Source organism: Psychrobacter immobilis (assembly GCF_904846225.1).
In the GTDB taxonomy this organism is placed as follows: Bacteria; Pseudomonadota; Gammaproteobacteria; order Pseudomonadales; family Moraxellaceae; genus Psychrobacter; species Psychrobacter immobilis_F.
In genome coordinates this window covers 1-57671 of the sequence record NZ_CAJGZJ010000001.1, presented here as the reverse complement: position 1 = coordinate 57671, position 57671 = coordinate 1, and the positions used below count along the sequence as shown (strand labels likewise).

Here is a 57671-nt window from a genome sequence, read left to right as displayed (position 1 = left end):
GTTCAGTATCCTCAAAAAGCAGCCAAAGCCGAATATGGCAGTGCACAGTTTTTATGGCACTATCTATGGTAAGTGATGGCTATAGTAAGTGATGGCCTACATGTGATGGTCTGTATGTGGAGGATTCACTATTATTCGTTCGCGTTACCTATTTTCGTATTATTTATTCATTACTCTCATTCATTCTTATAAGGACGTCCTATGAAACGTCGCACTCTCTTAGCCCTTGCCGCCAGTACTATGTTACTTAGCGCTTGTGGTCAGTCTACTACTAATGACGCTGATACCAATGCGACGGACAGTGCCGCGAAAGGCGGTTCTGACTTGCTACAACGTATCGATGATAAAGGTACCATTAATGTGGGTACTGAAGGTACGTATCCGCCATTCACTTATCACGATGAGAGCGGTAAGCTGACAGGTTACGATGTAGAAGTCACTCGTGCGGTCGCTGACAAACTAGGCGTTACAGTAGAATTTAAAGAAACTCAGTGGGATGCGATGCTGGCAGGTCTAGATTCTAAACGTTTTGATATGGTCGCCAATCAAGTGGGTTTAACCACACCAGAGCGTCAGGCTAAGTATGACAAAACCACCGCTTATAGCTGGTCAGGTGCCGTGGTATTAGCGCCAAAAGATGACAGTCGTTATAGCTCATGGGACAACCTAAAAGGTCTGCGTACCGCGCAATCACTCAGCAGTAACTATGGTGAACTCGCAGAGCGTTATAAAGCAGAAATCGTGCCTGTTGATGGTATGGCGCAGGCGGTACAATTGGTCAAGCAAGACCGTGCTGACTTTACGATGAATGACAATCTCGCTGTATTAGATTATCTAAAAAAATTCCCAGATTCAGGACTTGAGATCAAACTGACTGCCCCTAAAAGTGAGCAGACTGGGTCAGGCATAGTGTTGCTAAAAGGCAATGATGCCGTGGTATCAAAACTTGATGAAGCGATGGCAGCATTACAAGCCGACGGCACGTTAACCAAGCTTAGCGAACAATTCTTTGGCGCTGATATAAGTCAACAAAAATAATGTCATGGTTAGCTGATTTACTGGCAGTATTGCCATTCATGAGCCCTGATCGGGCGCAAATTGTCATCAACTCGTTTTGGCCAATGCTCAAAGGCGGTATCTATTATTCGATACCGCTTGCCTTGATCTCCTTTGCGATTGGTATGGCGATTGCGCTGGCAGTGGCTCTGATTCGTATCGTGCCGCGTGCCGGTTGGTTCCATGAGCTGGTTTACAGATTGGCCCGTATTTATGTGTCTGCGATTCGAGGCACACCAATGCTGGTACAGCTGTTTATTATCTTTTATGGACTGCCGAGTGTGGGGGTAAAACTTGATCCATTTCCGTCGGCGATTATTGCGTTTTCACTGAATATCGGTGCTTATGCGTCAGAAACGGTTCGTGCCTCGATTTTGTCTATTCCAAAAGGTCAATGGGAAGCGGGTTCCACCGTCGGTCTCACGTATTTACAAACCTTTCGCCATGTTATTTTGCCGCAAGCGCTTAGAGTTTCGGTGCCACCGTTATCCAATACTTTTATCGGTCTGGTAAAAGAGACGTCATTGGCTTCATTGGTTCTGGTCACTGAGCTGTTTAAACAAGCACAGATTATCACCGCGCGTAACTATGAGTTTATGCTGGTTTATACTGAGGCTGCAGTGATTTACTGGGGTATTTGTTTGTTTTTAACCTTTATCCAAGGCAGGCTTGAAACAAGGCTTGATCGTTACGTTGCCAAATAACGGTAAATGGACAAATAACGCTAAGCTAAATAGCGGAATGATTGCACAATCGCTTTAGTACAATAGGAACCTTTATGATTCAAGTCACCAATATTCACAAAGCCTTTGGTAGCAATCAGGTGCTCAAAGGCATTGATTTGACCATTGAGAAAGGCAAAGTGGTTGTGATATTAGGGCCATCGGGGTCGGGTAAAACGACTTTTTTACGATGCCTCAATGCGTTGGAGATTCCAGATCAAGGCGTTATCGCTTTTGACGATGGCAGCTTGACAGTAGACTTTGCCACCAAGCCAAAGAAAAAAGCCCTGTTGGCTCTACAGCGTAAGTCAGGCATGGTTTTTCAATCGTATAACTTGTTCCCTCATAAGTCTGCGATTGACAATTTAATGCTCGGGCCTACTGTGGTGCAAGGACAAAGTAAAGCGGAAGCACGCGAGCAGGCTTTGGTATTACTGGATAAAGTAGGACTGTCGGATAAAGCAGATCTGTATCCGTTTCAGCTATCTGGTGGTCAGCAGCAGCGTATTGGTATTGCTCGTGCGCTTGCGATTGAGCCGTCGTTGTTGCTCTTTGATGAGCCAACGTCTGCGCTTGACCCAGAGTTGGTACAAGATGTCCTTGAGACGATGAAGAAGCTGGCGTCTGAAGGCTGGACGATGGTTGTGGTGACGCACGAAATCAACTTTGCTCGTGATGTCGCAGATCATGTGGTTTTAATCGAAGATGGTGTGGTCGTCGAAGAGGGTAGTGCCAAGCAGTTATTTGAAGATTCAGAGCACCCAAGGACGCAAGCATTTTTGCAACGTATTCAGTTGTAAGTCACTTATGCAGTGGTAATTTATTCAATGATTAAAAGATCATTGGTCGCTTGGCTGATGATCTTTTAAAGTGATTTGACCGTTCATCTATCCGATGAAGTGATCTTGAATGATCCTATTAAAAACAATACAATAGTCTATAATAGTTGAATGAATTTAGAGATAAGCTGAAAATAATGGATAGATTTATACTGAAATCTTTGGCAGTTTGCTTTTTGATTATTGGCTTAATAGCTATTCTTGTGATTAAATTTAATATGATGCAGTTCATGGCTATATAGCAAGAACATCTATTGAAACCAAAGCCTATTTAGGGCTTTTTTTATGTCCATAATTTGAGTTTGATTTTTATATGAAAAGATAATTTGATGGTAATGATCATTGTTATTTATAGATTTGCATTTTTTTAACCTGCTCTATATCATCAATGATACTAAGGCGTGTCTTCAATTCAAACGATACTATTTAAATGAGCTATCTAAAAGAGCAATGGCATGTGGTGAACGATGTTGAACTGGTAACCCTTGAATGGGTGGCACTTCAAGCACAGCGCTCGTCTTGCAAAGGTAAATCGATAATTAATCGATTTTTAACGCTTCCCAGATTTAATAAAGCCCGACTGCCTAGTGTCATTGGTGATGTCTCACCTTTTGAGTTTGAAAGGCGGTATTATGATAATTTAATCCTGTCAGGCATTGCTACCTGACTCAAGTAAACCAGTATCTGATATAGTCGGGGTGGTTCATTGCAAAAGATCCCAGTTTTGATAGACCTGCGCGACTTAGGTGTCGCCTCGCGCCGATCAGAAAAACTATGCGATCGTCAGCCCGCTAGATAAATACCCTTAGGGAGTTCGAACATGATCCTGAAACTCAACGTCAAACTCCATTATCGGCTCTCCGCGCCGATGGACCTTTTACTTCAGATCGAAGCCGCCGATCTTGCGGATCAGCGGGTGCGATCAGCTGAGATTTGGACATCAGACGTTGCGCATTTTTCACGGGTCACCGCCGATGATGGCATAGGAGAGCGGATTTGGATCAGCGCCGAAGGGGATTTTAGTTGCACTTATATCGCAGAAATTGCCGTTGACCGTCCTGTCTTAGACATATCGGCACTGCTCCAAGTGCCTCCCCATCTTTTGCCTGGAGAGACGATCAAGCATTTGATGCCGTCCCGCTATTGCCCGTCAGACCAGTTCCAAGCCTTCGTGGAAGCCGAGTTTGGTGATCTTGCTGGCGGCGCGCGGATTGCCGCTATGCGCGATTGGATCCAGTCGACGTTTAGCTATGTGCCCGGATCGAGTCACGCACAAACCACCGCGCTCGACAGCTTTGTTCAACGTCAGGGCGTATGCCGCGACTTCGCGCATGTTCTCGTGACACTAGCACGCGCATCGTCGATACCGGCTAGGTTCGCGAGCGTTTATGCGCCCGATGTGACGCCACAGGACTTTCATGCCGTGGCTGAGGTCTATCTTGGAGGGAGCTGGCACCTCATTGATCCGACTGGCATGGCAAATGCCGACACGATGGCCCGCATCGGTGTTGGATCCGACGCGTCCAGCGTCGCGTTCTTAACCGCGTTCGGATCCATGGAATTGGTCAACCAATCGGTATCCGTGACCAGACAAGCTTAGGATCCTGACCCTATAGTCAGTCCAATATAAAAAAGAGACAACGGAGCTGAGATAAATTTTTTGCGGCCTCTGTCTGCACAGGCACAGCAAGCAAGAAAAATTTATCCCAGCCACGCAGGCTATTGTCGTGTATCCATTTTATTCAGTATCGAACCTAGGCATGCGAGTCATTGTCCTGCTCAATCGGTTTCGCGCTCTTCACCTTGCGGATCAAGGACACGGTAAGCATGCCATGTTGCGTGTCCAAGAATACGCAAGACCAAGATCTGCTACAAATGAGCAATGGCGTCGGTGTTATTGTCTCAAGACAGATGCTGTCCCTCATGCACGATAAAAACTTTACGAAAGCGTCTCAGGCTACTGCCTTTTTAGGACTGATCCCTGTTCAGTCTCTAACCCCATTTTCAAAGTGGTATATTCACTCAATGAGTTATCAGTATGTGTTTGGTGCGCTATACAGGCATCGAACTGATAGTCTTAGATAAGACTTTAGTGACTGTTAAACCGATAGGTAGGTCATTATCATTAAGCTTTCTGATTAAAATCTCCTAAGTTGGTTTCTAGGGGATTGTCAGCATAGCTCAGACTCTAATGAGTAGAAGTTTAAGAGGATTAATCGACTAAAAAAGGATGCATCACCGTTTAGTAAGCGTCCAATTAGAGCGTATCTAGAATATTCAGTCACGATTATATCGAAGCTTATTGAGCTCCGTGTCTCGCGGACAATTAGCCAATCAAATATCATGCTTTGCGGCTACATGCCTTCCAAAATTGTCTAGCACACCCTGCCAATCTGCCTGCTCCTCATCGCTGGGGATCGTCGGATCAGCGTTAAACGTCTGTCGGACGATAGTGCCAGTGCCATTTTCGGAAAAATCCACACGGATAAGGCGGTCATCATCCATCTGCCGCCATTCGATCAGACGGTTTGTTTCTACTTGCGTATAGATAGCAGCAAAATCGAAACCTGACTTACCAACTTTAGACTCGATGCGCAGTTCTAACAAGCCACCAACCTTTAAATCGTTCGATGCCGTGATCGTATGCCATTCATCGCAGGAGTCCCATTGTAGGATATCATTCGGATCATTAAAAGCGTGCCAAACGACATCGATCGGCGCAGGAATTTTGGTTTCAGCAATGATTTTCACGAGTTAGAACTCCACGGTGCGAGTAATTTTTTTTATATTTCTAGAGTATTAAATTCTAAAAAGTAAGGTGTGTTGTTGTATTCTCTTAAAATTTTGAGCTTTCAAACCTATTAATAGACCACTTACAACAGACCGCTATAATGTGACTACTTATCTTAGAGTGTGTGCGATAATTCATAAGTAGGTATTGCTAAGCAACCGACTTATGCAACAAGTCTACTCTCAAAATAAGAAGACGGCTCTAATCAATCCACAAAAAGTACTCTTCCATTCGAGCATTATTTTGCTGAATAAAACAAACTTTTTCAGCTTGGGTTCTCGGTAGATGCCGAGAATCTGCCCCGCAGTCCTTTGAACGCTGCCTTATCCATCTAACCTGATCTTTTTTGAACGCATTCAAGCTATCTTGACCGTATATGTTCTCTATATCTTTTCCGACAAGTCTGTAACTACTATTTAAATCTTTGTCAGAAGTTTTATATAAAGAATCAATGAGACCAGACTGCGACGCTAGTGGCAGATAAGTCGAGTTTTCTAGGTAAGAGAAAGTTTGGCTGTCAGTCGTCCATTTACTACTTATAGTTATTTCCTTATTTGATGGATTTATAAATCCATTAATATCTTCTCCCTCGAAGCTATACCCCTGAAAACTACATGGCGTCACGCCATCTTTACATAAGCTATGCTTGGTTTTAGCAGGATAAAGTTTTACGGCATAAGGTGATTTATCAAGATGCTTTGCTGATGGCGCAGTAAGTACCAAGCGCGCCAAATTTGGTGCAACTAACAGCCCGTCGTCACAACCAATTTCATACTCCTTACAGCCATGATAAAGGTTTAAGCGTTGTCCTTGTACGTCCATTCCCAATACAAAATTTGCCTGAATAGGTGCCACTGCGTTGCTAACAGAAGCGCATAGCATCAGACTCGCAAATAAACCTACACGGCGTAGTCGTTGATATATCGGTAAGCGAAATTCATATGGGAATAAGACAGACATAATAGGGTTATACCTGTCGCAAAAAGTTCGTGAGCAAACGTTTAGCGCCTTCGGTAGCAAAAGACTCTGGGTGAAATTGTACCCCTTGAATCGGATATTGTTTGTGCTGTAATCCCATGATTTCATCACCTGCTAGCGCTGATTCGGCTAAGCTTAACTCAGCATGAGCGTCGTTGGCGACCACGGCTGTCACGGTCAAGCAATCTGGTAGCGTATCTGCTTTTACCATCAATGAGTGATAGCGCATGATCTCAAGCTCTTGTGGCAACCCTTGATAAACACCTGCACCGTCGTTGCGAATTGATGATGTTTTACCATGCATCGGGACGTTGGCAAGCACGACGTCACCACCAAAAACATGCGCGATGCCTTGCATACCCAAGCAAACGCCCAATAGTGGGATTGTCTTTCCCAGTACTTCGATCACCTCGCTACAAATACCAAAGTAGGCGGGATCATCAGGCGCACCAGGACCGGGTGAGATGATGATGCGATCAAGATTCATCGCCTGCACGTCTGCTAACGTAATCTCATTATTGCGTTTAACCATGACGTTTGCGGCTTTATCACCGTCCATGGTCTGCAAAATCTCACCGATATATTGGTAAAGATTAAAAGTAAACGAGTCGTAGTTATCGATAATTAAAACATTCATAGGTTATAAACTCTTTGGCAAAAATACAATCAATTTACGCATCCATAAAGCTGCTTAATACCACTTTCATGGCTGACAGCTTGCGCTGGATTTCCAAATATTCATCTGCTGGATTGGAGTCATACACATTGCCGCCACAGGTTTGCGAGTAGGCGGAATCACCGTTGATGAATAACGTACGAATAGGAATGGCAAAGATACAATCACCATTGAAGTTAAATGATCCCAACGCACCGCCATAAGCACCGCGCCCATCAGGCTCCAGCTCATTAATTACTTTGATGGCTTCAATTTTTGGCGCACCTGATAAAGTACCAGCGGGGAAATTGCTGGCAAGAGCACTGAACATATCCTCATCAGGATGCAAAATACCGACGATTTCAGAGGAAATATGCTGTACGTGCGAGAAGCGTTTGATGTCCATCAAGCTACGAACTTTTACCGTACCAAATTGCGCCACGCGGCCAATATCGTTGCGATGCAAATCTACCAACATATTGTGCTCGGCAATTTCTTTAGCATCGTTTAGCAATGCACGGGCAAGCTTACGATCTTCGACGACATCGACACCGCGTTTGGCCGTGCCTGCTAGTGGATACGTTTCCATTTCACCTTGACGCAAGCGAAACAAGAGCTCAGGAGAGGCACCAATGATGCATTGCTGGGCAAATTTCATAAAGTACATGTGCGGTGATGGATTAACCGACCGCAGTTTTTCATAAATCGGCATTTTGTCACCCGAAATATGGTACTTAGATTTAAAGCCGACTTCACACTGAAAGATACGCCCAGAGATGATGTCTTCTTTAACTTTTTTGACAATTTGAGCATGCTCTTCTTCATTCATACCGTCACCCAAAAACTCAACCATGGGCGGCTCGTAGCTTGGTATCGGTGTATCGAGTAAGGCTTTGATTTGTTCGATGCGGTTGTCTTGCTGAGCAGTGGGATAATAGAAATAGAAAATCTCACCAGTCATTTTATCGAGCGTCAAACCATCCAAATATACGCCAAATTTGAACGGTTCAAAGTCTTCGCTGGCTTTGGCATTTAAGTTTGGCTCAAAAAAATTCACACAGTCATAACCCAAGTAACCGACAAGGCCGCCGCTTTGATCGCGGGCGATGACGTGCTGCGGAGTGATTGCACGTAATAGCTGGTAAGGATTGTCAGTTTGATAATGGTTGGTTTCCACCGTTTTATTATCGGTAATGGCAAGGGTAGTGCGATCCAGTGCAGTAATAGTCATGACAGGATCAAAACCAATGGCATGGTGGCGTGAGATATGGCTGTCTTCACCCAATGATTCGAGCAAATAACAGGTATCAAAAGTCCGCTCAATACGCTTGAATAAGGCAAAAAAGTCAATATCTTGGGTAAGTTTTATTCGCTGCGGTTTGCTTGGAATATCAATAAGCGCAGGTTGTATTTGTTTGGGCGTAGGAGAAGTCATAACGAAGTCCGAAATAGTTCAAGTGTATAACAATTAAAAATGAGAGAAGTTTAGACAGTGTTGTTTAGGATACAGGTTAATAAATTAATCGTCTTGCCTATGGGTCGTAAGTAAGGCGCTAACATCATGAATTTGAATGGCTTTGGCACCACGTGAGACGGTGGCAATACCCACACCTAACTGCTCAGATATGTCCCGCTGGGTAGCACCGCGCTCAAGCAAGTCAAAGATACGAATACGATTGGCAATCTCTTGTTGCTCCTTACCCGTTAACAACGCATTCAATAATACTTCGATATCAGCCCTGTCGTGACAACTTGTCAGATGATTCAATAAACTGTGATAGGGATCAGTGCTCATAATGTTTGGTCTTAATAAGAAGGAATGACTGTCTTGTTTCAGCATTCTAGTACAGTAGTACATAAAAGGCAAGTGACAAGAAAGTTTCAGGGTGAAACCTGATCATGTTTTAGAATATGAGTACTACCAAATAGGCATCGCTGCCAAATAGCCAGCGCTTAAACCGTATCCACAATCACTGGACGACCTTGATGATTCAGTACAGTCACATCGACGTTATATAATTCCTTCATTGTCTCTTTGGTAAGGACATCAGCAGGTTCACCAACTGCCATCACTTGTCCTTCTTTCATCGTGACGACCGTATCGGCAAATTGAGCGGCTTGATTGATATCATGTAGGACAATCACGACGGTTTTTTGTTGGCTATGGCTCACCTCACACAGCTCACGCATCAGACGTCCTGCGTGGTACATATCCAAATTATTTAGCGGCTCGTCGAGTAGTAAGTAGGGCGTGTCTTGACAGACAATCATCGCAATCAATACCCGTTGGCGTTGACCACCTGACAATGTTGATAAAAAACGATCGGCTAAAGATTCAAGCTCGAAGCGTTCGATAATTTCCTGTACTTTTTGTTGATCGCTTGCAGTTGGTTGCCCTTGATGATAAGGATAGCGTCCGAACATCAGCAGCTCATGCACCCGCAAGCGCCCTTGTACTTGATTGTCTTGTCCGAGCATGGCGACTGTTTTGGATAGTGTCCTCGCATGACAGTTAGCAATATCATGCTCGCCGAAGCAGACTTGTCCGGACTGTAGCGGCTGCAGGCGTGACATAACTGAGAACAAGGTAGATTTGCCAGCGCCATTGGGGCCGATCAACGCAACGATTTGTGCGCTTGGTAAAGACAGGGTCACGTCACGTAGGATTTGCTGTTTGCCAATATGGTAAGAGATATTATTTATTTTAATCATAGTGATTCTTGTTTTTTGCAAATGTGAGAAGGTCTTGTTTTTATGGTATTTATTAAAGATTAACGGCGCTGTTTCTTAACGACGCTGAGTCATAAAAATCAATAATAAAAATACGATTCCGCCTGCTAACTCAATGATGACCGACAGTACACCTGCCATGCCCAGTACTTGTTCAAATACGGTCTGACCAAGCACCAAGCAAATCATCGCTACCAAGCTGACCAAAATCAGACGCTCGCTATGATACATATGGCGAGCGATACGATTGGTCAAAGCGCAAACTAATAGACCAAAAAAGGTCACTGGCCCGACCAACGCTGTGGCAGTCGCGACCAATACCGCAATGACGGTTAGCAGCCCAAATGCTAGACGTTGATAGTTGATACCAAGGTTGGTTGCTTGCGCTTTACCTAACATCAGTACATCGCACTGATAGCGCCAACGCCAAATAAACAAGCCACTAATGATACAAATAAATAGGCTGATACCAAGCAGTTGCGGATTCACCGTATTAAATTGTGCGTAACTGGCCGATTGTACTACCACAAAATCATCAGGATTAATCAGTCTTGCAATTAAGGCCGATAAGCTACGAAACAATACACCGAAGATCACACCCACCAATATGAGTCGAGTCAAATCTTGGCTACTTTTTGAAAACAACAGTTGGAACAACAGCATGGATGCGCCAAACATGAGGACAATTTCGAGAGCAAATTTGGCAATAGGATTGATACTCGTAAAGCTAATCGCACCCAAAAAGAAAACCAACAAGCTTTGGAGCAACACATATAGTGAGTCAAAACCTAATAAAGAAGGTGTCAAAATGGGGTTGTGCGTCAAGGTTTGAAACAGTAACGTTGAGACGCCAATAGCATACCCGACCACCATCAATGCCAGCAATTTTTTGCCTCGTAGTGGCAGTGCAAAATCCCAATAGCCATTGACGTTGAGTGTTAAAAACAGCGTCATCGACATTGCTAATATGATGGCAGCTACTGTTTTTGGATGGTTTACTATGAATGTCCAAAATTGAACAAGGCGTTTTTGCCAAGCTGCAGAAGCGTCGTGGCCGTTTTCTGTAGTGCTCTTTTCTGTAGAGCTAGGCGTAGACGATGAAAACATGGGCAAATCCTATAGCGTCAAGCTTATCTAATCAGACAAAAGGACAGTTACATTGAGAAAATAAGTAACCATGTCCAAATGTCTGAAGGTATGAAGGTTCAATGTGCTGCAATGAGTGAACGACTAAGAACCCACGTATAATAAAGGATCAGATATCTCATTGATCGGCGGGCGCACGCAGCAATAGCCATAAAAACAGCACAGTACCAACAACACCAAAGACAGTGGCAACAGGCACTTCAAACGGGTAACGAATAGAGCGCCCGATAATATCGCATAACAGCACTGCCGAAGCTCCTAACAGCGCGACTGCTGGCAAACTACGGCGTAACTTATCACCCATCAAGCGACTCACAATATTGGGGACGACCAAACCAATAAAGGGAATCATACCAACTGTCACGACGACGACAGCACTCATCATCGCCACCATGCCAACCCCAATCCACGTTACTTGTCGCTTGCTAATGCCTAAGTTCAGCGCGATATTATCGCCCAGACCAACGATGGTTAATTTATCAGCAATGACATAAGCGAGAATACATAGCCCGCCCGTCAGCCAAAGCAACTCATAACGGCCTGCTAATACACCAGAAAAATCACCAAATTGCCAAACGCTGAGCATCTGTAACGTCTCGGTTTGATAAGCGATAAAAGTCGTCACCGCCTCAATGATCCCGCCAAAGACAATACCAATGAGTGGAACCATCAAAAAATCAGTCGGTGGAATGCGGTGAATGAGCAGCATAAATAGCATCATGCCAAACACTGCAGTGATGGTGGCCACGCTCATTTTTATGATGAGCGCACTGGCTGGGAACAGTAGACTGACGACCAATAACCCGAGCGCCGCGCTCTGGGTAGCACCGACCATCGATGGCTCAACGAAGCGGTTTTTTAGTACCACTTGAATGATCATCCCAGCCACTGCCATGGCAATACCTGTCAAAATAATGGCAATGGTACGCGGCATACGGCTGACAAGCATCAGTGAGCTATCGGAGTTAGCGCTATTATTAATAAGGCTTTGCAGAATACCTGACCACGAAAAATCCGCCACGCCAATAGATAGGCTTAATAATACCAAAAGCCCCATAATAATGAGGCTACCCGTATTAATTAACCACGGTGGTATGGCGGCGCGTCGATGTTTGGGGCTCAGGCCTTCACCAGACTCTTTTTGCCAACTTGCTGCAGTCGTTGGCAAAGAAGAGCTGGCTTTAACGCTGGTACGAGCACGATGTGAAAATAACGACATAGTGACTACTGGCTTAAAAAATGAGAGATTATAACGAACACTCAGTGCAATTGCTTAAACGTTGATAACGTTTATTTAGCACCAGCAAATGCATTCTTAATAGTGGTCAAATCCTGAATCCACTGATAATAGCCACCGAATGCAAGATAAGAGTCTGGGCTTAGGTAAACCACTTGGTTTTTAGTCCACGCATTGGTTTGAGCGACCAGTGGGTTGTCTAACACTGCTTTGGCACCTACACCATCTGCACCAACGGCGGCACTACGATCAACAACAAATAACCAGTCTGGATTGATCTTTTGCAGATACTCAAAAGAGACAGGCTGACCGTGACTGGCATCTTTGATTTGATCATCTGCCATTGGTACACCTAGGACAGTATGAATAAAGCCATAGCGTGATTTATCACCATAGGTAGACATTTTATTACCGCTAACCATAATGACTAAACCCTTACCTTTATCTTTGGTCACGGTTTTAGTGTCGTCAATAAGGGTATCAATATCGCCTTGCAGTTTAGCCGCTTGGTCACTTTTACCAAATAGAGCGCCCAAATCATGTAAGCGCTGCTTACTTGATTCATAAATATTCGCCGTATCAATCGTCATGTCTAGCGTTGGAGCAATACTTGATAGCTCATCATATTTTTTTGCCATACGCGAACCAATCAAGATCGCTTGCGGCTTCATAGCGTTCAATGCTTCAAGATCTGGCTCAAATACAGTACCGACACCTTTTGCTTCAGGCTGAGTTTTGGCATGCAAATTATCTAACAGCAGCTTACTTGGCGCACCATCAACAGCCACATCAAGTGCCGCTAAATCTTGTAACAAACTCATGTCATAGACCACTAGTGGTGAGGGACTTATCGCTAAATCGACATCCCCTTTTACCGTATTAACCGCAATGGTTTGAGCAGAAACATTGTCATTATTAGCAACATTCGAAGAAGCATCAGCGGTTTTGTTTTCAGTTTTAGCATCTGCTGGCTCAGAGTCATTCGACTCAGGCGAGGTACAGCCTGCGACACTGATGGTAGCCACAAATGCTGTCATGACTGCAGTCAATAGCGGACGTTTAAAAAAAGTGCGAGAAGAGCGGTTAGACAATAAAGTAAGAGACATAAATAACTCGGATACCAGAGGTTTGGGCAAAATATGAAAAAATAATTGCCAGTGAATTAAAAAAATTGCTTAGCGTAACGGTGCACGCCATACGATAATCGATAGTATTGCTTTGAACGTTATTAATTCTTATCGCTTGGTTGGCGATTATGTTTTTAGCATCTCAATAATTTTTAATATCATAAGATGAGTAATCAAGCAGTGGTTATGATAGATTAATTGAGAATCATTATCAATACAAATGGTAATGATTTTTATTATTAATAATAGCTTTCTTCTTTGTTGCGACTGTTAAATGAGTGATAGTTGAATAGCTAGGCTAATTTTTCTGCTTAAAACAGCGGTAATTTATTGAATGGTAGTAAAAGGAATAAGAAAATTATCATAATTATTATTGATAATAATTATCGTTTGCATTATTATCTACGCCATTCCACTTCAGTTAATTAATATTAGGGTGTTATGAGTTCAACGAGTTTAGACGCGCCACCACGTAGACTAAAAATTGCCGCTGTTGTTATAGTTGTGGGGTTGCACCTGCTGACGGCATTAGCATTAGCAGCGATCAAAACTCCTGAATTAAAGGTTGAAGCAGAAAAAAATACGGCGCCTATTGAGATCGAGCTTGTAACCTTACCGACCGAAGATCCTGCATCTGAGGTGGAGGTAACAGAAATAGCGCCTAAAGAGGAGCCAAAACCTCAAGCCAAACCAGTCGTACAACCAAAGCCAAAAACACCAGTAAAGCCAGTAGTAGAGAAAAAGACTGCACCTAAAGCAGCTCCTAAAGAACCAGTAAAAAAACAACAGACTAAAGACAAACCGAAAGACAAGAAGATAGAACCTAAAGTTGATACTGCTGCTGCCGATGAGCAACGTAGACTTATAGCAGCAAAAACGAAAGCCGCTGCCGATGCAAAAACCGCTGCTGCCGAAAAAGCGGCTCGTGATGCTCAAGCTAATAGTGATGCTCAAGCACAAGCAGCCCGTGATGCTGCCAATGCTAAAGCAGCAAGAGACGCAGCAGAAAATGCTGCCCGAGCCAAGGCCACTCGCGACGCTCAAGCCAAAGCTGCAGCAGATGCGAAAGCAGCAAAAGAAGCCGCTGACAAAGCGGCTGCCGCGGCCAGTAATACGCCAGTGAATTTTACAGCGAGTGCCGCTAACTGGGCATCAGCACCAAACTTTAGCTTCCCCGATAGTGCTGCACGCAGAGCCACTTCAGGTGAGACATTTACAGTTGTGCTGACCTTGAGGGTAAACAAGCAGGGCGGTATTGATAGTGTTGGTGTTGCTAAATCTTCAGGTAATACAAGGTTAGATAAAGAAGCGCAACGCCAAGTACGTTCTGGTAAATTTAAACCATTTACAAAAAATGGTGCACCAGTTGTGGGCAATGTGACATTACCTGTCGCGTATCAAGTGCCATAAATAGATATACATTTTATTAAGTAACGCCGAAGCGATAAACAATCAAGTAATAGCAATGAAATAACAAATCAAGGAGTCTGACATGGACTTTACAGCGTATTGGCAATATAGCGACATGGTGACTAAAAGCCTATTTTTTGTGCTCTTAGTCCTATCCATCATTTCATGGGTAACTGGCATCATTCGTGTGTTACAAAGTCGCAAATTGGCGGTCACTGTTGCAGATGATTTGAGTCAGCAGCTTCAGTCTAAACAGATCGAACTAGTAGAGTCGGACGCTGCTACTCGGCGTTTGATTACAGAGCAGACTTTGCTCAAGCATATTGGTCGTTATCGTTTCGCCAGCGAGCGTGGACTACCTATCCTCGGTACGACGGCAGCGATTGCGCCATTTATTGGCTTGTTTGGGACAGTGTGGGGTATTTTTCACGCGCTGCACAATATTGGCACGAGTGGACAGGCAGGATTGGGACAGGTTGCAGCGCCAGTAGGCGAGGCACTTATTATGACCGGTCTTGGTATCGCTGTCGCTATTCCAGCGGTAGTGTTTTATAACCTTGCGGTACGTGTGAACCGCCGTGTAATGTACCAAGCCAATGACCGTGCGCATGATCTGTTGGCAAATTCTGCTAAACTGGCAACCAGCTCGCAGTCATCAATAAACAATAAGTCTACTGCCACTCAAGCGCCGTTAGCAAAAGAGCATCAATCAAGCACAGAAGATGATCAGCAAGCCAAGCACTATCGTAGCTCAGCAGCATCACAGCCTTAATAGTGTTCAAGTGATAAGGTTGTCAGTTAAGAGAGAACAAGCCAGTGACCTGTTAAAAAGTGCTGGCTGTATTGCGAATAACTAAACGTATTGAGAATGATTATGGCATTTCAATTGGGTGATGATGACGTGCAAAGCATGAATGAGATGAACCTCATTCCGCTAATCGATATCATGCTGGTATTGATGATTATATTTTTATTGACGGCGACCGTGCTAAATCCGACGGTGCCATTAGACTTACCGAAGACCAGTGCGTCGGTGAATGATACGCCACCAGAAGCCATTCAAATTAGCATTGATAAGGACGCAGGAATATTTTGGGACAGCACTCCGATTAGTATGGCAGAGCTTGAGACACGATTGCAGCAACAGAGTGCTGGTGGTAAAGACCCTTCGGTACAACTGCGCGCTGACAAAGAAAGTAAATACGATACAGTTGCTCAAGTATTGGCGGCTACCAGTCAAGCTGGACTCACCAAAGTAGCGTTTGTTAACGAGTAGCATGTACTCACGAACCGTATTATTTGGATACTTTATAGCGATAAAACGCTGAGATAATAAGAAAAACAACGAAAAGAATAAAAATTTATTGAACCTCGCTTGGGCAACTTTGCGAGGTTTTCTTTATTAGTGTAATGATTTATTGTACTTGAAAAAGCATCGAGGGTTAACGTTATGGAATATTTGATATCTAAAGAAAGGTTTTATTCTCATATTGAGCTTGTGAAAAAATATATGCTTCTGAGTCAAAAATATCAAACAAATATTATAGAGTTTCGAACGATGCATGAAGGTTCAAGTAGTGCTCATTTTTTCACATGTGCAAAACAAGATGTAAGTAATAGCTTTGAAGCTTTTGTATCATTAATCACTTATGAAACTCACTTTTATGAGGAGTGGTTAATAGAGGAAACTACAGAAGATAATGTAGGAGATATTTTGATTAATTTTATAAATCCGCTGATAGATCAGTTCTTATTCAAAAATATTTCTCCCAACGAAGCACAAGAAAAAATAGGATGGATAGTTAACGACATAAAGCGATTGATTGCAGATGATACTTCTCGTATGTTCAATGAACCCTCACACTGGGGGATTTATATTAATAACAAAGAAATTGACGATGAGCAAAGTAACTTTAACTATATATTAAACTCAATTGTCAGAGCAATAGGACTCATTATAGAGTGGAACGAAATTTCAATATTTTACGAAACAAAAGATAACTATGTACTATTTTCATGGGCTACTAGTGCATAGTTTATTTGATATATCAAAACTCATTTACTTAATTTATTAATAAATTACCAACCGTAACCATGACCGTAGCCAAACGGTGCATAACCGAAAGGTCTATAACCAAAGCGTCCATAGCCAAATGGGTAGGGCGAACGTAGATAATCAAGGTCACGCTGGCGGATATAATAGTAGCGTCCTTGAGAGTAGGCTTCTTCTAGCTTCTCAATGCCTTCGAGTGGGCAAACGGGCTGCCAATCATAGCCCTCGCGGCCAACTTTATAAGCAGTGAGTTCGGTACAATAATTTTTGAGGCCTTGCTGACGGCCTTGCTCCCATTTTATACGATTGGGCATTGTACCGCCGACGCTCGCGCAACTATTGGCATATTGACCAAAGTAAGCGCCTGAACGCCCATTTAAACCGTCTGCATAGCCAACTTCTTGCCAGTTACTGGCCTGACACTGCTGCGGTGTGAGGCTTTGTGTGGTTGCACAGCCTGACAAGGTCATCACTGTCGCGGTCATCACCGACAGAATAATAACGGGTTTACTCATGATGGTATGGCTCAGTTTGCTAGTAAAATCAGCAGTCAATGAGTTTAGCTTAATTAGATAATTCATAATAAACCTGCGCGCGTTTAAAATTATGGTTTATCATAGCACTTTTTGAGGCTGACAAATTTTTGTGTATTGTTATTATGCTTATTTTTTAATCGAGCTAAGTATTTGATATGCTAAAGTAAATAACGCCTCTGCCGCCAACCAAATCGTTGGAGTTTTAGTGGTCGTTAATGTATCACGCTTGATTTTTGACGGTTCGTGCTCATTATAAGCATCTATCTATCAGGTATTGGTTAAACAGTCATTTATCTGCTAGTAAGTTTTTTACCACTATTTATATGATATCTGCTCGCACCATCGACAGTGGTATAAATAAAGGCAATTGTATTTTTTAGCACTACTTTAATTCAGTCAAAGGGTCAGACCATCATGGGAACATTGATTGGCGTTATCATTGTACTATTCGTCTTAGGGAGTATGATGGCGCTCAAACCTAACGGTATCGATCAGCGTTTAGATAGACTGCGTATGACGGCGCGTCGTTTGCAGCTAAATCCAAAGCTGGTAGCCTGTCCAGACTGGATAAAGGGTCGGGACAACGAGTATGGTCGCGGCATGATGGGTCAATATTGTTTGGTGCTAGATGATACGAAGCTGCCGCATACACGCTATCAAGTAATTGATGGGCAATGGCGACCCGATAGTAGTTTTGTCGATCCGACTAGAGATGATATCAAGCTCAATATTCCAAGTGCCATTCGTTCTAATCAGATGAATATCAGCACAGCTGTCAATAAGACTGATTTTAGCTTGGACAAAGCGCCTCTGGATTTACCAATCAATATTGAGCCATTTGTAAAAGGTCTACTGACTAAGGCCAATAGCATCGTTATTTATTGGGAAGATATTGCTTACGTCCGTCCATCGACCAACCCTACTTATCATCAGCAAGCGATTGAAAAAGACTTATTATTGCTGAAAGAAAACCTTGAGAAATGGTCGCTACAGATGCAAAAGAAATCTATAAAATAGAAAATTATTTTTTAATCTCCATTAACAGTTAATATGCAAGTGCTTTTAGCGAACTCTTAGTCATTTGTAGTTGACATTATTACGTTCAGCAGTGTAACTTCTTTATAACTACAACTTTGTCTTAACGTTATCGTTTGTTTTACAACCGTTTCATGAGCAGCTATTTTGATAATAACTCGCTGAGCTATTATAAATAATTATTATAAATTGCCATGCTGCTGAATTTATTCTTACTTTTAATTTACCTATATTATGGTGTCGTCACATATGGCAAAAACCACAACCAAAAAAAGCCCAGCACCTGCTGCTGATAGCCCAAAGCGTAAATCTTTGGTGATTGTAGAATCACCAGCCAAGGCAAAAACGATTAATAAATACCTTGGTGATGACTTTATCGTACGTTCAAGTATCGGTCATGTCCGTGATTTACCAGTCGGTGCCAGTAAGAGTGCTAAGAAAGCGACTACGGCCAAAAAAGATGAAAATCTGAGCAAAGAAGAAAAAGCTCAGCAAGCGCTAGTGCGTCGTATGGGTATCGATCCAGAGCATAATTGGGCGGCCGTCTATGAAGTACTGCCAAATAAGACAAAAGTTATCAAAGAGCTCAAAGCCTTAGCCAAAGACGCCGACCAAATCTATCTCGCAACGGATATGGATAGAGAAGGGGAAGCCATTGCTTGGCATCTAAAAGAAGTCATCGGTGGCCCTGATAGTAAATATCAACGCGTGGTCTTTAATGAGATTACTAAATCCGCTATTCAAAATGCCTTTAAGCAACCCTCAAAGCTCGATATCGACCGCGTCAACGCACAGCAAGCGCGTCGTTTTTTAGATCGAGTGGTTGGTTTTATGGTGTCACCATTACTATGGCAAAAAATTGCTCGCGGTCTGTCGGCAGGTCGCGTACAGTCAGTTGCCATGCGTTTGGTGGTTGAGCGTGAGCATGAGATTCGCGCTTTTATTCCAGAAGAGTACTGGCAGATTTATGCGGATACGCATATTACTAATAGCAAAAAAGACGCTGAGCAAATCGGTATTCGCTTAGAGGCGACCAAGCAAGGCGGTAAGACGCTTAAGCTGGTTAATAAAGAGCAAACGGATAAAGTTCTAGGCATTCTAAAAGCCAGTGATTTTATTGTCAAAGAACGTGAAGAAAAACCAACGCAGTCACGTCCGAGTGCGCCGTTTATTACCTCGACCCTGCAACAGGCAGCCAGTACACGATTGGGTTTCTCTGTTAAGAAAACCATGATTTTGGCACAGCGCTTATACGAAGCGGGGCATATCACTTATATGCGTACCGATTCGACCTTTTTGTCTGGTGATGCCCTAGCAGCTGTGCGCGGCTATATCGAAGACAGCTATGGCGCAAAATATGTGCCAGAAAAGCCCAATTTTTATGGCAATAAACAAGGTGCACAAGAGGCGCATGAAGCCATTCGTCCTTCTAATGTCAATATGAAGTCAACCCAACTGAAAGGGGTTGAGCGTGACGCAATACGTTTATACGAATTGATTTGGCGTCAGTTTGTAGCCTGTCAGATGCTACCAGCAAAATATCTGTCAGTGAATTTGTTCGTTGGTGCAGATGATGTCGAGCTAAAAGCACGCGGTCGTACTCTGGTGTTTGATGGCTACACCAGAGTGATGCCACCAGCCAAGACAGATGATACTTTATTGCCCGATGTCAAAAAAGGCGATAAGTTAACGCTTGATAAGCTTGATCCAAGCCAACACTTTACCAAGCCTGCGCCGCGCTATACAGAAGCAAGCTTGGTTAAAGAGCTTGAGAAAAAAGGCATCGGTCGTCCATCGACTTATGCGTCTATCATCTCAACCATTCAAGATCGTGGTTATGTGAAACTTGAGAATAAACGCCTATTTGCCGAAAAAATGGGTGATATTGTCACGGACAGATTGACGGCCAGCTTCCCAGACTTGATGGATTATACCTTTACCGCTGCGTTAGAGAACAAGCTCGATCACGTAGCAGAAGGCGAGCAAGATTGGAAAGACGTGCTTGATAATTTCTACGGAGAGTTCAAAACGACTCTTGAGCGTGCCAAAGAAAAAGATGGCATGCGTCCAAATGATCCGACTGATGTGCCAGATGTTCATTGCGATATTTGTGGTCGCCCAATGCAACTACGTACGGGCTCAACAGGCGTATTCTTAGGTTGTACTGGTTACAACTTACCGCCAAAAGAGCGCTGTAAAGGTACTAAAAATTTAATGCCAGTCGAAGCCTTTGCCAATCTTGATGACGCTGAAGGCGATGATGAAGCGGCAGAAGTCAAAGATTTGATGGAGAAAAAACGCTGCCCGAAATGTGGCACGGCCATGAATGGTTATATCGTCGATGGCGGTCTCAAGCTGCACATCTGTGGTAATAATCCTGATTGCGACGGTTATATTTTAGAAGAAGGTAAATTTGAAGTTCCGGGCTCAGATGCGCCGACCATCGACTGTAATAAATGTGATGGGCAGATGGAACTAAAGACGGGACGTTTCGGGCCTTACTTTGCTTGCCAGAAATGTGACAATACGCGTAAAGTACTAAAAACAGGCGAAGCCGCGCCACCACGTATGGATCCAATTCATCTGCCAGAGCTAAAATCAGTCAAGCATGAGGATTACTTCATTTTGCGTGAAGGGGCGGCGGGAATGTTCTTAGCGGCGTCCAAGTTTCCAAAAGTGCGCGAAACCCGTCCACCAAAGCTGGCTGAGCTACGCGAAATCAAAGATAAAATGGAAGATAAATTCCAGTACTTATTTGCAGGACCAGATGAAGATCCTGATGGCAATCCAACGATACTGCGCTGGTCACGTAAGAAAAAAGAGCAATATATCGGCTCTGAGAAAAACGGCAAAGCCACACGTTGGGGTGTGTACTGGCGCAAAGGTGAGTGGGTAGAGGAGTAAAAATCCTTTACCTTTAAGCAAAAAAAACCTCTTAGATATCTAAGAGGTTTTTTTATATGCGAATAAAGTGTGAGTTTAAACGCTATTAGATTTTTTCGATAATACCACAAGCGATACGATCACCTGCGTTACCAGCTGGTTGGCTAGTATAGTCATCGACACCGCCATGAACGATAAAGGCTAAGCGATTGACGCTGTATTTACCTGCTTCAGCGGCAGAGATTTTTTTATTAACATAGTTGATAGTAGCCACGCCATTTTCATTGGCAGTTAGATTTGGCAAGTCACCAGCATGTCCATTCATGTCATCTGGATTTGAGTGCGGTTTGTTATCTGGATTAAAGTGACCACCTGCCGCTTTACCCATATCTGCACAGCTACCAGTTTCATGAATATGTAAAGAAACCGTTTTACCCGGTTGTAAGTTCATCAGCTTACCATACACTTGAACACCGCCATCAACAGGACGTAAGAAAACTTGTCCTACTTCTTTGTTATTACTATCAACAGTTTTGATAGTCGATTTTAAGGCAGGTTGGTTCAAAGGATTGCCTGTTTGTAATTGGCTTTCTACTGTTTGGCAACCAGTCATTGCTAAAGCTGAACCACATAGTAGAACACTTGCAAGCATAGTCTTATTCATTGTTATCTCCATTTGTATTTGATGATTATGACGAACGATTTATCCATAATTTTATTTTAAGACAGTCAAAAATTGCTTAATGTCACGATTATTATAGCCAACGACATAAGATAGGTATTCATCAAAAGCGCAACAAAGCGTTAATATATGTAAGTCTTACATAGAACACATAGTTAGATAAGCTTAATATTTGATTAAGTTAATATAACGTAATAATAAGATAAAATAAATGACGAAATAAAACGGTCAGTGGCTCAGCTGTATAGTCAGTTCAAAATAAAATCGATACGTTAGTAGATACGTGCTACTGGGGTAAATGTTTCTAGCGTGCTGTTCGCAAGCGTGACAGAGGCTGCAAAAAATCTATCCCAGCAGCACTGTATCGAATTTAAAGTGAATCGGCTATAGTGCAAAATAGCAGCGGTCAGAAGTATTGATTCAAATGATTAGAATTTTAATAAATTGCAATTTTAATCATAATTTATGTGAGGTGTTTATATGAATACATTGTCTAAGTTGGCTGGGTCTACGGTCTTTGTTTTAGGAATAATGAGTGCGGCCACAATGACAACGCAAGCGGCATCGCAAACGGGTGATTTACACTATAATGCAGATTGCGGCGTCAAAGAATTACACATGTCGAAAGGCAGTTATGACGTTAACCGAGCTGGCGCGATTAAAGGAAATAGCTACTGTGAGTATCAGTTTTATGCCAAAAAAGGCCAAAAGGTGAGCGCCACCATAGTCGGTAGTAACGACTTATATCCATTGCTTTACGGTATCGTTTCACCAGATTTAAGCAGTGAAACCGTAACGCTTAATAAAACTGGCGAGCATATCATTCGCGTAGTACAGCCACGCAACCAAGCGCGAGAGGGCAATACGCCTAAGCCATATTATATGACCGTGACGATTAAATAATACTCTGTAATGGTTGGTTTCTAATATAGAAATCCAAGCGATTGATGCTTAGCCTTTTTATGCCCTGAGTTTAAGTTAACGCGCGACTATGTTTTTGTTTTTGCCAAAAAAAGCCGCCTACATTTCTGTAAGCGGCTTTTTAATTACTAAGACTGCATCACTAACGATTTAATTAGTTGTGCAGTGCTTTGCCTTTGGTTTTATCCACCGTTACTTTTGCAGGTTTGAGCGGTTTTGGCATCGTGACCAAAGCGACTTTTAATATCTCATCAATCGTCGCCACTGGCTGAATCGTCAGACCCGCTTTGACGTTATCAGGAATATCGGCCAAGTCACGCTCGTTGGTCGCTGGAATCAACACATGCTTGATACCACCGCGATGTGCTGCCAGTAGTTTCTCTTTTAGACCACCAATACGTAGGATTTTACCGCGCAGTGTAATCTCACCTGTCATGGCAATATCCGGACGGATGGCAATGCCAGTCAACGCAGATACCAACGCTGTGGTAAGCGCACCACCCGCAGACGGACCGTCTTTTGGCGTCGCACCTTCTGGCATATGTACATGGACGTCAGTGGTTTTAAAGGTTTCGTAATCGATACCTAAGCTATCACCGCGAGCACGAACCACACTCATGGCAGCGCGAATCGACTCTTTCATCACATCGCCCAATGAACCAGTGAAGCTAAGCTCACCTTTACCTTTCATCGCGACCGCTTCGATGGTTAATAGCTCACCACCGACTTGTGTCCACGCAAGCCCAGTGATACGACCAATCTCAGGCTCTTCTTCAGCCAGACCATAGTCATACTGATGGACACCTAGGTAATCATCGATGTTTTTATCATCGACTACGATCAGCTCACGTTCTGCTTTTTTCGGAGCGCGCGCGCCATGATTTTCAACCGAACCACGAACTACTTTACGGCAGATTTTATTGACTTCGCGTTCAAGGTTACGCACACCCGCTTCACGTGTGTAGCTGCGTACGATACTGTGCAATGCCGCTTCTACAATCTCAATCTCGCCTTCTTTGAGACCGTTATTTTTGATGGCTTTTGGCACTAGATATTTCTGGGCGATATTGACCTTTTCTTCTTCGGTATAACCCGGTAGACGAATCACTTCCATACGGTCAAGCAACGCAGGTGGAATATCCATGCTGTTGGCAGTACAGATGAACATCACTTGTGATAAGTCTAAGTCCATGTCTAAGTAATGGTCGTTAAACGTGTCATTCTGTGATGGATCTAATACTTCAAGCAAGGCTGATGCTGGATCGCCACGGAAGTCTTGTGCCATCTTATCGATTTCATCCAATAAGAATAGCGGGTTTTTAACTTCTGCTTTTGCCAGTGATTGCACAATTTTACCTGGCATCGCGCCGATATAAGTACGGCGGTGACCACGAATCTCCGCTTCGTCACGCACGCCGCCCAGTGCCATACGGACAAACTTACGACCAGTAGCACGGGCAATCGATTCACCCAACGAGGTTTTACCCACACCCGGAGGACCAACGAGACAAAGAATAGGGCCACGCAGTTTTTTCACGCGTGACTGAACGGCGAGATACTCTAAGATGCGATCTTTCACATCTTGTAAGCCATAATGATCTTCATCCAACACGGTTTTGGCTTTGTCTAAATTGATCGAAACTTTGGTCGTCGCATTCCACGGCGTGTCCAAAATCCATTCAATATAGTTGCGTACCACTGACGATTCACTTGACGCAGGCGGCATCATTTTGAGTTTCTTGAACTCTTGCTCTGCTTTTTTGCGCACATCCTCTGGCAAGTCGGCATCTTCTAAACGTTGCTCAAGCTCAGCCACATCGTCTTCACCATCGAACGCACCGTCATTCATGTCTGACAGCTCATTTTTGATGGCTTTCATCTTCTCGTTTAAGAAGTATTCGCGCTGATTGTCTTCCATCTGCTGACGAACTGCCTCTTGGATGTCTTGCTCTATATTTTGCTCAGCGCTTTGCTTGACCAGATATTCGGTCAAGGTATTGATATGCGTTTTGATATCGTCTTCTTCTAAGAACGACTGCTTAATATCAAGATCCATCGACACACGAGTTGAGATGAAATAAACCAGCTCAAGTAAATCGTCAATACGTTTCGCCACGCGAGTCAGTTCACGCGCATTACGTAGACGCGCATCCGCGTAGCTTTCAAACAGCGTGGTCAAAGCCTGTATGGTATTTTTCTGTTGGCTCTCATCCATACTGACATCAAGATCAGCACGCTCAAAGCTCGCCATCAATAGCTCATCGTGATTTTCGATATTATCAACACGGGCGCGGTACTGACCTTCGATCAATACTTTTATGCAATTCTCATCGCTGTCATGCGGCATGGTGCTGACAATGCGGCAAACCGTACCGTATTGGTATAAATTATCTTGATCAATATCTTCGGTCAGTGAGTCTTTTTGGGCAACGACCAGTACTTTATTGCCGTATTCAGCTTGTGCCAATTCAACGGCTTTCACCGATGGTGCACGACCGACGAATAAAGCAATTTGCATGTGCGGGTAAACGACGACGTCTCGCAGTGCCAACAACGGCAAATAATCTTCCGCTTTGTCGTCATTGCTATTGTCGTGATCACTGTCATTTTCGTGATCATTGTCATTGTTTTTAATATTGTCTTCAACATTGGCAGACGCCGCCTCTGACGTATTGTCAGATGAGGTTTCTAGCGCATTGTCTTCTGCAACAGTAGATGAAACGTCGACATCGATGTCGATATTGTCTTGGGCAATTTTATGTACACTCATATACTTTTTCCTCGTTCACCAGACTTGTAAAGTCAAGTTCGTGGCTCATGTTTAGATAAATGGTGTTGCTATATAAAATTGCAAGTGTTACCCGCAAAGTCGTTTGCTTATATTCTTATTCCACAGGCGTCGAAATAGTCATTCTAAAAACATGCCTATGAGCATGGTTGTTTGGTTTTTAAAGTAAATCAAATAGATACATCACAGGTCATACCGCCATGTGCTGATAGAGTTGGCTTACTATCCATCAGATTCTACACGTAGGATTTATTAGCAAAATAAGGTAAACTGGCGCGCGTCTAAAATCAGGCTTTTATACTGAGGCTTTTTAGAGAGTAGGGCGACATTCATCAGTCTTAAGATATTCATCAGTTTCACTGAGGCTAAAGCATAAAGAACAAGGGGCAACACATGGCAATCAATGCGGTACTAGTAGCAGTCGTCATTATGTTGGGACTGTCTCTGGCGCGAGTACACGTGGTGCTGAGCTTATTGATTGGCGCGATGGCAGGCGGATTGATCGCAGGGCTGGGTGTCACTGATACGTTAGAAGCCTTTCAAGAAGGTATCCGTAATGGTGCACAAATTGCGCTGTCCTATGCGTTACTTGGCGCGTTTGCTGTAGCGATTGCGCATTCTGGTCTGCCGCAATCATTAGCAGGGGCCGTTATTAAGCGCATGGATGCGGCTGGCGCAAGTGGCGTGATTAAATATATGCTGTTTGCAGGTCTAATCACCATGAGCTGCTTTAGCCAAAATCTAATTCCTATTCATATTGCCTTTATTCCACTACTTGTGCCGCCATTACTGCTCGCATTTAACCGCATGCATATTGATAGACGCCTGATCGCTTGTTTACTGACTTTTGGTCTCGTGACCACCTATATGTTTATCCCGTATGGCTTTGGCGATATTTATCTCAACCAAATTATGCTAAAAAACGTCGGTGAAGCGGGGATTGATATCAGTAATGTTTCGGTGACTAAGGCAATGGCCATTCCAGCCTTGGGTATGTTCGTTGGTTTATTGACAGCGGTATTTATCAGTTACCGTAAGCCGCGCCACTATCAGCAAGTAGCGATAGATAAAGAAGCGCACGATGTGGCAAAGAGTGCGGTGGTAAAAGGCGATGCATTAAGTAAAACGGCCGCTGAGGCGCAAACACAAAGTAAGCTAAAAACACTGGTTGCCCTAGCTGCAATCGTCACGGCATTTGTGGTTCAGCTCTATACCGATTCGTTATTGCTCGGTTCGATGTTTGGTTTTGGTGTCTTTATGGCGACAGGTGTGGTGAAGTGGCGCGATGCTGATGGCATATTCAATGATGGTATCAAGCTAATGGCGATGATTGGTTTTATTATGATTACTGCGCAAGGCTTCGCTGAAGTTATGAAAGCGACCGGTGAGATTGCACCGCTGATTGATGGGGCGACCAGCTTGTTTGCGGGTAACAAGGCCATTGCCGCTTTTGTTATGCTTGGCATAGGTCTGGTAGTTACCATGGGCATTGGTTCATCATTCTCAACCATTCCGATTATTGCGGCTATTTATGTGCCGCTCTGTATTTCGCTAGGATTTTCGCCACTCGCGACGGTGGCGATTATCGGTACGGCGGGCGCGCTTGGTGATGCAGGGTCGCCAGCGTCAGATTCGACCCTTGGGCCAACGTCTGGTTTAAATATTGATGGACAGCATGACCATATCAAAGACAGCGTAGTACCGACCTTTATTCACTATAATATTCCGTTATTGGTGTTTGGTTGGATTGCGGCGATGGTGTTGTAGCCCTGATTTTATAGAATTTTATATTAAAGCAGCTTATGCGTTAGAAGCTGAGATGAGTAGGGTGCGCCCTGCGCACCAGAAAAGAAGTTAATCTCGACTATCGGTGCGCAGGGCGCACCCTACAATTTATCCAATATTTTTAAGTATTATCCTTGTCAGAGCCCTCATCAAAATCCCCAATCTCACTATTTAAGCTATTCAAAAATGCATCACTTTGTGCCAGTAGTTTATTTAAGCGTTGCTCGTTAATGATAGTTGCTAATTCTTCAGGGCTAAAATTCTGCTCTTGGCTGTAATAACGTATTTCTCTAGCATCATCATTTCCTAATGTCTGCAAATACGCTTCAACATTTTCTGCGCTAGATCCTTTTTTATCACAATTATTATTATTCATCAAAACCACCTTATGCCATTTGGCGTTATCAAGCCATCTAATGGCACATCCCACGGTTGACGATCTAGTTGCTCAACCACTTGAAAATCATAGCACCAGCCTATTTTAAGCGGTTTTTTTACGCCTGCCCGATAACTTTTGCTAAGCGTTGTATCATAAAATCCGCCGCCCATACCCATACGATTGCCATTCAAATCTACCGCGACCAATGGACAGACAATCACATCTAATTCGCGCGCCCAAAGCAGTCGGCGATGATGGTTTTGCTTCATACCCAAACGATGAATCCGTGTCGGTATATTGATTAGCTTCGATTGGTAAATTGGCACAAAACGCAGTCGTTTATCATCATTTCTCTGATTATCACGTCCCAGTGAGCCAACGACAGGCAAATAAGGTAAATAGCCTAAGCGTTGACACCAATCCATCAGTGGCTGAGTAGGCAGCTCGCCAAAGCCATCATAATATAAACCAATACGCGCATGCGGTGCTAAGCGCTGCTGTAGTTTGGTCAAATGCAAGCTTGCGGACTGAGCATATTGTCTTCGTGCATTATCATTCAACTGGCGACGCTGGCGAGTAAACAGTCGCCTAGGTGGATTGTTGACTTTAGATTTTTCTGACTCAGGATGCATAGATATACTATCCAATAATGTATTAAATTGATGATGGCTGGTGCTCTTAGACGCTAGCAACGGCTATTTGTGAATATTCAACGCGCCCTAGTCATGCTATCATAACGCCACTTTATATCGTATTCTCCTTTATGTGCAGCAGATGTTGCATTTTTTACAGATCCGCTATTCAACAACAAACCATCAAAGAGGGTAGTTATGTCGACACAGAATCAGGCAACTCGTACCGAAAAAGACACCATGGGCAACGTAGAAGTTCCAGCCGATGCTTATTGGGGCGCGCAAACTCAGCGTAGCCGTGAAAACTTCAAAATCGGTGGTGAGACTTTGCCTCGTCCGATGATTGAAGCAATGGCATTGGTCAAAAAAGCCGCTGCCATTACTAATGCAAGCTTAGAACGTATTGAAGATGATAAGCGTGATCTAATCGTTCAAGCCGCTGATGAAGTCATCAATGGTGGTCTCACTGACCAGTTTCCATTAGTCGTATGGCAGACGGGTTCTGGTACACAGTCAAACATGAACATGAACGAAGTATTGGCTAACCGTGCTAACGAAATCGCTGGTTCTGAGCGCGGCAGCTACACGCCAATTCACCCGAATGACCATGTAAACCATGCACAATCTACCAATGACAGCTTCCCAACGGCGATTCGTGTGGCTGCTGCTCGTCAGATCAACAGCTTGTTGATTCCAGCGGTAAACGCACTACGCGATACGCTAGCTGCCAAAGCGAAAGAATTTGATAGCATCGTAAAAATTGGTCGTACGCATTTGCAAGACGCTACGCCTTTGACGTTAGGTCAAGAGTTCAGCGGCTATGTCAGCCAATTGGATCATTCTTTAACGCGTATTGATAATGCGCTACAAGGTCTATATGAATTGCCACTAGGCGGTACAGCGGTTGGTACAGGTCTAAATGCGCATCCTGATTATGCGGTAAAATCAGCTGAGCAATTAGCGACATTGTCTGGTCTACCGTTTGTGACCTCACCAAATAAATTTGAAGCACTAGCCGCTCGTGATGCCGAAGTATTTGCGTCAGGCGCACTAAAAACGCTAGCAGCGAGCTTAAACAAAATCGCTAATGACGTACGTTGGTTAGCATCTGGCCCTCGTTGTGGTCTGGGCGAATTGACGATTCCAGAGAACGAGCCAGGCTCTTCTATCATGCCGGGCAAAGTAAACCCGACTCAGTCAGAAGCAATGACCATGGTCGTCGCTCAAGTCATGGGCAACGATGTGACTATCAGCATGGCTGGCGCATCAGGTAACTTTGAGCTGAATGTCTTTAAGCCAGTGATCGCGTTTAACTTATTGCAATCTATCCAATTATTGGGTGATGCGTGCAATAGCTTTAACGAAAACTGTGCCGTTGGTATCGAGCCAGTAAAAGATAAAATCGATGATTTCTTGCATAATTCATTAATGCTAGTGACGGCATTGAACCGTCATGTCGGTTATGAAAACGCGGCGAAAATCGCTAAGACGGCTTATAAAGAAAACAAAACCTTGAAGCAAGTGGCGGTTGAGCTAGAGCTATTAACTGAAGCGCAGTTTGATGAGTGGGTAACACCTGCTGATATGGTTCATCCTTCTTAATATTAATCCAAAACCTGATTAGCCTTGTCAGATAAGCTAAGCCTACAATGGGTAGTGCTTGCGCTTGTCTTCCTCGCTACTCAAGTTTTTAAAGTTGATATTTTGACTTATAAAAAGACCTTGTCATGTAGCAAGGTCTTTTTTTTGCCAATTTATTAGCTTAAACAAGGTACTTCTCACTTATTGATATCATTAAATATTTATACTATTTATATGTCATGCGCGCTGACATTTAATATTCAATATAAAATCTATATTGATGTTTATCGTTTATCGATATACAATAAGATATGAATTTATTTCTTATTTTTAAAGAGACAAACAAAGGCCATTGAAAATTGTATGATCGTTAATTTTAAGTGTAAAGATACGGAGTCGCTTTTTTCGACAGGAAAAACAAGACGTTGGTCTGCTATCAAAAATGTCGCAGAACGTAAATTATTACTGTTAGATAATGCGACCATGCTTGAAGATTTAAAAGCGCCACCCGGTAACCGCTTAGAAGCTTTATACGGTGATAGAGAAGGTCAACACAGTATTCGCGTTAATGCTCAATGGCGACTGTGCTTTGTTTGGACAGAGCAAGGCATAATTGATGTGGAAATTATAGACTATCATTGATTTTATCGAGAGTGATGTCGAGATTATAAAAGAGAGAATGTTATGATTAAAAATGGTATGCGTCCTATTCACCCAGGTGAAGTATTACGAGAAGACTTTCTTGAGCCGCTAAAGATGAGCGCCAATGCGCTGGCAAACAAGCTTGGCGTAACACCCGCACGTATCAATGAAATAATACGTGAAAAAAGAGGCGTTACAGCAGATACGGCACTGCGTTTAGCAAAGTATTTCGGCGGTAGCGCTCAGTTTTGGTTGAATCTGCAATCTACTTACGAGTTACGTTTGATTGAGACAAATGATCTTCATTTCTTAGATGAGATTGAACCTATTGAGTATGCTTAAGAAACTTGTTATGGCGAGGTGCTCTAGGTGTAAAGTGCATTCAACGCAGGAACACTAATGAAAAGTATTTCGTTGGTGTACAGGTCAATATTTGCATTTATGAATTTATCTAAACCAATTTTTCAATAAGGATTTAAACCAATTATCTGATACAAAGTCTTTTTCAATTCTATTTTTTTCGGCCATAAGCAACTCTTCTAATTTATTTTACTCTAACGCTAAAGCGTATTTATCAGCAGCTTTCAACGCTATTTCAAGGCCAACATATGAGAGGCTGTACTGAATTTTTCTTAACCATTTGTACGCTATATTAAAAGCTTTGATACCAAACTCAGTATTATCAGTCAATAAACTAAATTCAAAAATCTGCTCAATGGTAATAGTACCTAACCCAACATTTTTCCAATCGCTGAATTGTTCTAATTCCTTATCAATAGAGTCAATGGTTCTTAAGGCATTTTTTGATTGCTCTGTTCTAGTATAAAAATCTAGCAAATCTCTGTAGCAACTGAGGTTATCCCAATGAGAATCACTGGCTGCCAGCTCCTCTTTTAGTAATTCAATGACCTGTGAGTATTCCTTTAGCTCAATATATGCATATTTTAAAACACTCTTTTTATTGATCGAATCAAGTGTTACCTCATTCCATTGCTCAAGGTATTTTTTGGCAAGCTCGTAGTCTTTAAAATAGATATTTCGTTTGTACAAAGTGTATAGATCTTCATTACTTTCTTGCTTAGGGTAGTCTCTTGATAAGCGAGTCCACCACTCTTCTAATGCTCCATTGCAATTATACTGAGCATACACTTCTTGTAAGTCATCATAAATCTCTGGAAAGTTGTCTTTGACAAACACCTCTGTTTTATCTTTCAAGGCATAAAACATAAACTCGTTATCTATGACAAAACTGGCATCAAAATTTGAGTGCTTGGCGTTATAGAAAAAAATGATGTCATCTGGATTTTTAAAACCAGCCAGTAAATAAGCGTTTAGAATTAAAGAGTCACTAACGCCGCCCGTCGGATTTCTTTCACTTGCCGAAATCTCCTGTTTGAATAAATATCTGATTAAGTCCTCATCTTGTGTTTGTATATCATATTGAAGCTCAAGCAATAAAGCATAACGTGCTTTTTCATTAGAGTCATAATTACATTTGTAGCCATCAGCAGATATAAAAATGGATGGTGAGTAGGTAAGATCTTGCCACATCACATTATTATTACGATATGAAGGTAGCTGCTGCATTATTTGTATCCTAGATTAAATGTGACTTAACAATAAATAATTCTAACTTATATCGATAGGGTTGAGTAATTACTCAGAAATATTTTTAGTTTGCATATATCTTCTGGGTGAGTAAGGTGGAAATTTATGGTTTAGCTTGACTCAAAACAAAAAAAAGCCGAGCAAAATGCCCAGCTTTCTCACATCAAAATCCAAGCTTAATTAAAACTTATAAAGCAAACCAACGGTTGTCGTTGCTTCAGTGCGTGAGTTTACCATTGGACTATCGTATTGCTCATTTGGTAAGTATCTTAGGCTTTGATTGGCAAATCCTGCCCACTTATCATTAAAGTCATAGTTGGCGCTGACATTGACAAAAGGGTTTAAACTGTTGTTAGACGTATAAGCATCAACGCCCGTTTTTGCCGATTCTTTCTCAGTCACGCCGTAATAGTAGTTGTTATAATCTTCATCATAATACTCAAAGCCAATACTCGGATAGACCGTTAGCTTGTCTTTGCTGATTCTAGCAAGATACGATAAACGAGCAATGTTGCCACCACTATTATCCAAAATATCCGTTCCTATTTGCGCACGGAAAGCACCGATAGGCGTACGGCGCTGATAACTCAGACCCGCTGCCGCTGACGTTTTACGCTTATCAAGCCCTTGCAGTGCACCTATAGCATCATCAGGATCAAACTCAGAACCTGAGAGCTGAGCATAAGCAGACAGCTGATTAGTGCCATCATTGATGATATAGGCACCAGCTTGAGCGCCGCGAGCATAGACTCTATTATTATCATAAAATACACCGGGCAACACACTAATCTCAGTATTGTCTTCTAAATCATAGGCTGAGTTTGTCGCCAAAATATTGACACCAACGCTTAACACAGCGTCTTTGTCAGTCGGCAGGTTTTTATTAAGAAAAGGGATGGCACTAGCCACGCTAGCCACACTGAATAACGCAGTAGCCATTAACACACTGAGTGAAGTGCGCGCAGAGATATGAGGTAGCGCTGCAAGTTTAAACATAATCGAATCTCGTGATTGAGTAGGAATGGTTGAATAGTACCATCAGGCAGAAATAATGGAGTAGGGTAAGTTAAATAAGTATGCGGGTTTTATAACAATTCAGCAATGATAAATAAGTATGGCGATTTACTCAATACTTTTTAATACTTGCACGATTTGAGAGTGAATATCGTACCACCACCAAATAAAGCCAATGCTTATCAAGCAGATCACCAGCCATGGCAGTAACGTCCAGATTAATGAGGATGTCGCAGGCGTTTTTGGTTCGATAATACGGCTATGAGCGGTATTGATATTCATATCTGAATTGATATTAGTGCGATGGTCAAACTCAGTATTTTTATTAATCGAATCAGTATCAAGGCTAGATGGCTGATCGACATAGGTCGTCTGATAATTGGTTTGATAGCGATTTTGGTCGTTATTTTGATAAGGGCTCTGCTGATGCTGTTGCTGCTGATACACAGGCGCGTTGTGTAGATCGCTAATAAGTTGCTTACGATAGGCACTCGCAAATGCCAGCGCAATCAGCAATCCCGTCATAGCGCCGCCAATGTGACCGGCATTATCAATGCCCGGTACGGCAAAACCGTAGACCAAGTTGATGCCCATAATTAATATGAGGTTTTTTAAATTGAGCATCAAACCATTAACCGACATCTTAAACAGCGCCGCTATCAATAATGCCGCACCGATACCCATGATGCCACCAGACGCTCCAGCCGATAGTCCTGACTGTCCTGCACCGTCCAAGATTTTCTGCCATGTGACATAATTATTGAGTAAATTACCACCGATTGCTGCTAGCAAGAACAATAGCAGAAACTTGGTTGAGCCAAACATCGGCTCGGCAATTTTTCCAAAGAAATACATGGCAAAGCCATTGAACAATAAATGCATAAGGCCGATATGCAAAAACGCACTACTGACCAATCGCCATGGCTCATCACCCATGGTGAAAGGCAGCGCATTAGCGCCCCATTTTACCAGCGCCTCAGTCGATGGGCTATTGGCATCAACGCCTGTCAGCACTTGCATGATGAACAGCCCAATAAAGCTGGCCAATAGCAAGGTGGTGACGGGTGCTGTCTTTAATAATTGTTGAATAGTCATAAAAGCTAACGGTCACTAAAAATTTATCAGTAGAGTATAAAGGTTATAATCTGAATATGTCATATATAGTGGATTCACTTTAAAAGGAATACAGCGATGCTGGGATGCGTGTTTTTACGATAACTGTTTCGATGCCTCTAGAGTGCAAAGCGCACAGCAAGCAAGAAAAATTTTACCAGCAGAGCACCACATCTATCATATCTCTTTTATATTGAACGGACTATAGAAGCATGAGTTCTCTATCTAAAGCTTGGTAATGTTAATAAGCGTTGGTAATTTTAAGGTTCTCATACGTACCTTTCACTAAGATATCATCCGTCACTGTGTTGATATTGGTATGACCACAGAATGCCATTGATATGTCACATTCTTTATAAATGATTTCCAGCGCGCGGCGTACGCCATCTTCACCATAAGCGCCTAATCCGTAAAGAAAAGCACGTCCGATCATCGTGCCTTTAGCGCCTAACGAGATGGCCTTTAACACGTCTTGACCCGAGCGAATACCGCTATCAAGCCAAACCTCAATATCGCTATTTTCGGCATGGACAGCCTGTACGATGTCTGCGAGAGCAGAAATAGAGGAAAGCGCACCGTCTAATTGACGTCCGCCATGATTTGATACCACCAGTGCATCCGCGCCACTACGAGCCGCCATGATGGCATCTTCAGGTTCCATGATACCTTTAATAATCAACTTGCCGCCCCACATATCTTTGATACGAGCAACGTCGTCCCAGCTGAGCGCAGGATCAAACTGCTCTGCGGTCCAAGCAGATAGCGACGAGATATCCTCAACGTCTTTTGCATGACCGACGATATTTCCGAAGGTGCGCCTCTTAGTGCCAAGCATATTCAGGCACCATTCTGGCTTGGTCATGAGATTTAAGATATTGGTCAAAGTTGGTTTAGGCGGGGCAGACAGACCATTTTTGATATCCTTATGGCGTTGGCCAAGTACTTGCAAGTCGGCAGTTAAGATAAGCGCTGAGCAATTCGCTTCTTTAGCACGGCGAATCAAATTGGCCATAAATGCCTGATCGCGCATCACATACAGCTGAAACCAAAACGGCTTGCTGGTATGAGTAGCGATATCTTCAATAGAGCAAATGCTCATGGTCGATAAAGAGAATGGCACACCAAATTTTTCTGCCGCCTGTGCCGCTTTAATCTCGCCATCTGCCCACATCATGCCAGTAAACCCAGTGGGCGCGATGGCTACGGGCATTTTTGCTGGCTCGCCAATCATGTTTGTCGCCAAACTGCGATTTTCCATATTGACCAAGACACGTTGGCGCAGTTTAATACGGTCAAAATCGCTTTCATTGCTACGATAAGTGGTTTCAGTCCATGAGCCTGAATCAACATAATCATAAAACATACGTGGCACTTTGCGCTCAGCGACTTTGCGCAGATCTTCAATTTCTGTCACTTTTTCTAGATTTTTCATAGGGTTCTCACTGCAAGAGTGTTATTAATCGCTTATGGCGTCAACAATTGTTGTAAATCCATGACCGAAAAAGGATAGTTTAAGCGCTTAGATGGCGTCAAAATGACAGGAATAGCGGTGGCAAATTCCATCATCAATGCTTCATCAAAGTCGGCGATATCGATATTTTCATAAATAATGGGCTGTACCGCTTGGAACTGAGATATTATCTGCTCAGCGATGTCACACAAATGACAGCCGGATGTGCCAAATAGCCACCATTTATCTATATTTTGCGCTGTACCAAGACTAGGGCTTTCGGCGATAACACGTGCCCGTAATACCTTTATACTAGCATCGTATGTATTGTCATTGTACATATTGCCATTATGCGTACTGTCGTTGTGCATATTGGTATTGTATATATTGGTATCGCGCATATTGTCATTGGGCATATTTACTCTCTTATCTTAAGATATGTCGCAAAATGCTTATTTCTATTCGCTTAATAAAAAATATAAATGCTATTTACCCTTTATGACATGATAAAGAAGTGGGGTAAATAATGACAGCGATTGTGAGATTAGGTAAGATGACTTGCTGTTTGTCATTACTGAGTCATCCTTATTGGCTTCTTATTTTTTATCGATAGCGCCTAACTTCATCTTATTATCTTTTCAATCATTTGGGTACCTTACATGGCAAGTTTTAGCAAATTTATCAAACGACTATTATTGGCATTAATACTGTTGGTCGTTGCCTTCCATGTGTTGGTTGCAGGCCTACTGTTGATTTGGAAAACGCAGCCGATTAATAACAGTATGTTTATGCTGACTCATCGATTAACAGGTGGCGATGTCACTCAAACGTGGGCTGATTACGATGCCATTGCAAAATCTGCCAAGCAAGCAGCGATCGTGAGTGAGGACTCAACGTTTAGCCAGCACAATGGCTTTGATTTTAAAGGTATCAAAGCGGCTCAAAAGAAAAATGAAGAAACCGGAAAGATGTCTGCTGGTGGCTCCACGATTACCCAGCAGTTGGCAAAAAATCTCTTTTTGACCTCACATCGTTCATACGTTCGTAAAGGCGAAGAAGCTGTTATCACGGTCATGCTCGAAACGTTTTGGGACAAGCAGCGTATCTTGACCGCTTATCTCAATGTCGCAGAATTTGGCAATGGCATTTATGGCATCGAAGCTGCCTCTCAGCATTACTTTGATAAATCTGCTGCCAAACTCAATCGCGATGAATCTGCTCTACTAATCGGGATGTTGACCAACCCAAAATATTATGAAGACAATCAGGGCGATAGAGGCTTACGTAATAAGCAGCGTATCATCAAAAAACGTATGAAAAATGCCGTATTACCACAAGCGTCTTAATTGATTATCTAAATAAGAGTAATTTTGCATAGCCAATGGTGTGTTTTGTCATCAATAGCTGTTATAAAAAGTATTGTACAACGCCGCTTGAAATACAATGACGTTTAAAAATAGTATGGTCGATCCACTATAAAACAACGACAGTGCTACTGGGATAAATTTTGCGTCGCCTCTGTCTGCGAAGGCACAGCAAGCAAGGAAAATTTATAAAAGTCACGCGTGATAATATTTGACCTTATTTTATTTAATAAAAAAGATGATGGCGTATCGATAATTTCAAAGGAGTAGGGACGTGGTAGAGATGAGCGATAAGCAGGACAAGGGTAGTGATATGGATAATGTGATTGATGTTAATGGTCAGGCCGATACAAATATTAGCGATCAGTTCGATACAAATATTGGCAATGAGCATTTCGCTCAAGTTGAATGGCAACGTTCAGAAGACGGTAGCTATTCGCCCAGCAGTTATATCAATCGTGATTTGTCTTTATTACAGTTTCATTTGCGGGTTTTGGCGCAGGCAGCCAGTCCTCGCCATCCACTACTTGAGCGCTTGTTTTTCTTAATTATTTTCTCATCGAATATTGATGAATTTTTTGAGATTCGTGTCGCAGGTATCATGCAAAAGCTCAATATGGGCGATGTTTCGACCAGTGCTCATGGCATGCGTCCGAGCGAATTGCTCAATGAGATATCGACCATAATGCATGACGCGATTGATGAGCAATATCGTATCCTCAACGAAGATATATTGCCCGCGCTTGCCAAAGAAGATATCAGATATTTAAAGCGCGATGAGCTAAATGCCGAGCAATCAGCTTGGATGAAGCGCTATTTCACTGAGCAAGTCTCACCAGTATTGACACCGATTAGCATTGACCCTGCGCATCCGTTTCCGCGTTTGGTCAATAAAAGCTTAAACTTTATTGCCACTTTAGAAGGTAAAGACGCCTTTGGTCGTGATATCAACCTAGCGATTGTGCCAGCGCCGCGTAGTTTGCCACGCGTCATACGCCTGCCGGATGAATTGACTGGCGGCAAAGAGCACCACGTCATGCTGTCAGCCATTATCCATGAGCACATTGGCGAGTTATTCCCTGGGATGAATGTGACGGGCTGTCATCAGTTCCGGCTAACGCGTAATGCTGATTTAGATTTGGCCGACGATGTTGAAGATATTGCCAAGGCGTTGGAGGGCGAACTGGAAAACCGCCGCTTTGGTGATAAAGTACGTTTAGAAGTAACGACCGACTGTCCGATACACATTAGTGACTATTTACTCAATGAATTTGAGCTGCACGACAATCAATTATACCGCGTCAATGGCCCTGTCAACTTAACGCGGTTACTGTTCGACTTTAATATTCCAGCACTGCGTTATCAGCCTTTTACTTATGTGGTGCCAAAACAGTTTCGCCGTGAGATGGACAAATTAGACAAAGCGACGAGTATGTTTGCGGCCATGCGCAAAAGTGATGTGCTGGTGCACCATCCTTTCCATGCATTTTCACCCATTATTAACTTATTGTGGCAAGCTGCCAGTGATCCAAAAGTGCTGGCAATTAAGCAAACGCTGTACCGCTCGGGTACCAATTCAGAAATCGTCAAAGCACTCGCGGCTGCTGCTCGTAATGGCAAAGAGGTGACTGCCGTCATCGAGCTGCGGGCACGCTTTGATGAAGCCTCCAATATCGCTGTTGCCAACTACTTACAAGAAGCGGGTGCCGTTGTGGTATATGGCATCGTCGGTTATAAAACCCATGCCAAGCTGATGCTCATTGTACGCCGTGAGGACGACCGCATTCGCCGTTATGTGCATTTAGGGACAGGTAACTATCATGCGGCCAATGCCAAAGTTTATACTGACTACGGCTTATTTAGCGCCGATCCAGATATCTCGGAGGACGTACACAATATCTTCCAAGAGTTAACCGGCATGGGCAAACCTGCCAATCTCAAAAAACTGCTGCATGCACCTTTTACCTTGCATGAAAAACTGATGAGCTTTATTGATGATGAAATCGCTCATGCAAAAGCAGGTAAGCGCGCCCACATTATTGTCAAAATTAATGCATTAACCGAACGTCGGCTGATTGCCAAGCTATATGATGCCTCACAAGCTGGGGTCAAAATTGAGCTAATTTTGCGCTCTATGTGTTGTTTGCGTCCGCAAGTAAAAGGTCTGTCTGAAAACATCACCGTGCGCTCTGTTATTGGTCGTTTTTTGGAGCACACGCGCATTTATTATTTTTATAATGACGGTGATGAACGCTTGTACTGCGGTAGTGCCGACTGGATGGATCGCAATTTATTTCATCGCGTGGAAGTAGCGTTTCCTATTGAAAATAAAAAGTTGTTTAAGCAGGTCTATGAGGATGGATTGCTCAATTATCTACAAGACAATACACAAGCGTGGACACTGAATGGAAACGGTAGCTGGCAGCCGATTCAGCCTGCTGAAGGCGAGATGCCGCATATTGCTCAAGACTATTTATTAAAGAGTATTAACCATGTAGACATGTAGGATAGATCATTTGGCTGACTTAACCAATATTATGAAGAAGGTAATGAATGCTTTGAGTGATATTGGTTGAGAAGGTCATAAAATTTATTTATTTAACCAAGTACTGATAGGTTTCGGTGCTTGGTTTTTTGATTTTTTATGGTGAAAATTTCTTCGCTTAAGTTACAAACTGTCTTGTAACCTCACATTTATTCACACATTGATACGGCAGTACACTGGTATCACATGCAATATGATACTTATACTTGATAGCAATTAAAATGCATTTATAGAAGTATTACCTTCTCATTAGCAGCTACTTATAAATATTAATTACAAGCTCTATGAAAAATATAAGGCTGCAAAATAAGTATAAATACGGATATAAAAAGTATCTCTTAAACAATTATGTAGTAGCCGACTATAAAAATAGGAACATACCATGAGTGATATTGATCATCAGTCAGATGTCAAAAAAGCTGCAGAAAAAGCGGATAGTAAACAAATTGAGAAGAATCTTGCAGCCAATAAATCTGAAGGCAATAAAAAAGTAGATACACCGGAACAGTTGAGCGAAGAAGAGCAAACCTCTTTTATTGAAGATGATTTACGCACAGACAAATAGTCTTTGCGCGTTGTGATGCATTAGCCATAACCATTTGATTAATTTTTTGAATATAATCGTGAAGGATATGTTATGTCAGACAATACCCAGCCTACTAATGAACAAGCCGTACCTATCAAGGATACTGCTAAATCAGATTTTAATAATCCTGATGTTATTAATCCCAAAAATAGCTATGAAGGCCGAAAGCATCAGCCTGATATAGACGGGCCTCAGCAAGCCTCACAAGAGACCGATGAAATCTTTGTGGATCCGCGTAAACAAGAGGATCTGCCAGATGGTGGCAAAAACGTAGCAGACCTAAATGCTTATGATTTAAGCCAAAACGGCAATCAGTAGTCGATATAGCCAACGTAAATAGCATGTTAGTTTTTTAACTTTATCAATAATAATTATAAGGACATGACCATGGAAACCAGAGATCCGGCCTTAACCAAAACTCGAATGACAGAAGCCGATACCGATAACACCATCAAAGAGCATCAGATAATGGACACGCAACCAAACGATCACGATGAAATTGAAAAGCACGATGAAATTGAAAAGCACAGTGAAATCGAAAAGCACGATGAAATTGAAAAAAATGTCACTGAAAACAAGGGAACCGATACCTTTAAAGAAGGGGTAGTTGATTCAGAGCACGTTAATAATAATGATAATCCAGCACGTCAACCGGATCGTCGTGATCAGGCCAGCACTGGCTTTGATGACAATATCAACGAAGAAACAGTTGGTAGTGAAGCACCTGATAGTGAAAAAATTACCAATATGAATCGCTATGCCAATATTGATAACGCCCAAACCCGTGTGTTAAATCCTGACGAGAAGGACTAACTGCCTCTATGCAAGTCTAAAAGCTTGTCACGGTTACATAAAACGAATGGTCATTTTGAGAATAAAAACAAGGAGCAAAAATGAGCTTACCAGATGATGAACAAGAAATGGACAGTGGTTATTCGTTAAAAGATGCAAATGATAACCACGGTATCGTCCCTGATGATGCCTTACAAAAGGTAAATCCAGCCGCTGCTGAAAGAGCAACCGATGACCATGATCCTCATCACGTGGCCAAAAATCATAAACAGTATGATAGCCCGTTAATGAAAAGTGACAAGTAATACAAGTTTCAATCAAGATCAATCTGAGCATGTAAAATAAGCCACAGCTGCTTTAAGTATTTAACTTAATCAGCTATGGCTTATTTTTTGTTTTCGTCAGGAGGCGATCAGTTGGGCATCATTAAGCAGGTGTACCACTGTGAAAGCGTAATTCATTATCGGGAGTGGAAATTAATTCTGCTTCGACTTCTTTAAAGAGCGCCACTCGCTCATCAATATTATCTTCGGACAGCGATTGCGCCAATGCTAGATAATCCTCAAAATGACGACTTTCTGATTTCAGCAAATAGCGATAGTACTTTGCCAAACGCTCATCATTGATGACTTCCGCCAGTGCTGCAAATCGCTCGCAAGAACGCGCTTCGATAAATGCGCCGATTATTAAGACATCTATCATCGCTGCTGGCTCGTAAGTGCGCTTGTGCTTTAACATACCTTTGGCGTAACGCCCTGCACTTAGGTATCTCCATTCTTGCCCGCGTTCATTCATGATACCTAACACTTGCTCGTAATGGAGCATCTCCTCACGTATTAATTGCGCCAATTTACACTGTAAATCATAGGAAAACTCATAACGAAATATGAGATTCATGGCAGTGCCAGCCGCTTTTTTTTCACAATTGGCATGATCCTGAATGATTAATGGCAGGTTTGCGAGGGCAGCATCGACCCAAGATTGTGTTGTTCGAGCACCCAAAAAATTATAAATAGGAGACAAATCTACCTTTGTAGGTGTGCGCAATCGTGCGATATCGACACTGTCCTCTTCTACGCTTTCTTCTATCTGATCCTCTTGTTTAGTCTCTGTACTTTCTTCTATATCGATGATATTAGCACCAGTATTTTTAATAATGTCATCGTGCACACTGTCTACTTTCTTGCTGGTATTGTCTGTATTCATAGTCTGTATCGCGGTCGAATGATTGGAATATAGTCAGGTCAATATAAAAAAGATACAACGAGGCTGGGATAAATTCTTTATTGCCTCTGTCTGCATAGTCACAGCAAGCAAAAATTTTGTTCCAGTCACTCAGGATAGGTTCGAGGTATCCAGTTTAGTCAGTATCCACTATATCCTACTCAAATATAAAAAATTAAATAAACAAACTATTTGGATAAATTAGATCAGTAATGATTACTGATAGTTTGTTTAATCGCTATCGCTATCTTTTTAATAAGTCCTAATTAAACGCTATAGAGTCGATGGGCTATAGGTTATCATTATTGTACAGCCTAAACATTTATTTAATAAATGATGTTTTCTTGTTTATTTCTTTATTTGATAGTAGGATGAGATTTCGTACAAATAAAATTTTATCTTATGGTTGATTACCATCTGATAGCCAGTAATGAATATTATAACCACTGCTACGACAATATAAAGTAGTCATCACTTAGATTTAGAGGTCACTCTTTTAAATAAAATAAAAAAGCTCATGGACGACAAGATGTAAGCAGTATAAATTTTTGAACCACTATTCACAGCTGACTTATACGATGAATTGATAAGCTTACTCAGTAGGTCGCTTAGACTGAGAATAGATGCCTAAATCCGGTAAGGTCTAACCATAAACTGACCATATCTAACCTTGCGCTAGCCATTCGTATTTACACCCCTCACGAAAATATAAGGATAACAATATGAGCCAGTCTTCTAATGCTAATCGTATTAAAAAAGGTATTCTTGCTATTGATCAGCAACTATATGACTTTATCGAAAATGAAGTACTGCCAAAAGTCGGTTTTGATTCAGACCGTTATTGGTCAGGTTTTGAAGAAGTCATCAAAGCGTTTACGCCGCGCAACAAGGCGCTGCTTGCGACTCGTGACAAGATTCAAGCACAGATCGATCAGTGGCACTTACAACACCCTGCCAAAGATGGCGACATTGATTATCCCGCTTATAAGACGTTCTTGCAAGAGATTGGTTATTTATTGCCAGAAGGGGAGGACTTTACGATAAGCACCCAAAACGTCGATGATGAAATCGCCCATATCGCAGGCCCGCAGCTGGTCGTACCGGTACGTAATGCGCGCTATGCATTGAACGCGACCAACGCGCGTTGGGGCAGCTTGTACGATGCTTTGTATGGTACGGATGTTATCAGTGACGAAAATGGCCAAGAAGCAAAAGGTGCTTACAATCCAATTCGCGGCGCTGCTGTTGTCGCCTATGCCAAAAAATTCCTAGATGAAAACTTTGCATTGGCATCAGGCTCATATAATGATGCGACAGGGTTTAAAGTGGTTGATGGCAATCTTGAAATTATCCAAGGTGATAGCAGTACGCCGCTAAAAGAGTCAGCGAAATTTGCAGGTTTCATCGGTGAGTCAGACAATCCAACGGGACTCTTGCTAAAAAACAATGGTTTACATGCAGAGATTCAAATAGATGCCAATCATCCGGTTGGTAAAGATGATCCAGCCAATATTAAAGACGTGCTATTAGAGTCAGCGATCACGGCTATCCAAGACTGTGAAGATTCCATCGCTGCCGTTGATGCAGAAGAAAAAGTGGAAGTATATCGTAACTGGCTCGGTCTGATGAATGGTGATTTGCAAGAAACCTTTGAAAAAGGTGGTAAAACGCGTACTCGTCGACAAAACCCAGACCGTGAATACAATACGCCAGATGGCGGCAAACTTATCTTGCCAGGCCGTTCGCTACTGCTCATCCGTAACGTGGGTCACTTGATGCAAAGCCCTGCTATTTTAGTCGATTTAGGCGACGGTCAAGAAGAGATATTCGAAGGACTAATGGATGGTTTGATTACGCCACTATTGTCGCTCAATGATCTTACAGGTAAAAATGAGCTATCAAACTCGCGTAAAGGCTCGATGTATATCGTTAAACCAAAAATGCATGGCCCTGAAGAAGTCAAAATGGCCAATGATTTTTTTAATGCCTCAGAAGATTTATTAGGCTTAGAACGCAATACTATCAAAATCGGTATCATGGATGAAGAGCGCCGCATGACGGTCAATTTAAAAGAAGCCATTCGCCAAGCGCAGGAGCGTGTTATATTTATTAACACGGGCTTTCTAGACCGCACTGGGGACGAGATGCATACCAGTATGAATGCAGGTCCATTTGTGCCAAAAAGTGAGATGAAAGCACAAGCATGGCAGCCCGCCTATGAGCAATGGAATGTAGACATTGGTCTAGAAACTGGACTACAAGGCCGTGCTCAAATCGGTAAAGGCATGTGGGCAAAACCTGATGAAATGAAAGAAATGATGGATACCAAAGCGGCCCACCCTAAATCGGGTGCCACGACCGCTTGGGTACCATCACCAACAGGCGCAACCTTGCACAGTATGCACTATCACCAAGTCAATGTCGCTGACGTACAAGACAGCCTGAAATCACGCAAACGAGCAAGCTTAGACGATATTTTGACCATTCCACTGGCAAAAGATACCAATTGGACAAAAGAGCAAAAGCAGCAAGAGCTTGAGAACAATGCACAGGGTATTTTAGGTTACGTGGTACGCTGGGTAAACCAAGGTGTTGGTTGCTCCAAAGTACCTGATATCAATGACGTTGGTCTAATGGAAGACCGCGCAACTTTGCGTATTTCAAGTCAGCATATCGCCAACTGGCTGCATCATGACGTCATTAGCGAGCAGCAAGTGATGGATACGATGAAACGTATGGCTAAAGTGGTGGATGAACAAAATGCTGGCGATGATGACTATCAGCCAATGGCAAATGATTTTGACCATTCTTACGCCTTCAAAGCAGCGTGTGATTTGGTCTTCAAAGGTCGCGAGCAGCCCAATGGCTATACTGAGCCATTACTGCATCAAGCACGCCTTAACTTAAAAGCAAACGGCTAAGTCGGATTGCTAACGGCTACGCATATTCAATAAAACTCACCGCTTTTATTAGCGTTATTTATTTATCAATAAATAACGCTTTATTTTTGGTAATAAAAATATATTCGTTAAAGTGGTTTCATTGTCTTAGTAATTATATTAATCAATAATGTCTTTATCTATTTGACTAGGCAGGATATTTTTTTGTGAGTTGCTATATTTATAATGAGTTATAGCACTTACAAACTCTTATAATTAAAAATCAAAAAAATATGTTGCAAATTATGTCAAAGTTGTTATGCTTGTACTCGAAGTATGAGTTTGGTAACGGATGTTACGCAATAGACCGATAAAGACTTAAGTTTACATGGCAGTTACGCTTTTGATCATAGTTATGTAAGTCTTGGTTTTTTCATCTTACTGTAATAGAAATACGCCACACTTGTTTCTGACTGATTTAGGTAGCCAGTTACACATTATATCTTTGAGGATTTGTGACGATACCATTGTGAGCACCAGCTAATAATAGCTAGCTTATTACTAAAATTGTAAAGTGGAGATACCCCATGAAAAAACTACTTTTAGCTACAGCCGTTGCTGCCCTATCCGTATCTGCAGCCAATGCAGCACCGACTATCTATGGTAAAGCATTTTTAGCTGCTGACTATGTGAACGCTGATTTTGATTCACGCGTTGTCGGTGGAGATGATTTTGATGAAGACACAATAGAGATTAATTCTCATGCTTCACGTATCGGTTTTAAAGGCTCTGAAGCTTTGACTGCTAACACTGATGTTATTTATCAATTAGAATATGGTACACGTATCGATGGTGACAGCAATGGTTTCACTAACCGTGATACCTATCTTGGTTTGACCAACAAGCAGTTCGGTGAGTTCCGTGTTGGTAAAAACCAATCTAGCTTAGACAAAATTAACAACGTTGTTGTTAACCAAGGTTATTGGGATAACCTAGGCAATAACGATACAGAAAATGAAGTTGTTGACGCGTTGAACATGGCCGATAGTAACCGTATTCAAAGCTCAGTTCTTTGGACTGCACCGAAATACGAAGGCCTTCCATTACAAGTGTTTGCTATGTACAACTCTGATGATGATGACTTTAACAATGAGTCTGGCTATGGTGTTGCTGCAATGTTTGACCAAGGCACAGGCTTCACTGCTGGTGTAGCATATGATAAAGATCAAAATATCAGCGGTGATATCATCCGTGGTACAGCTACTGTTGACTTAGGTAAATTTATCGCAGCCCCTGTAACACTTGGTGCTCTATATCAAGTTGCTGATTATGATTATGATCGTAATACTACAAAGGAGAAAGGCTTAGTTGTTAGCGCTATAATGGGCCTAACTAACTTTGCTCGTCCAGTAAACGTCTATGCCCAGTACAACAAGACTAACAACTTAAATGGCTGGGATGGTTCAGACTCAGATCAGATCGTTGTTGGTGGTCAATACTTCTTTAAAGACAACATCATTGCTCATGCCTATGCTGGTATAAACAGTGCTGATGATCTTAAGACACTTAACACAGACAGTGGTATGGTATCTACTAGAGGCGATGCTGAAGTAGTTGTAGTTGGTACTGGTCTAGAATACAAATTCTAATCTAACCATTAGCATTTGCTTATAAAAAACTCACCCTTCGGGGTGAGTTTTTTTGTTATGCGTTTTCAAGTAGGCCGTGGATGACAATAAACACGTGCTGAAAATGAAGAGTTTCAAAGAGTTTGTGCTTTTGCCCTATATTTTATGGCGTATTTTTAGTAAAATCCTTCTTTACCAATTGCCGACAGAATACTATGACCAAGTTTATATTTGTGACCGGTGGGGTAGTGTCCTCACTAGGAAAAGGTATCACCGCAGCATCTCTTGCAGCGGTCTTAGAAGCGCGTGGCGTGACCGTTACGATGACCAAAATGGACCCGTATATTAACGTCGATCCAGGTACGATGAGTCCGTTCCAGCATGGCGAAGTGTTCGTTACCGAAGATGGCGCGGAGACAGATCTGGATTTGGGCTACTATGAGCGCTTTTTACGTCATTCAAAAATGAGTAAGAGCAATAACTTCACCAGTGGTCGCATCTATCAAAATGTTCTCAATAAAGAGCGCCGTGGTGAGTATCTTGGTGGTACCGTACAGGTCATTCCACATATCACTGATGAGATTAAAAGTAAGATCTTGGCCAGTGGCGAAGGCTATGACATCGCTATTATTGAGATTGGCGGCACGGTCGGTGATATCGAGTCGCTACCCTTTATGGAAGCCGTACGCCAAATGCAAGTAGAGCTGGGCCGTAATAGAGCCATGTTGATGCACTTGACGTTGGTACCTTACATTGCTAGTGCGGGTGAAACCAAAACGAAGCCTACCCAACACTCAGTGAAAGAGCTCCGTTCTATCGGTTTACAGCCTGATATCTTAATATGCCGCTCTGACCATCACATCTCGCAAGACAATCGTCGTAAGATTGCACTTTTTACCAACGTTGAAGAGCGTGCAGTCATTATGTGTGAAGATGCACAAAGTATTTATCAAATACCGCGTACGCTTCATGAGCAAGACCTTGATGATTTGGTCTGTGAGCGTTTCGGTCTTGATGTGCCGGAAGCAGATTTGAGTGATTGGGATAAAGTGGTTGAAGCCCAGCTCAATCCTGAAGGCGTGGTGACGGTAGCGATGGTCGGTAAATATGTTGAGTTGCCTGATGCTTATAAATCTATCAACGAAGCCTTGCTACATGCAGGCATTACTCATAAAGCCGATGTAAAAATCGATTATATTGATGCCGAGCTTTTAGAGAGTGACGACGATTTGTTTGCACGTCTTGACCATGCGGATGCTATTTTAGTACCAGGTGGTTTTGGCGAACGTGGTACCAATGGCAAAATAAAAGCCATTACTTATGCGCGTGAAAACAACGTTCCGTATCTAGGCATCTGCTTGGGTATGCAGCTGGCTGTAATAGAGTACGCGCGCAATGTCTTGAAGATTGATGCCAACTCTTCTGAGTTTGATCGCAAAACAGCAGAGCCTATCATTGGTCTCATCACTGAATGGTTAGATGAGCGTGGTGAGCTACAGATTCGTAGTGATGACTCAGATCTTGGCGGTACGATGCGCCTAGGCGCGCAGCAAGCTGAGCTGGTTGCTGGTAGCAAACTGAGCCAAATCTATGGCGCAAGCAATATCACTGAGCGTCATCGCCATCGTTATGAGATGAATAACCGCTATATAGAGCCATTAGAGCAAGCTGGTATGACCATCTCAGGCTATTCTGCCAAGCAGCATTTGGTGGAGTCGGTTGAGATTAGCGAACATCCATGGTTTGTCGCGGTGCAGTTCCATCCAGAGTTTACGAGCTCACCACGTGGTGGTCATCCATTGTTTAATAGCTTTGTTAAAGCTGCAAAAAACTTTAATGAAACCAAATAATCGTTGAAGCCGTAACACTTCAATTACCCTAAAAAGACTGATCTTCGGATCGGTCTTTTTTTGACTATAGTCATAAAAAATAAAAGCGCCACAGTACTGCTGGAATGAATTTTGCGAAGCCTCTGTCTGCAACGGCACAGCAAGTGAAAAAATTTATATCAGCTCGCAGAGACAGGACTCTTTTTTGCCGCTTCATTGTTAAAAATAGACGCTTAGAATGACTAAACTTACGATTTTTAACGTCGAATCGCCCAAAAAATAGTTCCTGTCAGTGCCATGGTTGAAGGATCAAACACGCCCTAATGTATTGATTTAACTTTTCACCGACTATTATTTGAGGCAATAGATGTGGGTTATGATTTTAGATCTGTTATGACGCTCGATTGCAGGTAATTACGCTTGTATACTTTTTTTAGTCGGCCTATCGGTTACAATATGGAATAGAAAGATGGATAACAATAAAGAGGATAATGGCTCAATGGAAAATTTATTAACCGCACAATCGCATATTCAACTTACAACACCTGATAATAAGACAATCAATATTGGTAACGATCAGTCATTTGTATTGTTTGGTGGCATGAACGTCTTAGAGTCTAAAGAATTGGCGTTCGAGATTGCTGAGCAATACATTGAGATATGCAAACGTTTGGGTATCGGCTACGTATTCAAAGCCAGTTTTGACAAGGCCAATCGTTCAAGCTTGCACTCTTATCGTGGCCCTGGACTTTCGCAAGGGATTGATTGGTTGGGACAAATTAAAGAGAAGTTCCAAGTACCGATCATCACTGACGTGCATGAACCGCATCAAGCAGCGCCAGTCGCTGAAGTGGCTGATATTATTCAACTCCCTGCTTTTTTGTCACGCCAGACTGATTTGGTGCATGCGATGGCTAAGACTGATGCCATTATTAATATCAAAAAAGCCCAGTTTTTAGCGCCCCATGAGATGCGCCATATCGTGAATAAATGCCTTGAAGGCGGTAACGACAAACTGATCCTTTGCGAGCGCGGTAGTGCTTTTGGCTACAACAATCTGGTCGTTGATATGCTTGGCTTTGATACGATGAAGCAAATGAATATCCCGGTATTTTTTGATGTGACGCACAGCTTGCAGCAGCCAGGTGGTCGTAGTGATAGTGCGGGCGGACGCCGAGAGCAAATTACCACGCTGGCACGTGCCGGTATGGCAACAGGGCTGGCAGGGTTATTTTTAGAAGCGCATCCAAATCCAGAAACAGCAAAATGTGATGGGCCTTGTGCCTTAAGAATGAGCCAATTAGAGCCATTTTTACAGCAGCTAAAGCAGATTGATGACTTGGTTAAAGGGTTTGAGGCACTAGATACTCATTAATAGCGTAGATAATCATAGGAGCAAACGATGGCGATGCGAATGGCACAGGTAAGTATCGAAAACATTGATAATGCCGAAGGGATAGATAGCGTAATGATCGCATTGAAAAATATCTCAGGCGTGACTGCTATCGAGCTGGACACGGCTAATCACATCGCTACCGTAAGTTATGATGACACAGATACCAGTATTCATGCATTGACTGCGGCGATTAGTATGGTTGATTATGTTACCCAGCCATTTCCGATTGATGCGCCCCAAAACCCACGTTATGATGATTAAATGTTACGATTGGGTTTTATTTAAAAATCGGATTTATTACTAAGCCGTCGCCTAGAAGCCTTGATTTTCTTAAGTTTGAAACCATTAATAAAGTAACAACCAAACGGCCTTGTTGTCGATAGCCATTCAGCTTATGCTTGTTTGATGGTTTTTTAATAACTATTTAAGAAATGGCTATTTGAGAGATAGCTATCTAAGAGATGGCTATAAAATCAGTTTATTCATTAATAAAAATAAGGAGCCTATCATGGCAAACCAAACCCGTATTATCAAAATTGACGGTATGACTTGCGGTGGTTGCGTGGCAAGCGTCCATAACGCGACCGCGGACATCGACGGTTTAGACGATATTAGTATTGAGCTTTTGGACAATCAAGCGACCGTAACCTTCGACGATAGCAAGACCAGTGTAGAAGTGATTGCTTCTGCTATCGATGACGCTGGTTTCGATGCGACAGTCGCTAATTCTTAAGTTTTGTCGTCCATTCTAAAAAACCAGCTATCATGGCTGGTTTTTTAGTGATTGAAATTTGGCACTGCATTTAATATGTAATCCTAAAATTATTAATAATTGCCTACTAATTTTATGCTTTAAAAAAAATATTTAATTTTAGAATGTGATGCTTGTTTGATTTAGCACCTTTAATCCACTGATGTTTTTATGGCTTATAACAATTTATAAACGCCATGGCGAGTCCTATTTATGAATGATTCTACCCGTACCGATACCCAAAATACCTACGATGTTGAGACTGATATACAGTCAGATATACAACTTGCGCCGGAGCGTGCACATCTGCAATTGGCGATTGATGGCATGACATGTCAGGCTTGTGCATCACGTATCGAGAAGGTACTTAACAAAAAGCCTTCGGTACATGAGGTAAATGTGAGCTTTGCGGGCGAGACGGCCAATGTGGATTATGATCCGACGCAGACGACGCCAGAGCAGATCACAGAATGGGTAAATAAAACGGGTTTTGTCGCCAATTTGCAGGCAGCCGATAGTTTATTTTCACAGACAGATGAGGATACAGCAACTCAGTATCCGTGGCGCTTAATTGGATTGTGGGTTTGTTTGCTGCCATTTTTAGTCGGTATGGCTGGCATGCTGACAGGTTTTGGTATGGCGTGGATGCCTCCTATTTGGCTCCAGTTTATTTTAGCGACGATTGTACAGTTTGGCTTTGCTTTACCCTTTTATAAAAGTGCTTGGGCATCAATCAAAGGTGGTCTTGCCAATATGGATGTGCTGGTCGTCATTGGTACAGTCACTATTTGGGCGTATTCGACTTACCTTTGGTTCACTCATGGCGATAGTAGCCTAAATAATTTGCTACAAAACAGTCATACTGGCGGTCACGGTGCTAATAATAGCCCAGCGGTTTATTTTGAAGCAGGTGTGATGGTTATCGCCTTTGTGCGGACTGGTAAATATCTCGAAGAATGTACCAAAAAGCACAGTCTAAACAGTATCGATCTACTATTGTCATTGACCCCTGATGAAGTTGAGCAGCAGCAGCCAAACGGTGATTTTCATAATGTTGCCCTTAAAGACATACAAATGGGTGACATCTTGCGTGCCAAACAAGGCAGCCGCGTCGCCACTGATGGAGTCGTCATCGATGGTAGCGGTTGGTGTGAGGAGAGTCATTTAACAGGTGAGTCGGTACCACTCAAAAAAGACGTGGGCGATGGATTACTCGCAGGTGCCTTGCTAGAAAACGGCAGCTTACTATACCGCGTCAGTGCGAAAGGCAGCGATACTAAGCTCGGTGATATGGTACAAGCGCTGAGCGATGCTCAAGGCTCAAAAGCCAATTTGGCGCGTCTTGCTGATAAAGTAACAGCTGTCTTTGTGCCAGTTGTTATTATGATTGCCTTGATTACCTTTGGGCTAACGTGGTGGCTGACGGGCGTGCTTGATACCGCCTTAATGCATGCTGTATCCGTCTTAGTTATTGCTTGTCCTTGTGCGCTTGGGTTGGCCACGCCAGCAGCGATTATGGCTGGTATGGGAGTGGCGGCGCGTCACGGTGTTTGGTTTAAAGATGCCCAAAGCCTTGAAGCCGCTGGTAGTATCGATACGGTGGTGCTTGATAAAACAGGCACATTGACCATCGGTAAACCCACTATCGTCGATCAAGTAATGGTGGATAAATCATTAGCAATCGATGATGTATTACAAATTGCTGCGAGCGTTGAAGCGCATGCCAGTCATCCGCTAGCGACGGCATTAATTAATGCTGCAACTGCGCGAAACTTGCCATTGATGAATGTGACTGATATTAATGTCGTTAAAGGCGCTGGCATACAAGCAAACATCGAAGGGCTGGGAGTTGTAAAGGTCGGTACCGCAGAATTTACGAACTTGATACTGCCCAAGCTCATGCCAAAAGTGTGGCAAATAGCCAGCACCGTTGCGATTAGTATTAACGATGAGGCATTGGGTGCTTTTGCCTTAGCGGATGATTTGAAAGCGGATACACCACAAGCGATTGCTGCGCTAAAAGAGTCGGGTATTCATGTCATTTTGATGAGTGGTGATAAACAGTCTGTCGTTGACCATGTGGCAGGGCAGCTAGGTATTAGCCAAGCATATGGTAAAATGAGCCCACGTGATAAAGCCAGTCAAATTGCTTTATTGCAGACAGCAGGCCATAAAGTGGCGATGGCAGGCGATGGTGTCAACGATGCGCCAGCGATGGCAACCGCAGACGCCAGCTTCGCTATGTTTGAAGCAACTGATGTGGCGCAGCATAGTGCCTCTGCCCGCTTAATGGGTGAGTCGCTGATGCATATCGATGCGGCGCAAAAAATTGCGCAAGCAACCTTACGTAACATCAAACAAAACCTGTTTTTTGCCTTTATTTATAATTGTCTTGGTATTCCACTCGCGGCGTTTGGCTTTTTAAATCCTATGATTGCCGCTGCTGCGATGGCCTTGAGTTCTATTTCAGTATTGATGAATGCACTGCGATTAACGCGGTTTAAGACTGAGGTTGAGCTGGATAATACGGTCTCTACCTCCCATACTAAAGCGAAAGATCTAACAAAATCATAAGAGTCATATTGATTTTGATACCATAGTTATTACTTTTGATACCATAGTTATTACTTTTGATACCATAGTTATTACTTTTGATACCATAGTTATTACTTTTGATACCGTAGGTATTGAGACAAACTGATAATTGATAATATTGCTGTTTATGTTGGAGTTTATGATCGTTAGTCGATGTAAGATAAGGACAGTTTGACAAAATTTATGCTATGATGCCAAGCACTATAGCTGACGGTTAATGTTTCAAACAAACCTTTAATCTTGCTCAAAACGGGCCGATTTCATAAATATGAAAAGCTGTTTTAGGCATAGCTGCTATACGATAGTTTGCTTTATTTTTTTTGTATTCTAGGGCATGTCATCAATTAGCACACTTAATCATTTAGTGGTCTTAAAATGGCTAAATTTTGCCAAACATCGTCAAATCACTGGTTAATATCTCGATATTATCTGCGCTATTTTCCTTGTTTGACGGCAATTTATCTCATTTTGAGCCTCACAGTCTAAATGATGACACGCCCTAGTTGCCGTTATTTATCCCACAAACTTGGCATGACCAAAGGAATTAACAGACATTATGTACGCTGAAGAAACCAACAACGTCACCGCAATTAAAGACATTCGCGCACGTGAAATTTTAGACTCGCGCGGTAACCCAACGATTGAAGCAGATGTTATCTTAGCTGACGGCACCATTGGTCGTGCTGCTGCACCAAGCGGCGCATCAACGGGTTCGCGTGAAGCATTAGAGCTACGTGATGGCGACAAAGATCGCTACATGGGTAAAGGCGTCAAAAAAGCCGTTGCCAACGTCAATAGCCAGATTCGCAGTGCTTTGGTGGACAAAGACGTCACTGAGCAGCAGGGCATCGATGACGCAATGATTGCGTTAGATGGTACAGAAAACAAAGACAGCCTTGGCGCTAATGCCATGCTAGCAGTGTCGCTTGCGACTGCCAAAGCCGCTGCTAAATCACAGAATCTGCCACTACATCAATACATTGCCAATCTACGCAACCAGACATCACTCACGATGCCTGTACCAATGATGAACATCTTAAACGGTGGCGAGCACGCAGATAACACGGTTGATATCCAAGAGTTTATGATTGAGCCAGTTGGCTTCACCAGCTTTTCAGAAGCACTACGAGCTGGTACGGAGATTTTTCATAGCCTAAAGTCGGTTTTAAAATCACAAGGCTTGAATACAGCGGTCGGTGATGAAGGCGGTTTTGCACCGAACTTGCGTAGCAATGAAGAAGCGATTACCGTTATCATGCAAGCAATTGAGCAAGTGGGCTATAAAGCTGGTGAAGACATTCACTTGGCTTTGGACTGCGCAGCCAGTGAGTTCTATAAAAACGGTCAATACATCTTGGCAGGCGAGGGCAATAAGGCGTTTGATAGCCAAGGATTCTCAGACTACTTAGTCGGTTTGGCGCGTCAATATCCTATTATCTCTATCGAAGACGGTCTTGATGAGTCTGATTGGGATGGTTGGAAGTATTTAACTGAGCAGATTGGCGATAAAGTACAATTGGTCGGTGATGATTTATTTGTGACCAATCCTGCTATCTTACAAGAAGGAATTGATAAGCACATTGCCAATGCTATTTTGATTAAATTTAACCAAATTGGTACTTTATCAGAAACGTTAGATGCCATTTATCTTGCGAAGAAAAACGGCTACGCGACGATTATCTCGCATCGTTCAGGTGAAACCGAAGACAGTACTATTGCAGATTTAGCCGTTGGTACTGCTGCTGGCCAGATCAAAACTGGTTCATTATGCCGCTCAGATCGCGTTGCGAAATATAACCAATTGCTACGTATCGAGCAACAAGTACGTGCAAGCTACCGTGGTCGCGAAGAATTTATCGGTCTACGTGGTTAAGAAGCTTGAATTAAGACGTGTAAACTAAGCGTTTTAAGTCAATAGCTCAAGTTAATGCTAGGCGATATGTCATATATCGTCTAGCTGACTTGGCCAATTTTTATTTTACTATTTCTCTATCGTTTGGCGTTATCACATGAAATACTTTAGCCAATTTATCCTCCTTGCTTTAGCGGTTGCAGTGCTGTTAGGACTGCAATATCAGTATTGGTTGGGTGAGAATGGGCGCTTTGAGCGTAATAAATTGCTGACTCAAATTGAGGAGCAGCAGCATTTAAATGACAACCAAGTGGGCGCGAACAACTTATTACGTACTGACGTCTATGATTTAAAAAATGGTCTTGAAGCAGTAGAAGAGCACGCTCGCTTAGACCTAGGGTTGATCAAACCAAATGAGACTTTTGTCCAAGTATCAACTGCACCAACCATACACAGTCGCTAATAATGTAATATAACGTTGTACCGCTCTTTGTTATCTATAATAAAGACGTTGTTCGTTGTTAATTCTGTTTTAACTTTAATTTGCCCCTCTTTTTAACCATACCGTCATGGGTTTCAACCATGAGTCTTACCTTATGAATAATCATCCTAATATACATGCCATGATTGTCGCTGCTGGTCGCGGCAGTCGTTTTGGTGCGTCGGTTGCCAAGCAATATACAATGCTTCAAGGGCAGACGTTGTTACAGCATAGCGTGGCACGGCTTGCTGCTAGTGATTATATTGATAAATGCTTATTGGTAGTCGCAGCTGATGACCGTACGGCGCAGACACTCGATTTTGCGCTTCCTATACATTATGCGGTTGGTGGTAGTGAGCGTTGGCAGTCAGTGCAAGCAGGGGTCATGACGATTAGTAATACGGGTGCTGACGACTCAGATTTGGTTCTAATTCATGATGCTGCCCGTCCTGCCGTACCTAGCCATGATATTGATCAAGTGATTACGGCTGCTATGACAGAAACTTATGGTGCTATTTTAGCGACACCAGTGTCTGATACTCTCAAAGAGTCCTATAGCCAGTCTGAGCTGACCGAGAGGTTGTTAGACGAGAGTGATGGACATGCTTATGCCAAACGTACCGTCGATCGCCATAATATGTGGCAAGCGCAAACGCCGCAAGTATTTCGACTGGGACAACTAAGAAAAGTACTAAATTATGTCTCTGAGCATCAGCTCACTATCACAGATGAAGCCAGCGCTTTTGAATACTTAGCACTGCCTATTCGTCTGGTTATTGGTAGCCGCCAAAATATCAAATTAACCTATCCCGATGATGCGACATTGCTAGCAGCAATTCTCAACGCTCAAGCCTAGGGCATGTTGAACGGACGTTAGGTAACTTTTCAAAACTCTATTTGTATCTAGTTGGATGGAATAGCACTGCGCCATATAGCAAAAAATCAAACATATCATTTTATTAATATATTTTATGCTAGACGATTATTTAGCGTGCATAAGTAGTTTTATAAGATAATCATATATTGCTTTGATGACGAAAGTAGCCTATGATGTAACCAACTTAATACAATTAATATAAACATTTATAAAATCAATAATATACCAAGCCAATTTGAGATTCTCAAATGTCTTGTCTCTATGTTTTTTCTAAAGTTAGTATGGTTGTCTTAGCTACATTTGCCTAATAATAGGGAGAAGCTGATTGTCAACAGTTAATGATTCTACAAATCCAGTAACACCAGATCTCTGCCAACTGGTATATTTGAGCCAGATTACTTCGACTGGTCTGTCAAACGCCAGCACGCTTAACGACATCGCAGAAGTCGCCACTAAGCACAATAAAACGGACAATGTTACTGGTATTCTTTGCTATGGCAATGGCTACTTCTTACAATGTGTGGAAGGTACCGAGCAAGCATTGACCAATCTAAAGAATCGCTTGCTGGTAGATGATCGACACAAAGACTTAAAGATATTAGATTTTTCAGCACTTGCTGAGCGCCGTTTTGCTGGCTGGTCGCTACGCTCTATTACGCTTGAACGATGGATGATTGACGAGCCAAAGCTCAAGTCGTTTATGCCGTTCAAGCCTGATAGCTGGGATACCAATGAATGCCAGCAGTTTTTGGATATTTTACAAGGTTATTACGTGAAACAAGTAGAGAGCGGTGAGGTTGATACTCAACCTATAAAGTACAGTACGTTAGGTTTAACGTTGGGTAAAGTCGTTGGGCAGCACCAAGCGTTTTTTTTGATTCAGACCATACTGGGTGGATTGATTTTATTAACCCTGCTTTGGCTGATGCTATAACGTAAAGCTTAGTCGCTTTTATGATTTATGAATACTCAACACGTCCTAGATAGTATTTAATAAAAGAGTGAACCGCCCCGGGATTGTCGGAGACCTAAAATTCTGAGAGAATACGACAATGAAAAGACAAACCTACACCCCTGAG

54 protein-coding genes are annotated in these 57671 nt (G+C 42.6%); 34 read left to right on the top strand and 20 right to left on the bottom strand.

The window, feature by feature from the left end:
• Nucleotides 1–201 precede the first annotated feature (201 nt).
• The 6 genes from JMX48_RS00270 to JMX48_RS00245 all read left to right on the top strand — a co-directional run bounded on the left by JMX48_RS00270 (nt 202) and on the right by JMX48_RS00245 (nt 4702).
• A complete protein-coding gene (locus JMX48_RS00270) occupies nt 202–1038 on the top strand; it encodes an amino acid ABC transporter substrate-binding protein (RefSeq protein WP_201533082.1) in 837 nt (278 codons plus the stop codon).
• A gap of 38 nt (nt 1039–1076) precedes the next feature.
• Nucleotides 1077–1760 (top strand): amino acid ABC transporter permease, encoded by a 684-nt coding sequence (locus JMX48_RS00265; RefSeq protein WP_201533556.1) that lies wholly within the window; start codon nt 1077–1079, stop codon nt 1758–1760.
• Between the two features lie 74 nt (nt 1761–1834).
• Nucleotides 1835–2578, top strand: coding sequence for an amino acid ABC transporter ATP-binding protein (locus JMX48_RS00260; protein WP_201533081.1), 744 nt, complete (start codon nt 1835–1837; stop codon nt 2576–2578).
• A 469-nt stretch (nt 2579–3047) separates the two neighbouring features.
• Complete coding sequence (locus JMX48_RS00255; RefSeq protein ID WP_201533079.1) at nt 3048–3284, top strand: hypothetical protein; 237 nt, start codon at nt 3048–3050, stop codon at nt 3282–3284.
• Nucleotides 3285–3437: 153 nt separating this feature from the next.
• The gene (locus JMX48_RS00250) at nt 3438–4217 is read left to right on the top strand and encodes a transglutaminase-like domain-containing protein (RefSeq protein WP_201533077.1); all 780 of its coding nucleotides are present in this window, start codon (nt 3438–3440) and stop codon (nt 4215–4217) included.
• Nucleotides 4218–4456: 239 nt separating this feature from the next.
• Complete coding sequence (locus JMX48_RS00245) at nt 4457–4702, top strand: transposase (protein ID WP_201533075.1); 246 nt, start codon at nt 4457–4459, stop codon at nt 4700–4702.
• Nucleotides 4703–4951: 249 nt separating this feature from the next.
• Here JMX48_RS00245 and JMX48_RS00240 read toward each other — a convergent pair whose 3' ends face one another.
• The 9 genes from JMX48_RS00240 to JMX48_RS00200 all read right to left on the bottom strand — a co-directional run bounded on the left by JMX48_RS00240 (nt 4952) and on the right by JMX48_RS00200 (nt 13260).
• Nucleotides 4952–5368: an SRPBCC domain-containing protein gene (locus JMX48_RS00240; protein WP_201533073.1), complete on the bottom strand. Its 417-nt coding sequence runs from the start codon at nt 5366–5368 to the stop codon at nt 4952–4954.
• Between the two features lie 241 nt (nt 5369–5609).
• A complete protein-coding gene (locus tag JMX48_RS00235; RefSeq protein WP_201533071.1) occupies nt 5610–6368 on the bottom strand; it encodes a lysozyme inhibitor LprI family protein in 759 nt (252 codons plus the stop codon).
• A gap of 7 nt (nt 6369–6375) precedes the next feature.
• Complete coding sequence (locus JMX48_RS00230; RefSeq protein ID WP_201533068.1) at nt 6376–7023, bottom strand: anthranilate synthase component II; 648 nt, start codon at nt 7021–7023, stop codon at nt 6376–6378.
• A gap of 34 nt (nt 7024–7057) precedes the next feature.
• Nucleotides 7058–8476, bottom strand: a complete 1419-nt coding sequence (locus JMX48_RS00225) for an anthranilate synthase component I family protein (RefSeq protein WP_201533066.1) — start codon at nt 8474–8476, stop codon at nt 7058–7060.
• An 84-nt stretch (nt 8477–8560) separates the two neighbouring features.
• Nucleotides 8561–8836 (bottom strand): Trp family transcriptional regulator, encoded by a 276-nt coding sequence (locus JMX48_RS00220; protein WP_201533064.1) that lies wholly within the window; start codon nt 8834–8836, stop codon nt 8561–8563.
• A gap of 158 nt (nt 8837–8994) precedes the next feature.
• On the bottom strand, nt 8995–9753 hold the full coding sequence (locus JMX48_RS00215; protein ID WP_201533062.1) for an ABC transporter ATP-binding protein: 759 nt from the start codon (nt 9751–9753) through the stop codon (nt 8995–8997).
• A 75-nt stretch (nt 9754–9828) separates the two neighbouring features.
• Complete coding sequence (locus JMX48_RS00210; RefSeq protein WP_201533060.1) at nt 9829–10878, bottom strand: iron chelate uptake ABC transporter family permease subunit; 1050 nt, start codon at nt 10876–10878, stop codon at nt 9829–9831.
• A gap of 157 nt (nt 10879–11035) precedes the next feature.
• Nucleotides 11036–12136, bottom strand: a complete 1101-nt coding sequence (locus tag JMX48_RS00205) for an ABC transporter permease (protein WP_201533058.1) — start codon at nt 12134–12136, stop codon at nt 11036–11038.
• A 71-nt stretch (nt 12137–12207) separates the two neighbouring features.
• Nucleotides 12208–13260 (bottom strand): siderophore ABC transporter substrate-binding protein, encoded by a 1053-nt coding sequence (locus JMX48_RS00200; protein ID WP_201533056.1) that lies wholly within the window; start codon nt 13258–13260, stop codon nt 12208–12210.
• A gap of 462 nt (nt 13261–13722) precedes the next feature.
• Here JMX48_RS00200 and JMX48_RS00195 point away from each other — a divergent pair, with 462 nt between their 5' ends.
• The 4 genes from JMX48_RS00195 to JMX48_RS00180 all read left to right on the top strand — a co-directional run bounded on the left by JMX48_RS00195 (nt 13723) and on the right by JMX48_RS00180 (nt 16726).
• Nucleotides 13723–14691, top strand: a complete 969-nt coding sequence (locus JMX48_RS00195) for a TonB family protein (protein WP_201533055.1) — start codon at nt 13723–13725, stop codon at nt 14689–14691.
• 82 nt (nt 14692–14773) lie between these two features.
• Nucleotides 14774–15463, top strand: a complete 690-nt coding sequence (locus JMX48_RS00190; protein ID WP_201533054.1) for a MotA/TolQ/ExbB proton channel family protein — start codon at nt 14774–14776, stop codon at nt 15461–15463.
• Between the two features lie 102 nt (nt 15464–15565).
• On the top strand, nt 15566–15967 hold the full coding sequence (locus tag JMX48_RS00185) for an ExbD/TolR family protein (protein ID WP_201533053.1): 402 nt from the start codon (nt 15566–15568) through the stop codon (nt 15965–15967).
• A 174-nt stretch (nt 15968–16141) separates the two neighbouring features.
• A complete protein-coding gene (locus JMX48_RS00180) occupies nt 16142–16726 on the top strand; it encodes a hypothetical protein (protein WP_201533052.1) in 585 nt (194 codons plus the stop codon).
• A 44-nt stretch (nt 16727–16770) separates the two neighbouring features.
• Here the strand turns inward: JMX48_RS00180 and JMX48_RS00175 are convergent, their stop codons facing one another.
• On the bottom strand, nt 16771–17325 hold the full coding sequence (locus JMX48_RS00175; RefSeq protein WP_227687817.1) for a DUF2799 domain-containing protein: 555 nt from the start codon (nt 17323–17325) through the stop codon (nt 16771–16773).
• Nucleotides 17326–17694: 369 nt separating this feature from the next.
• Here JMX48_RS00175 and JMX48_RS00170 point away from each other — a divergent pair, with 369 nt between their 5' ends.
• Together JMX48_RS00170 and topA are read left to right on the top strand one after the other, a co-directional pair.
• Nucleotides 17695–18297 (top strand): hypothetical protein, encoded by a 603-nt coding sequence (locus JMX48_RS00170; protein ID WP_201533051.1) that lies wholly within the window; start codon nt 17695–17697, stop codon nt 18295–18297.
• A gap of 267 nt (nt 18298–18564) precedes the next feature.
• The gene (gene topA, locus JMX48_RS00165; protein ID WP_201533050.1) at nt 18565–21219 is read left to right on the top strand and encodes a type I DNA topoisomerase; all 2655 of its coding nucleotides are present in this window, start codon (nt 18565–18567) and stop codon (nt 21217–21219) included.
• 85 nt (nt 21220–21304) lie between these two features.
• On the opposite strand, the gene JMX48_RS00160 is transcribed toward topA, so the two are convergent.
• Nucleotides 21305–21862, bottom strand: a complete 558-nt coding sequence (locus JMX48_RS00160; protein WP_201533048.1) for a superoxide dismutase family protein — start codon at nt 21860–21862, stop codon at nt 21305–21307.
• 498 nt (nt 21863–22360) lie between these two features.
• Here JMX48_RS00160 and JMX48_RS00155 point away from each other — a divergent pair, with 498 nt between their 5' ends.
• Nucleotides 22361–22783, top strand: a complete 423-nt coding sequence (locus tag JMX48_RS00155) for a hypothetical protein (protein ID WP_201533046.1) — start codon at nt 22361–22363, stop codon at nt 22781–22783.
• Nucleotides 22784–22955: 172 nt separating this feature from the next.
• Here JMX48_RS00155 and lon read toward each other — a convergent pair whose 3' ends face one another.
• Nucleotides 22956–25361 (bottom strand): endopeptidase La, encoded by a 2406-nt coding sequence (gene lon / locus JMX48_RS00150; RefSeq protein WP_201533552.1) that lies wholly within the window; start codon nt 25359–25361, stop codon nt 22956–22958.
• Between the two features lie 621 nt (nt 25362–25982).
• On the opposite strand from lon, the gene JMX48_RS00145 reads away from it, so the two are divergent.
• A complete protein-coding gene (locus tag JMX48_RS00145) occupies nt 25983–27356 on the top strand; it encodes a Na+/H+ antiporter family protein (RefSeq protein WP_201533044.1) in 1374 nt (457 codons plus the stop codon).
• Nucleotides 27357–27495: 139 nt separating this feature from the next.
• Here the strand turns inward: JMX48_RS00145 and JMX48_RS00140 are convergent, their stop codons facing one another.
• Together JMX48_RS00140 and JMX48_RS00135 are read right to left on the bottom strand one after the other, a co-directional pair.
• On the bottom strand, nt 27496–27750 hold the full coding sequence (locus tag JMX48_RS00140; protein ID WP_201533042.1) for a hypothetical protein: 255 nt from the start codon (nt 27748–27750) through the stop codon (nt 27496–27498).
• A complete protein-coding gene (locus tag JMX48_RS00135) occupies nt 27750–28385 on the bottom strand; it encodes a 5-formyltetrahydrofolate cyclo-ligase (protein ID WP_201533040.1) in 636 nt (211 codons plus the stop codon). The genes JMX48_RS00140 and JMX48_RS00135 overlap by 1 nt, the downstream gene beginning before the upstream one ends.
• Before the next feature lie 198 nt (nt 28386–28583).
• Between JMX48_RS00135 and fumC the strand changes: the two genes are divergently transcribed.
• From fumC to JMX48_RS00120, 3 genes are all read left to right on the top strand, one after another.
• On the top strand, nt 28584–29987 hold the full coding sequence (fumC, locus tag JMX48_RS00130; protein ID WP_201533038.1) for a class II fumarate hydratase: 1404 nt from the start codon (nt 28584–28586) through the stop codon (nt 29985–29987).
• A 342-nt stretch (nt 29988–30329) separates the two neighbouring features.
• On the top strand, nt 30330–30608 hold the full coding sequence (locus JMX48_RS00125) for a type II toxin-antitoxin system RelE/ParE family toxin (protein WP_201533036.1): 279 nt from the start codon (nt 30330–30332) through the stop codon (nt 30606–30608).
• 42 nt (nt 30609–30650) lie between these two features.
• Complete coding sequence (locus tag JMX48_RS00120) at nt 30651–30950, top strand: HigA family addiction module antitoxin (protein ID WP_201533034.1); 300 nt, start codon at nt 30651–30653, stop codon at nt 30948–30950.
• A gap of 207 nt (nt 30951–31157) precedes the next feature.
• Here JMX48_RS00120 and JMX48_RS00115 read toward each other — a convergent pair whose 3' ends face one another.
• The 5 genes from JMX48_RS00115 to JMX48_RS00095 form a co-directional block, all read right to left on the bottom strand.
• Nucleotides 31158–32195: a hypothetical protein gene (locus JMX48_RS00115; protein WP_201533032.1), complete on the bottom strand. Its 1038-nt coding sequence runs from the start codon at nt 32193–32195 to the stop codon at nt 31158–31160.
• A gap of 201 nt (nt 32196–32396) precedes the next feature.
• On the bottom strand, nt 32397–33212 hold the full coding sequence (locus JMX48_RS00110; RefSeq protein WP_201533030.1) for a MipA/OmpV family protein: 816 nt from the start codon (nt 33210–33212) through the stop codon (nt 32397–32399).
• 126 nt (nt 33213–33338) lie between these two features.
• Nucleotides 33339–34325 carry a rhomboid family intramembrane serine protease gene (locus tag JMX48_RS00105; protein ID WP_201533028.1) on the bottom strand — a complete coding sequence of 329 codons (987 nt, stop codon included), beginning with the start codon at nt 34323–34325 and terminating at the stop codon, nt 33339–33341.
• A 259-nt stretch (nt 34326–34584) separates the two neighbouring features.
• Nucleotides 34585–35775 (bottom strand): alpha-hydroxy acid oxidase, encoded by a 1191-nt coding sequence (locus JMX48_RS00100; RefSeq protein ID WP_201533026.1) that lies wholly within the window; start codon nt 35773–35775, stop codon nt 34585–34587.
• Between the two features lie 32 nt (nt 35776–35807).
• Complete coding sequence (locus tag JMX48_RS00095) at nt 35808–36209, bottom strand: glutaredoxin family protein (protein ID WP_227687815.1); 402 nt, start codon at nt 36207–36209, stop codon at nt 35808–35810.
• A 243-nt stretch (nt 36210–36452) separates the two neighbouring features.
• On the opposite strand from JMX48_RS00095, the gene mtgA reads away from it, so the two are divergent.
• The 6 genes from mtgA (at nt 36453) to JMX48_RS00065 (ending at nt 41385) form a co-directional block, all read left to right on the top strand.
• Nucleotides 36453–37139: a monofunctional biosynthetic peptidoglycan transglycosylase gene (gene mtgA / locus JMX48_RS00090; RefSeq protein WP_201533024.1), complete on the top strand. Its 687-nt coding sequence runs from the start codon at nt 36453–36455 to the stop codon at nt 37137–37139.
• Between the two features lie 301 nt (nt 37140–37440).
• On the top strand, nt 37441–39663 hold the full coding sequence (gene ppk1, locus JMX48_RS00085) for a polyphosphate kinase 1 (RefSeq protein WP_227687814.1): 2223 nt from the start codon (nt 37441–37443) through the stop codon (nt 39661–39663).
• A gap of 421 nt (nt 39664–40084) precedes the next feature.
• Nucleotides 40085–40267: a hypothetical protein gene (locus tag JMX48_RS00080; protein ID WP_201533022.1), complete on the top strand. Its 183-nt coding sequence runs from the start codon at nt 40085–40087 to the stop codon at nt 40265–40267.
• 72 nt (nt 40268–40339) lie between these two features.
• Entirely contained in the window at nt 40340–40606 is a 267-nt protein-coding gene (locus tag JMX48_RS00075) for a hypothetical protein (RefSeq protein ID WP_201533020.1), read from the top strand.
• Nucleotides 40607–40675: 69 nt separating this feature from the next.
• Entirely contained in the window at nt 40676–41101 is a 426-nt protein-coding gene (locus JMX48_RS00070; protein WP_201533018.1) for a hypothetical protein, read from the top strand.
• An 80-nt stretch (nt 41102–41181) separates the two neighbouring features.
• Nucleotides 41182–41385, top strand: coding sequence for a hypothetical protein (locus JMX48_RS00065; protein ID WP_201533016.1), 204 nt, complete (start codon nt 41182–41184; stop codon nt 41383–41385).
• A gap of 121 nt (nt 41386–41506) precedes the next feature.
• On the opposite strand, the gene JMX48_RS00060 is transcribed toward JMX48_RS00065, so the two are convergent.
• Nucleotides 41507–42286 (bottom strand): tRNA-(ms[2]io[6]A)-hydroxylase, encoded by a 780-nt coding sequence (locus JMX48_RS00060; protein WP_227687813.1) that lies wholly within the window; start codon nt 42284–42286, stop codon nt 41507–41509.
• 740 nt (nt 42287–43026) lie between these two features.
• Between JMX48_RS00060 and JMX48_RS00055 the strand changes: the two genes are divergently transcribed.
• From JMX48_RS00055 to JMX48_RS00005, 11 genes are all read left to right on the top strand, one after another.
• Nucleotides 43027–45225, top strand: coding sequence for a malate synthase G (locus JMX48_RS00055; RefSeq protein WP_201533015.1), 2199 nt, complete (start codon nt 43027–43029; stop codon nt 45223–45225).
• Between the two features lie 545 nt (nt 45226–45770).
• Nucleotides 45771–46832 carry a porin gene (locus JMX48_RS00050; RefSeq protein WP_201533013.1) on the top strand — a complete coding sequence of 354 codons (1062 nt, stop codon included), beginning with the start codon at nt 45771–45773 and terminating at the stop codon, nt 46830–46832.
• Nucleotides 46833–47026: 194 nt separating this feature from the next.
• Entirely contained in the window at nt 47027–48661 is a 1635-nt protein-coding gene (locus JMX48_RS00045) for a CTP synthase (protein WP_201533012.1), read from the top strand.
• A 478-nt stretch (nt 48662–49139) separates the two neighbouring features.
• Nucleotides 49140–50015, top strand: a complete 876-nt coding sequence (kdsA, locus tag JMX48_RS00040; RefSeq protein WP_201533546.1) for a 3-deoxy-8-phosphooctulonate synthase — start codon at nt 49140–49142, stop codon at nt 50013–50015.
• A 27-nt stretch (nt 50016–50042) separates the two neighbouring features.
• Nucleotides 50043–50297, top strand: coding sequence for a heavy-metal-associated domain-containing protein (locus JMX48_RS00035; protein ID WP_201533011.1), 255 nt, complete (start codon nt 50043–50045; stop codon nt 50295–50297).
• A gap of 247 nt (nt 50298–50544) precedes the next feature.
• Nucleotides 50545–50769, top strand: a complete 225-nt coding sequence (locus tag JMX48_RS00030; RefSeq protein ID WP_201533010.1) for a heavy-metal-associated domain-containing protein — start codon at nt 50545–50547, stop codon at nt 50767–50769.
• A gap of 231 nt (nt 50770–51000) precedes the next feature.
• Complete coding sequence (locus tag JMX48_RS00025) at nt 51001–53361, top strand: heavy metal translocating P-type ATPase (RefSeq protein WP_201533009.1); 2361 nt, start codon at nt 51001–51003, stop codon at nt 53359–53361.
• Between the two features lie 577 nt (nt 53362–53938).
• Entirely contained in the window at nt 53939–55255 is a 1317-nt protein-coding gene (eno, locus tag JMX48_RS00020; RefSeq protein ID WP_201533008.1) for a phosphopyruvate hydratase, read from the top strand.
• A gap of 136 nt (nt 55256–55391) precedes the next feature.
• Nucleotides 55392–55697: an FtsB family cell division protein gene (locus JMX48_RS00015; protein ID WP_201533007.1), complete on the top strand. Its 306-nt coding sequence runs from the start codon at nt 55392–55394 to the stop codon at nt 55695–55697.
• Nucleotides 55698–55830: 133 nt separating this feature from the next.
• Complete coding sequence (ispD, locus tag JMX48_RS00010) at nt 55831–56571, top strand: 2-C-methyl-D-erythritol 4-phosphate cytidylyltransferase (RefSeq protein WP_201533006.1); 741 nt, start codon at nt 55831–55833, stop codon at nt 56569–56571.
• Nucleotides 56572–56917: 346 nt separating this feature from the next.
• Nucleotides 56918–57526, top strand: a complete 609-nt coding sequence (locus JMX48_RS00005; RefSeq protein ID WP_201533005.1) for a BLUF domain-containing protein — start codon at nt 56918–56920, stop codon at nt 57524–57526.
• Nucleotides 57527–57671 lie beyond the last annotated feature (145 nt).

What these genes read in the sequence shown, in the direction of transcription:
- eno (WP_201533008.1), top strand. Translation starts at nt 53,939, where the DNA reads ATGTACGCTGAAGAAACCAACAACGTCACCGCAATTAAAGACATTCGC.
- JMX48_RS00195 (WP_201533055.1), top strand. Translation starts at nt 13,723, where the DNA reads ATGAGTTCAACGAGTTTAGACGCGCCACCACGTAGACTAAAAATTGCC.
- JMX48_RS00110 (WP_201533030.1), bottom strand. Translation starts at nt 33,212, where the DNA reads ATGTTTAAACTTGCAGCGCTACCTCATATCTCTGCGCGCACTTCACTC.
- JMX48_RS00255 (WP_201533079.1), top strand. Translation starts at nt 3,048, where the DNA reads ATGAGCTATCTAAAAGAGCAATGGCATGTGGTGAACGATGTTGAACTG.
- JMX48_RS00235 (WP_201533071.1), bottom strand. Translation starts at nt 6,368, where the DNA reads ATGTCTGTCTTATTCCCATATGAATTTCGCTTACCGATATATCAACGA.
- JMX48_RS00215 (WP_201533062.1), bottom strand. Translation starts at nt 9,753, where the DNA reads ATGATTAAAATAAATAATATCTCTTACCATATTGGCAAACAGCAAATC.
- JMX48_RS00210 (WP_201533060.1), bottom strand. Translation starts at nt 10,878, where the DNA reads ATGTTTTCATCGTCTACGCCTAGCTCTACAGAAAAGAGCACTACAGAA.
- JMX48_RS00135 (WP_201533040.1), bottom strand. Translation starts at nt 28,385, where the DNA reads ATGCATCCTGAGTCAGAAAAATCTAAAGTCAACAATCCACCTAGGCGA.
- JMX48_RS00220 (WP_201533064.1), bottom strand. Translation starts at nt 8,836, where the DNA reads ATGAGCACTGATCCCTATCACAGTTTATTGAATCATCTGACAAGTTGT.
- JMX48_RS00170 (WP_201533051.1), top strand. Translation starts at nt 17,695, where the DNA reads ATGGGAACATTGATTGGCGTTATCATTGTACTATTCGTCTTAGGGAGT.
- JMX48_RS00070 (WP_201533018.1), top strand. Translation starts at nt 40,676, where the DNA reads ATGGAAACCAGAGATCCGGCCTTAACCAAAACTCGAATGACAGAAGCC.
- JMX48_RS00225 (WP_201533066.1), bottom strand. Translation starts at nt 8,476, where the DNA reads ATGACTTCTCCTACGCCCAAACAAATACAACCTGCGCTTATTGATATT.
- JMX48_RS00200 (WP_201533056.1), bottom strand. Translation starts at nt 13,260, where the DNA reads ATGTCTCTTACTTTATTGTCTAACCGCTCTTCTCGCACTTTTTTTAAA.
- ppk1 (WP_227687814.1), top strand. Translation starts at nt 37,441, where the DNA reads ATGAGCGATAAGCAGGACAAGGGTAGTGATATGGATAATGTGATTGAT.
- JMX48_RS00175 (WP_227687817.1), bottom strand. Translation starts at nt 17,325, where the DNA reads ATGAATTATCTAATTAAGCTAAACTCATTGACTGCTGATTTTACTAGC.
- JMX48_RS00120 (WP_201533034.1), top strand. Translation starts at nt 30,651, where the DNA reads ATGATTAAAAATGGTATGCGTCCTATTCACCCAGGTGAAGTATTACGA.
- JMX48_RS00185 (WP_201533053.1), top strand. Translation starts at nt 15,566, where the DNA reads ATGGCATTTCAATTGGGTGATGATGACGTGCAAAGCATGAATGAGATG.
- JMX48_RS00045 (WP_201533012.1), top strand. Translation starts at nt 47,027, where the DNA reads ATGACCAAGTTTATATTTGTGACCGGTGGGGTAGTGTCCTCACTAGGA.
- JMX48_RS00065 (WP_201533016.1), top strand. Translation starts at nt 41,182, where the DNA reads ATGAGCTTACCAGATGATGAACAAGAAATGGACAGTGGTTATTCGTTA.
- JMX48_RS00060 (WP_227687813.1), bottom strand. Translation starts at nt 42,286, where the DNA reads ATGAATACAGACAATACCAGCAAGAAAGTAGACAGTGTGCACGATGAC.
- JMX48_RS00265 (WP_201533556.1), top strand. Translation starts at nt 1,077, where the DNA reads ATGAGCCCTGATCGGGCGCAAATTGTCATCAACTCGTTTTGGCCAATG.
- JMX48_RS00015 (WP_201533007.1), top strand. Translation starts at nt 55,392, where the DNA reads ATGAAATACTTTAGCCAATTTATCCTCCTTGCTTTAGCGGTTGCAGTG.
- JMX48_RS00205 (WP_201533058.1), bottom strand. Translation starts at nt 12,136, where the DNA reads ATGTCGTTATTTTCACATCGTGCTCGTACCAGCGTTAAAGCCAGCTCT.
- JMX48_RS00080 (WP_201533022.1), top strand. Translation starts at nt 40,085, where the DNA reads ATGAGTGATATTGATCATCAGTCAGATGTCAAAAAAGCTGCAGAAAAA.
- JMX48_RS00050 (WP_201533013.1), top strand. Translation starts at nt 45,771, where the DNA reads ATGAAAAAACTACTTTTAGCTACAGCCGTTGCTGCCCTATCCGTATCT.
- JMX48_RS00270 (WP_201533082.1), top strand. Translation starts at nt 202, where the DNA reads ATGAAACGTCGCACTCTCTTAGCCCTTGCCGCCAGTACTATGTTACTT.
- ispD (WP_201533006.1), top strand. Translation starts at nt 55,831, where the DNA reads ATGAATAATCATCCTAATATACATGCCATGATTGTCGCTGCTGGTCGC.
- JMX48_RS00055 (WP_201533015.1), top strand. Translation starts at nt 43,027, where the DNA reads ATGAGCCAGTCTTCTAATGCTAATCGTATTAAAAAAGGTATTCTTGCT.
- JMX48_RS00095 (WP_227687815.1), bottom strand. Translation starts at nt 36,209, where the DNA reads ATGCCCAATGACAATATGCGCGATACCAATATATACAATACCAATATG.
- JMX48_RS00105 (WP_201533028.1), bottom strand. Translation starts at nt 34,325, where the DNA reads ATGACTATTCAACAATTATTAAAGACAGCACCCGTCACCACCTTGCTA.
- JMX48_RS00115 (WP_201533032.1), bottom strand. Translation starts at nt 32,195, where the DNA reads ATGCAGCAGCTACCTTCATATCGTAATAATAATGTGATGTGGCAAGAT.
- JMX48_RS00025 (WP_201533009.1), top strand. Translation starts at nt 51,001, where the DNA reads ATGAATGATTCTACCCGTACCGATACCCAAAATACCTACGATGTTGAG.
- fumC (WP_201533038.1), top strand. Translation starts at nt 28,584, where the DNA reads ATGTCGACACAGAATCAGGCAACTCGTACCGAAAAAGACACCATGGGC.
- JMX48_RS00260 (WP_201533081.1), top strand. Translation starts at nt 1,835, where the DNA reads ATGATTCAAGTCACCAATATTCACAAAGCCTTTGGTAGCAATCAGGTG.
- JMX48_RS00250 (WP_201533077.1), top strand. Translation starts at nt 3,438, where the DNA reads ATGATCCTGAAACTCAACGTCAAACTCCATTATCGGCTCTCCGCGCCG.
- kdsA (WP_201533546.1), top strand. Translation starts at nt 49,140, where the DNA reads ATGGAAAATTTATTAACCGCACAATCGCATATTCAACTTACAACACCT.
- JMX48_RS00030 (WP_201533010.1), top strand. Translation starts at nt 50,545, where the DNA reads ATGGCAAACCAAACCCGTATTATCAAAATTGACGGTATGACTTGCGGT.
- JMX48_RS00230 (WP_201533068.1), bottom strand. Translation starts at nt 7,023, where the DNA reads ATGAATGTTTTAATTATCGATAACTACGACTCGTTTACTTTTAATCTT.
- JMX48_RS00155 (WP_201533046.1), top strand. Translation starts at nt 22,361, where the DNA reads ATGAATACATTGTCTAAGTTGGCTGGGTCTACGGTCTTTGTTTTAGGA.
- JMX48_RS00100 (WP_201533026.1), bottom strand. Translation starts at nt 35,775, where the DNA reads ATGAAAAATCTAGAAAAAGTGACAGAAATTGAAGATCTGCGCAAAGTC.
- JMX48_RS00180 (WP_201533052.1), top strand. Translation starts at nt 16,142, where the DNA reads ATGGAATATTTGATATCTAAAGAAAGGTTTTATTCTCATATTGAGCTT.
- JMX48_RS00145 (WP_201533044.1), top strand. Translation starts at nt 25,983, where the DNA reads ATGGCAATCAATGCGGTACTAGTAGCAGTCGTCATTATGTTGGGACTG.
- JMX48_RS00140 (WP_201533042.1), bottom strand. Translation starts at nt 27,750, where the DNA reads ATGAATAATAATAATTGTGATAAAAAAGGATCTAGCGCAGAAAATGTT.
- JMX48_RS00125 (WP_201533036.1), top strand. Translation starts at nt 30,330, where the DNA reads ATGATCGTTAATTTTAAGTGTAAAGATACGGAGTCGCTTTTTTCGACA.
- topA (WP_201533050.1), top strand. Translation starts at nt 18,565, where the DNA reads ATGGCAAAAACCACAACCAAAAAAAGCCCAGCACCTGCTGCTGATAGC.
- mtgA (WP_201533024.1), top strand. Translation starts at nt 36,453, where the DNA reads ATGGCAAGTTTTAGCAAATTTATCAAACGACTATTATTGGCATTAATA.
- JMX48_RS00160 (WP_201533048.1), bottom strand. Translation starts at nt 21,862, where the DNA reads ATGAATAAGACTATGCTTGCAAGTGTTCTACTATGTGGTTCAGCTTTA.
- JMX48_RS00075 (WP_201533020.1), top strand. Translation starts at nt 40,340, where the DNA reads ATGTCAGACAATACCCAGCCTACTAATGAACAAGCCGTACCTATCAAG.
- JMX48_RS00035 (WP_201533011.1), top strand. Translation starts at nt 50,043, where the DNA reads ATGGCGATGCGAATGGCACAGGTAAGTATCGAAAACATTGATAATGCC.
- JMX48_RS00190 (WP_201533054.1), top strand. Translation starts at nt 14,774, where the DNA reads ATGGACTTTACAGCGTATTGGCAATATAGCGACATGGTGACTAAAAGC.